At 69.4% G+C, this 57671-nt stretch carries 40 protein-coding genes (2 of these 40 only partly in view); 13 read left to right on the top strand and 27 right to left on the bottom strand.

What is annotated here, in order from left to right; genetic code table 11:
* Positions 1-198: the 5' portion of a hypothetical protein gene (locus AB0M56_RS15955; protein WP_364176014.1), read on the bottom strand. Its footprint begins 255 nt before the window's first position; the window shows 198 of its 453 coding nt (coding positions 1-198); its start codon is at positions 196-198; its stop codon lies beyond the left edge, outside the window.
* Positions 199-881: 683 nt separating this feature from the next.
* Between AB0M56_RS15955 and AB0M56_RS15960 the strand changes: the two genes are divergently transcribed.
* The 6 genes from AB0M56_RS15960 (at position 882) to AB0M56_RS15985 (ending at position 4479) form a co-directional block, all read left to right on the top strand.
* Positions 882-1196, top strand: coding sequence for a hypothetical protein (locus AB0M56_RS15960; RefSeq protein WP_364176016.1), 315 nt, complete (start codon positions 882-884; stop codon positions 1194-1196).
* A 285-nt stretch (positions 1197-1481) separates the two neighbouring features.
* Positions 1482-1823: a hypothetical protein gene (locus AB0M56_RS15965; RefSeq protein ID WP_364176018.1), complete on the top strand. Its 342-nt coding sequence runs from the start codon at positions 1482-1484 to the stop codon at positions 1821-1823.
* 430 nt (positions 1824-2253) lie between these two features.
* Positions 2254-2655, top strand: a complete 402-nt coding sequence (locus AB0M56_RS15970; RefSeq protein ID WP_364176021.1) for a hypothetical protein — start codon at positions 2254-2256, stop codon at positions 2653-2655.
* A gap of 531 nt (positions 2656-3186) precedes the next feature.
* Positions 3187-3630 carry a VOC family protein gene (locus AB0M56_RS15975; RefSeq protein WP_364176024.1) on the top strand — a complete coding sequence of 148 codons (444 nt, stop codon included), beginning with the start codon at positions 3187-3189 and terminating at the stop codon, positions 3628-3630.
* A 9-nt stretch (positions 3631-3639) separates the two neighbouring features.
* Entirely contained in the window at positions 3640-3978 is a 339-nt protein-coding gene (locus AB0M56_RS15980; protein ID WP_364176026.1) for a hypothetical protein, read from the top strand.
* A 330-nt stretch (positions 3979-4308) separates the two neighbouring features.
* A complete protein-coding gene (locus tag AB0M56_RS15985) occupies positions 4309-4479 on the top strand; it encodes an SDR family oxidoreductase (RefSeq protein ID WP_364176029.1) in 171 nt (56 codons plus the stop codon).
* A 470-nt stretch (positions 4480-4949) separates the two neighbouring features.
* Here the strand turns inward: AB0M56_RS15985 and AB0M56_RS15990 are convergent, their stop codons facing one another.
* From AB0M56_RS15990 to AB0M56_RS16000, 3 genes are all read right to left on the bottom strand, one after another.
* Positions 4950-7757, bottom strand: a complete 2808-nt coding sequence (locus AB0M56_RS15990; RefSeq protein ID WP_364176032.1) for a family 78 glycoside hydrolase catalytic domain — start codon at positions 7755-7757, stop codon at positions 4950-4952.
* Positions 7757-9067 (bottom strand): MFS transporter, encoded by a 1311-nt coding sequence (locus AB0M56_RS15995; RefSeq protein WP_364176035.1) that lies wholly within the window; start codon positions 9065-9067, stop codon positions 7757-7759. Before AB0M56_RS15995 ends, AB0M56_RS15990 begins: the two co-directional genes overlap by 1 nt.
* 161 nt (positions 9068-9228) lie before the next feature.
* Entirely contained in the window at positions 9229-10263 is a 1035-nt protein-coding gene (locus tag AB0M56_RS16000) for a LacI family DNA-binding transcriptional regulator (RefSeq protein ID WP_364176415.1), read from the bottom strand.
* 312 nt (positions 10264-10575) lie between these two features.
* On the opposite strand from AB0M56_RS16000, the gene AB0M56_RS16005 reads away from it, so the two are divergent.
* Together AB0M56_RS16005 and AB0M56_RS16010 are read left to right on the top strand one after the other, a co-directional pair.
* A complete protein-coding gene (locus AB0M56_RS16005; RefSeq protein ID WP_364176039.1) occupies positions 10576-12768 on the top strand; it encodes an alpha-L-rhamnosidase C-terminal domain-containing protein in 2193 nt (730 codons plus the stop codon).
* Positions 12769-12861: 93 nt separating this feature from the next.
* Positions 12862-15915 carry a glycosyl hydrolase gene (locus AB0M56_RS16010; RefSeq protein WP_364176042.1) on the top strand — a complete coding sequence of 1018 codons (3054 nt, stop codon included), beginning with the start codon at positions 12862-12864 and terminating at the stop codon, positions 15913-15915.
* 61 nt (positions 15916-15976) lie between these two features.
* Here AB0M56_RS16010 and AB0M56_RS16015 read toward each other — a convergent pair whose 3' ends face one another.
* The 12 genes from AB0M56_RS16015 to AB0M56_RS16070 all read right to left on the bottom strand — a co-directional run bounded on the left by AB0M56_RS16015 (position 15977) and on the right by AB0M56_RS16070 (position 36027).
* A complete protein-coding gene (locus AB0M56_RS16015) occupies positions 15977-18541 on the bottom strand; it encodes a glycoside hydrolase family 3 C-terminal domain-containing protein (protein WP_364176045.1) in 2565 nt (854 codons plus the stop codon).
* A gap of 78 nt (positions 18542-18619) precedes the next feature.
* Positions 18620-21397, bottom strand: a complete 2778-nt coding sequence (locus tag AB0M56_RS16020) for a family 78 glycoside hydrolase catalytic domain (protein ID WP_364176047.1) — start codon at positions 21395-21397, stop codon at positions 18620-18622.
* 52 nt (positions 21398-21449) lie between these two features.
* A complete protein-coding gene (locus tag AB0M56_RS16025) occupies positions 21450-24932 on the bottom strand; it encodes a glycosyl hydrolase (RefSeq protein WP_364176050.1) in 3483 nt (1160 codons plus the stop codon).
* Positions 24933-25379: 447 nt separating this feature from the next.
* A complete protein-coding gene (locus tag AB0M56_RS16030) occupies positions 25380-25577 on the bottom strand; it encodes a LuxR C-terminal-related transcriptional regulator (RefSeq protein WP_285966270.1) in 198 nt (65 codons plus the stop codon).
* 286 nt (positions 25578-25863) lie between these two features.
* Positions 25864-26988, bottom strand: coding sequence for an ROK family protein (locus tag AB0M56_RS16035; RefSeq protein ID WP_364176053.1), 1125 nt, complete (start codon positions 26986-26988; stop codon positions 25864-25866).
* A gap of 149 nt (positions 26989-27137) precedes the next feature.
* On the bottom strand, positions 27138-28109 hold the full coding sequence (locus AB0M56_RS16040; protein WP_364176056.1) for a substrate-binding domain-containing protein: 972 nt from the start codon (positions 28107-28109) through the stop codon (positions 27138-27140).
* Positions 28096-29232, bottom strand: a complete 1137-nt coding sequence (locus tag AB0M56_RS16045; RefSeq protein ID WP_364176057.1) for an enolase C-terminal domain-like protein — start codon at positions 29230-29232, stop codon at positions 28096-28098. The genes AB0M56_RS16040 and AB0M56_RS16045 overlap by 14 nt, the downstream gene beginning before the upstream one ends.
* A 44-nt stretch (positions 29233-29276) precedes the next feature.
* Complete coding sequence (locus tag AB0M56_RS16050) at positions 29277-30533, bottom strand: hypothetical protein (RefSeq protein WP_364176060.1); 1257 nt, start codon at positions 30531-30533, stop codon at positions 29277-29279.
* Entirely contained in the window at positions 30530-31363 is an 834-nt protein-coding gene (locus AB0M56_RS16055) for an ATP-binding cassette domain-containing protein (RefSeq protein WP_364176063.1), read from the bottom strand. Before AB0M56_RS16055 ends, AB0M56_RS16050 begins: the two co-directional genes overlap by 4 nt.
* 11 nt (positions 31364-31374) lie before the next feature.
* Positions 31375-32457 carry a substrate-binding domain-containing protein gene (locus tag AB0M56_RS16060; protein ID WP_364176066.1) on the bottom strand — a complete coding sequence of 361 codons (1083 nt, stop codon included), beginning with the start codon at positions 32455-32457 and terminating at the stop codon, positions 31375-31377.
* Between the two features lie 303 nt (positions 32458-32760).
* Positions 32761-34194, bottom strand: a complete 1434-nt coding sequence (gene lnt, locus AB0M56_RS16065; protein WP_364176068.1) for an apolipoprotein N-acyltransferase — start codon at positions 34192-34194, stop codon at positions 32761-32763.
* 456 nt (positions 34195-34650) lie between these two features.
* A complete protein-coding gene (locus AB0M56_RS16070; protein WP_364176071.1) occupies positions 34651-36027 on the bottom strand; it encodes a LytTR family transcriptional regulator DNA-binding domain-containing protein in 1377 nt (458 codons plus the stop codon).
* Between AB0M56_RS16070 and AB0M56_RS16075 the strand changes: the two genes are divergently transcribed.
* A complete protein-coding gene (locus AB0M56_RS16075; RefSeq protein ID WP_364176074.1) occupies positions 35995-37332 on the top strand; it encodes an acyl-CoA dehydrogenase family protein in 1338 nt (445 codons plus the stop codon). The genes AB0M56_RS16070 and AB0M56_RS16075 overlap by 33 nt on opposite strands.
* Positions 37333-37538: 206 nt before the next feature.
* Here the strand turns inward: AB0M56_RS16075 and AB0M56_RS16080 are convergent, their stop codons facing one another.
* Positions 37539-38690 (bottom strand): alkene reductase, encoded by a 1152-nt coding sequence (locus AB0M56_RS16080; protein WP_364176077.1) that lies wholly within the window; start codon positions 38688-38690, stop codon positions 37539-37541.
* 85 nt (positions 38691-38775) lie between these two features.
* Between AB0M56_RS16080 and AB0M56_RS16085 the strand changes: the two genes are divergently transcribed.
* Positions 38776-39720, top strand: a complete 945-nt coding sequence (locus AB0M56_RS16085; RefSeq protein WP_364176080.1) for a LysR family transcriptional regulator — start codon at positions 38776-38778, stop codon at positions 39718-39720.
* Between the two features lie 330 nt (positions 39721-40050).
* Here the strand turns inward: AB0M56_RS16085 and AB0M56_RS16090 are convergent, their stop codons facing one another.
* From AB0M56_RS16090 to AB0M56_RS16130, 9 genes are all read right to left on the bottom strand, one after another.
* Positions 40051-41307, bottom strand: a complete 1257-nt coding sequence (locus AB0M56_RS16090; RefSeq protein ID WP_364176082.1) for an FAD-dependent oxidoreductase — start codon at positions 41305-41307, stop codon at positions 40051-40053.
* Entirely contained in the window at positions 41304-42713 is a 1410-nt protein-coding gene (locus AB0M56_RS16095) for an NAD(P)/FAD-dependent oxidoreductase (protein ID WP_364176084.1), read from the bottom strand. Before AB0M56_RS16095 ends, AB0M56_RS16090 begins: the two co-directional genes overlap by 4 nt.
* Entirely contained in the window at positions 42713-44161 is a 1449-nt protein-coding gene (locus tag AB0M56_RS16100) for an FGGY family carbohydrate kinase (RefSeq protein WP_364176087.1), read from the bottom strand. Before AB0M56_RS16100 ends, AB0M56_RS16095 begins: the two co-directional genes overlap by 1 nt.
* Positions 44158-44955: a DeoR/GlpR family DNA-binding transcription regulator gene (locus tag AB0M56_RS16105; RefSeq protein WP_364176090.1), complete on the bottom strand. Its 798-nt coding sequence runs from the start codon at positions 44953-44955 to the stop codon at positions 44158-44160. The genes AB0M56_RS16100 and AB0M56_RS16105 overlap by 4 nt, the downstream gene beginning before the upstream one ends.
* Before the next feature lie 43 nt (positions 44956-44998).
* Complete coding sequence (locus AB0M56_RS16110) at positions 44999-46006, bottom strand: ABC transporter permease (protein ID WP_364176093.1); 1008 nt, start codon at positions 46004-46006, stop codon at positions 44999-45001.
* On the bottom strand, positions 46003-47544 hold the full coding sequence (locus AB0M56_RS16115) for a sugar ABC transporter ATP-binding protein (protein WP_364176096.1): 1542 nt from the start codon (positions 47542-47544) through the stop codon (positions 46003-46005). The genes AB0M56_RS16110 and AB0M56_RS16115 overlap by 4 nt, the downstream gene beginning before the upstream one ends.
* 8 nt (positions 47545-47552) lie before the next feature.
* The gene (locus AB0M56_RS16120; RefSeq protein ID WP_364176098.1) at positions 47553-48554 is read right to left on the bottom strand and encodes a sugar ABC transporter substrate-binding protein; all 1002 of its coding nucleotides are present in this window, start codon (positions 48552-48554) and stop codon (positions 47553-47555) included.
* A gap of 40 nt (positions 48555-48594) precedes the next feature.
* Complete coding sequence (locus AB0M56_RS16125; protein ID WP_364176100.1) at positions 48595-50754, bottom strand: N,N-dimethylformamidase beta subunit family domain-containing protein; 2160 nt, start codon at positions 50752-50754, stop codon at positions 48595-48597.
* A gap of 270 nt (positions 50755-51024) precedes the next feature.
* Entirely contained in the window at positions 51025-53211 is a 2187-nt protein-coding gene (locus AB0M56_RS16130) for a GAF domain-containing protein (protein ID WP_364176102.1), read from the bottom strand.
* A 329-nt stretch (positions 53212-53540) separates the two neighbouring features.
* On the opposite strand from AB0M56_RS16130, the gene AB0M56_RS16135 reads away from it, so the two are divergent.
* From AB0M56_RS16135 to AB0M56_RS16145, 3 genes are all read left to right on the top strand, one after another.
* A complete protein-coding gene (locus tag AB0M56_RS16135; RefSeq protein WP_364176105.1) occupies positions 53541-53831 on the top strand; it encodes a hypothetical protein in 291 nt (96 codons plus the stop codon).
* A gap of 447 nt (positions 53832-54278) precedes the next feature.
* A complete protein-coding gene (locus tag AB0M56_RS16140) occupies positions 54279-55001 on the top strand; it encodes a GAF and ANTAR domain-containing protein (protein WP_364176108.1) in 723 nt (240 codons plus the stop codon).
* Positions 54998-56458, top strand: coding sequence for a PP2C family protein-serine/threonine phosphatase (locus tag AB0M56_RS16145; protein ID WP_364176111.1), 1461 nt, complete (start codon positions 54998-55000; stop codon positions 56456-56458). The genes AB0M56_RS16140 and AB0M56_RS16145 overlap by 4 nt, the downstream gene beginning before the upstream one ends.
* 371 nt (positions 56459-56829) lie before the next feature.
* Here AB0M56_RS16145 and AB0M56_RS16150 read toward each other — a convergent pair whose 3' ends face one another.
* On the bottom strand, positions 56830-57671 hold the 3' portion of the coding sequence (locus AB0M56_RS16150) for a zinc-dependent alcohol dehydrogenase (RefSeq protein ID WP_364176114.1). 349 nt of this gene lie beyond the right edge of the window; only the last 842 of its 1191 coding nucleotides appear in the window; its start codon lies beyond the right edge, outside the window; it ends in the stop codon at positions 56830-56832.

The following is a 57671-nucleotide window of genomic DNA, read 5'->3' on the forward strand; positions in this document are numbered from 1 at the left end:
CAGTCGATGAGCACCCACCCGGTGCGCCGAGCTTTGGCCATCACCGCGGTCACTCGCCCGGGTTCTCGGGCGAGTCGTTGCGTCAGGCGTTTGGCGTAAGCGCGTGCTGTGCCTGCCAGCGGCCGGGCTGACCGACAAAGCCATCGCGCAGCAGACTTGCCTGGCGGTCCTCACGGTCGACTGACACGCCGGCGCCATCCTGGGTATCCTTCAGGTGGACAGCCACATCGCGGCGTGACTGGGCGCGGTGGAGCGCGGCTACTCTGACAACGCGCCGAGACGACGCCAGACCGAGGCCGTTCGCCACCAGAAACCCAGCGCCCCACCCTTCAGCGGAACCGCTTGGCGACACCCCCATTGCACCGAGTAATCGGTCATCGCCGGAACTGTCGAACTGCGGCGCAGATACCGTGCGTATCTGCTTCCCCATGCTCTCGACGTCGTCCGGCCCGAGCAGACAGACGGTCGCGGCAGCGGTCGTCTGGACATTCTGCGTCGGCGTCGGCTCCCGACGCCGGAGCGACTGCCGCAACTTCCACGTCGAGGTGGTCCTCCGGCCGGCGAAGGGCTTCCGGCACAAAGTGCTCCAGCACCGCGTGCGCGCGAAGCCCGATGCCGTTCGTGGTGCCGTGCCACCGCGTCGTGCGCTCGAGGGCAGCTCCGGTCGTCAAAGCAGCGGCGAGGACGCGAAGCGGGTTCTGCCCACAATGGAACCGTACCCAATTGGCGCCTCAGAACACCCGAGCGGAGGAACGACCGCAGGTCGGGAGCGAGTGTACGCTGTTCACTTCCGCCCTGGACCCCGGCGATCGTTCGGTGAATCCCGCATGAGATCGGGGTGACGAGTCGTGGCGGTGGACGACGGTCCGCACGATCAGCCGGTGGACGAACCTGCTCGCCGGCGCCCGGGTGGCCACAACACGAAGGCCGAATGGCCCACCCGTGACGCCGGCGGTTACCCGCCGGGGTGGCAGGTGCGCTACCTCTGCCGGGTTCGCGGCCCGGCCGGTGGGCGACGCGCCGGAGCATGTCCTGAGTGGCAGGAGCGCAGTGGCACGATCGCGGGCCGCAGCCTTCGCGACGAACACACCAGCACCACCTGGGTGCCGGTCCGGCAACGTGACACGGCGCCGGACGCGCCCGTGAACCTGGTCCGCGCCACCGACATCCTCTACGCCGCACCACCCGGCGGCTGACGCCCGAAGCCGCGATGAGGCGAATCCGGGTGGTCCTGTCGTGCGACCGGGCTGCCACAGTGGATTCGCCGGTTTCGGCGCGGGGACGTTCGGCGATCCGCCGGCGGCCTGGCCCGCCGGCTTGGGATTCCGGTGTCGCACACCCTCTACTTCGGACGGTGGTCCGTCCGCTGTTCGGGGGAATTCAGGTGCTTTCGTCCGGTTTCCCGGTAGAGTCGCGTGCCGAGTCTTGTGCCGCCCCGGACCCGGCGGTCGTTCTCCCGAAGTTCATCAGGAGGGGCGGCGATGGCCGACGACGTCGAAAAGCGAGCCGCGGTCGAAGCGAGAGCGGTGAACTACGCGGTGGGACGGCACCTGGCCTACCTCGAACGGGAGCCGGGCGGCGACGGGGTGGCGGTCCGCACCGGCGTGGTCGTGGGGTCCTGCGTGGACGCCGCCGAACCGGGGAGCACGTGGGTTCCGCTCGTGGACGCCGGGTCGCCGGAGACCGCCACGACCCGATTCGTGGCGGTCGCCGATCTCATCGGCGAGCTGACCGATCCCGGCGTGCCCCGACACCTGGCCGCGGACCGGCCCGTCCGTCCGCCGCGGCAACTCTTCCGCACCGGGCGGCACCGGCGCGACTGAACCGGTCCTCGCCCGAGGCCCCGGCCCCGCCTCTCGCGGTCCCCCGTGCTGGGCACGCGTGACCTGGAAACCGCTGGCTGGAAGGTCACGATCGGTTTCCTCAGCTGCGTCGCGTCGACGAGGCTCGGATACCTCCGGCCGAGAACTCCGGAAATTCCGGCGGCTCGGCTGTCTGCTGTGGACCGTCGTGGAGTGCGAGGCCGCGCCACGTCGCCCTGCCCCGGCCCGTCCAGGTTGCGCTGGGAGAAGCGGATTGCACAGTACTGGTCACGCGGGTCGGTCATGGCGCCCAGCTTGCCGGGCGGTGGTGACGGTCAGCCGATGCTGCGGAAGCGGGGGCGGCTTCGTGTTGTTGACCTTCGCCGGCGTGTGTGGTGGTCGGCATGACCCCGATCGTCGCTCCGCTGATCCCCACGACCGATCCGGCTCGATGACCGCGGGTCTGTCGCGGGTCCCGGCGATGTCGCAGCTGCCCCTTCCTCGGCCGGTGGTGCGCGTGCAAGCCACCACGCTCGAGTACGGCATCGCCCGGATCGATCGCTCGGGCCGGCTGTCTGTCCGCCCGGTGCTCGACCGGCTCGGGTGGTCGTCGACGGTGCGGCTGGCGCCCGCGGTGGTGGCCACGTCGGTGGATGCCGCCGCGACCACGGGCGACGATCCGGAACGGGATACATTGCTGCTGCGACTGCACACGGAGACCGGGTGTCGCCGCGGTGGCGCTCGGGGACTGCGGCCGCGAGACCTCGACGAGACCCAGTGTCTCGTGCATCTGCGGGAGAAGGACGGCACCAGCCGCTGCCACCCCATCTCAGGCGCTGGGCCGTTCGAGTAACCAAGGAGGTTGCGTCAGCGCCTCGACCGGCCGATTGCCCACGCAGCCGCGATCAGCCCAGCGACACAACAGCAGCAAGCACGGCAACTGCAGCGTTTCTCGTGCGCGCAACATCAGGCCGCGCAGACCGTCATAGAGCGCCTTCGACCCGAACTGCTGACCACCAAGCACGCCCGGGAGGCCGTCGGGCAGCCGGTGCAACTGCGGATTTCTTCTGCGAACTCCAGCCGCACAAGGTTTCGGGGTTGCGTGCCCGGGTCAGCTCCGCGTGCGGGCGCGATCTTGGCACGGAGTCGACTTCTGCGAGACCGGGGTCAGGTCCGTCAGGCGATCGGGCCACCTGTTCAGGCTGGGGGCCCCGCCTTCGCTGAGACAGGACATCGGCGGTCCTGTCTCGTTCCTGGCGTGGAGTCAGTTTGGTTGAAACCACGTTCGGCGGATCGGTCTCGGTGAATGTGGTTCCTGCGAAAGGCCCCTCACCGGTCCTCAATCCTCGTTAGGGTGGTGGTCATGACGTCGCGATCGGCTCCGATGACCTTCGTAAGGCGCTTCGACCATGTCGGCATCACCGTCGCCGACCTCGATGCCGTGACCGCGTTCTTCGTCAGCCTCGGACTGGAGGCCGACCCGAAGATGGCCGTCGAAGGCGAGTTCCTGGACACGGTGATCGGCATGACCGGCGCCCGCACCGAGATCGTCATGCTGCGACCGCCCGGCGGCGGTACGACCTTGGAGCTCTCGAGCTTCACGCGGCCGGACCATCTGCCGGGTTCGCCTGCCGCGCCGGCCAACGAGCTGGGCCTGCGCAACGTCGCCTTTGAGGTGCACGACCTGCGCGCCGCCGTCGACCAGGCCGCAGCCGACGGCTACGGACTGGTGGGCGGCATCGCCGAATACGAGGGGGTGTGGCGAATGGCCTACATCCGCGGGCCGGAAGGAATCATCGTCTCGTTGGCCGAGCGCATCGGGAAGTAAGGAGACATCATGAGCACGACCGTGACCGACGAACAGATTCAGGCTCTGGCCGCGACCGCGAAGTCCTACAGCTTGGCGCTCCTTCAGTGGGGTCCGGAGCGGACCGCGAACGGCGCGGACGCGATCGAACTCGAACACCAGCGACGGATGGTGTCGCTGCGCGCGGAGGGGGTGATCGCGATCCTGTGCCCGGTCGCCTCCGACACCGTGGCCGGCGTCGCGATCATGACCGTGCCGGCCGAAGAAGCCACGAAGATCATGGCCGAGGACCCCTGCGTGCGAGCCGGGATGATGCGCTGCGAGGTTCTCCCGTGCCACGGATTCCCCGGAGATACCCTTCCCGCATGACCGATCCCGGCCAGGGCAATCACCACATACCCAATCCCGGCGCACCACCTTCGCGCTACAGGTGCGACACCGGGCGCCCCCGGGAGGCGCACTTCCGTTCGCGCGACGGCGCTGTGCTGGTCGCGTCTGCGTGTCGACGTTTCGCACCCAAGGCCGCGACCGCATCATCAACGTGACGTGACGTCCTGCACGGCCTGCACGGCCTGCACGGCAACATCGGCCAGGTCGACTACGCAGTGGCCAAAGCCGGCATCATCGGTTTCACCACAACCACCGCCCGCCCGCTTCGGAGTCACTGTCAACGCCTTCTCCCCTAACGCCGAAACCCGCATGATCGCCTCGATCCCCGACGAGAACCGCGCCGAACTCACCGCCGCCATCCCGATGGGCCGTTTCGCCGACCCCAGCGAAATGTGCGCGGCCATCGGCTTCCTCGCCTCCGACGAAGCCGCCTACATCACGGGTGCCGTGCCGCCGGTTGACGGAGGCATGTCGATGTGAGCACCGCGCTCAGTCCTCGCCGGCCGCCTTCAGAACATGATGGCCTTCGGACAGTTGCCGTATCTCGATGCCGGGGAGCCGTAATGTGGCCACCGTCGTAGGGGTACCTCCACCTCGACGGTCCACTCTGGACCAGTTTGGTAGCACCGTCGAGGTGCTCCACGCGGAGTTGGCGGCCCTCCCCCAGCCCGGGTGTCGGGACGATCTGGGGAACCATGCCTTTTGCCGGTCGCGGGCGCCGAGGTGGTCGTCGAGCCACCTCCCCAGTGCGGTGCGCAAGTCGAGAGGTGCAGCACCGCTTCGGTGGCCAGGTGCGCGTCGGCCGTCCAGCCGTTCTTCTCACCTTCTGGCCGAGTCCGTGCCCGGCTCGATCCACGCGAGGCGATCGGACTCGATCGGCCGGACGATCCGCCGGGCTGGGTCGGTCCGCCGGCCGATCCAGGACGCGGGCCAGACGACCGGCCCCGACGTCACGACAGGTCCCCCGCGGGGAGCGCGGCGAGCGCCTTCTCGATGGCGTCCACCACGTCGAGTGGGGTATGGCTGAGCGGATCGCGCAACGAACGCCCCGGAGTCCAGCGCGTCGTGCGCCGGAACGCGGCGGCTCGGCCGGGATCGATCGCGCTGATCGCCCCCAGGACGGCCCGATACGCCTCGCCGTCGTCGACGATGGTGGCCAGGTCGCTGTCGAGGCTGAGTTCGGGGCGGGTTCGGCGAGGCCGGGGGTGGCGCTCCGTCCAGGTGTAGGTGCCGCTGCCGACTTCGTGTTCCGTGCCGGAGGGCAACCGGACGAGGGCACGGGTGTTGGCGGGCACCTCGATGTCGAACCGCACCAGCTCGCCGTCCCGGCGCCAGGCCGAAGACGCGCGCCCGTATGGCGTCTCGTGCCAGGCCGACGCGTCGTCCAGGAAGTCGAGCAGGGTTGGCGCAACACGGATGCGCCGGTATCCGGGTTCCAGCGGCGCCAAGCCGGCGACGACGCGGTGCAGCCAGTCCGCGACGGCGCCCAGCGCGTAGTGGTTGAAGGACGTCATCTGACCGGGGTTGATCGAGCCGTCCTCCAGCATCGAATCCCACCGCTCCCAGATGGTGGTGGCGCCCATCGTGACGGGATAGAGCCAGGACGGGCTCTCCGTCTGGGCGAGCAGGCGCGCCGCGGTGTCCACGTGGCCGGTCGCGGTCAGGGCGTCGCAGATGATCGGCGTGCCCACGAACCCGGTCGCGATGTGGTAGCCGTACGCCCGCACGAGGTGACGCAGCCGCTCTCCCATCGCGGCTTTCTGCTCGCCCTCGACGATACCGAACGCGATCGCGAGAGCGTAGGCGGTCGGCGCGTCGGACATCATGCGCCCCGCGGCCGTGGTGTAGGTGGCGCGGAACGCCTCGCCGACGCGCAAGGCCAGTTCTCCGTAGCGGCCCGCGTCCTCGGCCCGGCCCAGCACCGCGGCGGCCTTCGCGGTGAGATCGGCGGACCGGAAGTAGTAAGCCGTGGCGACCAGGCCGGGGTCCGTCTTGGCCCGGCCAGGCTGGTCCGGTGGCGCGTCCGGGTCGAGCCAGTCGCCGAACTGGACACCGTTCTCCCACAAGGGACTTCCTCCGGTGCGCGCGGTGACCGTGTCCACCCAGGACTTCATGGCAAGGAAGGAATCAGACAGCGCACCGTGGTCGCCGAAGCGTTCACTGAGGACGGTCGGCACCACGGTGATCGCGTCACCCCACGCGGCGACCGGCTCCAGCTGGCCCGGCACCTGGGGGATCACCGCGGGAACCACCATCGGGACCACGCCGTCGGCCGCCTTCTGCTCCAGGCGCACGTCCTCCAACCAGGACTGCAGGAACGCGCTGCAGTCGAAGAGGAATGCCGCTGTCGGTGCGAAGACCTGGATGTCTCCGGTCCACCCGAGTCGCTCGTCGCGCTGGGGGCAGTCGGTCGGGATCGAGAGGAAGTTGCCGCGCATCCCCCACACGACGTTCTCGTGAAGCCGGTTCAGCAGGGCGTGCGAGGTTGAGAAACCGCCGGTGCGCGGCAGGTCCGTGTGGACCACCGCGGCTGAGATCGCCGACGGCGAGAATTCACCCGGCCAGTCGTGGATCTCGACGTACCGGAACCCGTGGAACGTCCACTTCGGCTCCCACGTCTCCTCGCCGTCGCCGCGAAGGGTGTAGCGGTCGGTGGCGGCGGCGTTGCGGAGCGGCCGCGTCCCGAGTTCACCGTGCTCGAGCACTTCGGCGTGGCGCAAGGTGATGGTGTGTCCCCGAGGGCCGGTGACGGCGATCCTGACCCAGCCGACGAGGTTCTGGCCGAAGTCGAGAACGGTGTTGCCGGCCGGTGTGGTCAGGACCTGCACCACCTCGCTGCGCTCGATCACGCGCACAGGCGGGCTCGTCCGGGGCTCCGGCCGCACATCCGGAACGTCGACCAGAACCACCGGGCTCCAGGTGTCGTCCGCCCGGAGACTCGCCCCATCCGGGTCGTGCAGCCGCGCGTCGTAGGTCTCGCCCTGGTAGATGCTCGCCGAAACAACAGGGCCGAACGACCATCGCCAGTTCTCGTCGGTGATCACCGTGTCGGCCGTGCCGTCTTCGTACTCGATCACCAGCTGGGCCGCGGCCGCCGGGTTGCCTTCGTAGAACCGCCGCGCGCGATCGCGGAACCCGAACGCCTCGGTGTACCAGCCACCGGCCAGCTCGATCCCGACGGTGTTGCTCCCCTGCCGCAGGTGCGCGGTCACGTCGGTGACGTCGAACAGCAACCGCCACTGGTAGCTCGTCCAGCCCGGCTTCAGCACCGCGTCGTCGACCGCGGCCCCGTTGAGGCGGACGTCGTAGGCGCCGAAAGCCGTTGCGTAGAGGAAAGCCCGCCGGACCGGACCGCGCGCCTCGAACGTCGTGCGCAGCAGGTGTGGTTCGTCCGAACCGGACCCGACGAACCGGGCACGCCACTCGGAGGAGCCGAGAAACCCCGCTGTCACCTCGGTCGGTGCGCTCCACGGCGACACCGACCCGTCGGTTCCCCGCACCCGCACTCGGACACCGGTGGTCTCGCGCGGGTGCAACGGCGCGAACGGCCACGCGACGAAGACCGATTCGTCGCCCTCGATCGTCGCCGTGGTGCGGACGCCGCCGAGAGCGAGCTCGATCTCGGCGCTCGCCTGGACCCAGTTGTCCGTGCCGGCCACCGTCGTCCACGACAGTCGCGGGGACGCGGTCGCCACGAACTGTTCGGCGGACGAGCCGATGCGGGGAGCGTTGACAGTGACGGGAGCGTCACTCGTCATCAAAGAGCCTCCTTGGCGGTGAGGGCACTGGTCTTGGACGGCGGAGCCGGCGCTGGACCGGAACCGGTGCGCAGCCGGCGGATGATGAGCGTTCCGACGAGGCCGGACACCAGCGCGAAGACAGCCAGCAGGTAGTACAGGCCGGCCGGGCTCCACGCGATCAGCGCGGGCGTGACGAGCGCGAACGCCGCGGCGATGAATCGGGCGATCGCGATCGTGAAGCCCTGCACCGTCGCGCGGGCGTTGACCGGGAACGACTCCTGGGTCCAGATCTTGTAGAGCGCCTCCCCCACAAAGGGGAACGAGACGTTGTACAGCACCAACGCGGCGATCATCGCCGGCAGCACGACGCCGCCGGTGACGGCGATCAGGAGCTGACAGGCGATGAAAACCAGAACGCCCGCGGCGAAGAACCGGCTGCGCCACTTCGTGTCCGCGATGCGGGTGAACACGATCGTGCCGACGAGGCCGACCAGCGTGGTGCCGAACGACAGTCCGGTCGCGACCGTCTGCGTCGTACCGCCGACGGTGACGAGGAAGTAGGTCTTGAACGACCCGAAGGTGTTGGCCACCAACGTGAAGAACAGGTAGAAGAGCGCGGTCAGCGCGATCAGCAGGAGCGAATTCCGGTTGCGCAGCAAGGCTCCGAGCGGCAAGGCCTTGTCGGGGTCCACGCCTGCGGTGGTGTACCGGACCTGCGCCTCTCGCTCGAGCCGGCGGAAGGGCGGGTAGAACGAGCGGAACACGAACGTGGCCACTGCCAGCACCGCGAGGATGCCGAAGATCAGGCTGATGCCGGGCACACCCAGGCCGGACACGGCGAAGCCCAGCAGCGTCGCGATGACGACGCCGATCGTCCACATGACGTGCGTGAAGGCGACGAGACGGCCCTGCGTTCCTTCGGGAGCCCGCTCGGAGAGCACGGCGAGCGAGGTCGGCAGATCGGCGCCGGCGGCCATGCCCAGCACGATCACGCCAGTCACGAGCACAGGCGCGCTGGGCGCCAGCGCCACGGTCACTGCCGCGGCCGCGTACAGCAGGATCGTCAGCGAGAACATCCGGCCGCGACCCACGAGGTCGGCCAGGCGCCCACCGGTCAGCGAGCCGACGGCGATGAACAGCGTCAACGCGGACCCGAGCACCCCGACCGTCCACACGTCGAGATCGAACGCCTTCTTCCACAGCGCCAGGCCCAAGCCCACCGAGATGATCGCCCCGGAGTCCAGCAGCGACGCCATTCCCGCGGCGACCGCGAGCATCCAGTGTCTGCGTTGCAGCACGGCGGTTCCTGCGGCGGTGTTCTCGGCCATGAGGTCTCCTTCTTCGTCGAAGCAGCACGCCGTTGGTAATACGTTTTACCTCGACGCGGGAGGCATCACACCACATGACCTCTGGGTACCGTCAAGACTGGGGAGCACGATGAGGTAAAACGATTCAATAACGCGACGGCCGGACTGCCCGGAGGCGGACATCACTGCGGGACGGTGGACGCCCGCACGACCAGCTCAGGGGAGAACTCGATCTGCGGCCGGGGTAGACCGCCGGACGCGTTGCCGGCCGAGTTCAGTGCGTCGATCTCAGAGAAGAGCAAGTCCGCCACGGCGGTCCCCAGCTCCGCTTGCGGAGTGCTGATCGTGGTCAGCGGCACGATCGTGGACCGAGCGAACTCGATGTCGTCGTACCCGACCACGGCGATGTCGGCCGGCACCCGGACGACATTCGCCGCCACGAAGGCCTGCACGACGCCGATGGCCAGCAGGTCATTGGCACAGAACAACGCGTCGGGGCGTTCCGTGGCCGGGCGTCTCACGAGCGCCTCCGCACAGGCGATCCCGGCTTCGACCGAGCGCTCCGGCACCGGGATCACCTCGAGCGTGACGCCAGGCGCCGCATGGACGGCGGACAGCGCGCCGTTGAGCCGGTCGGCCACTTGCTTGAGTTCGAGAGACGAGGAGACGAAGCCGATGCGCTTGCGTCCCTGCTCGATCAGGTGCGCGGCGGCCAGCCGGCCGCCGGCGACGTGGTCGATCGAAACCGACGCCTGAGCCGGGGATTCCGCCCTGCGTGCGCTGAGCACGCTCGCGATGCCGATGGCGCGCATGCGGGACAGCTCGGCCTCCACGTTGCCCACGGGGGCAATGATCACGCCACTCACCTGCTGCTTCGCGAACAGCTGCAGGTAGCTGCGTTCGCGCTGCTCGGATCCGGTGTCGTTGGCCATCAGCATGTACATGCCTTCGGCCGACACCCGCCGCTCGATGGCGGCGGCGATCTCCGGGGTGGTGGCGCCGGCGAGCTCGAACGCGATGTAACCGATGACCGGGCTGACGCCGGTCCGCAGGGTACGCGCGGCGTCGTTGGGCACGAAGCCGAGCGTGTCGACCGCCTGTCGGATCCGCTGCCGCGTGCCCTCGGAGAGCTTCCGCGGCCGGTGGAAGTAGTTCGAGACCGAGGCCGGGGACACCCTCGCCAGCTCCGCGACGTCCCGAATGGTGATCCTGTTCAGCCGACTGTTCCTCTCCCCGCACGTCCTTCAAGTCCATGTTAGTGCAGGTGCGGGTGATGCCGGCTCGCCCCGCACCGCGCCGGCCGGACCGCGCGTGCGTCCGGATCCGGACAAATCCTTGCTCCTCATCCGGACGGTCCTCAAGATTTCTCCTGTCCGCCCTCGCCAGGGCGCGGCTCGTTCGTACCGTCCCCACCGATCCCTCCACTCAACGGGGAGAAAGAGGCAGTCGAATTGAAACGATTCACCCGATGGAGAACGTCGTCGCTTTGCCGATGGACCACTGCCGGAGTCATCGCCGCCGTCGCCCCCGTGCTCGTCATCTCTGGTCAGGCGTCCGCAACCGGCTTCAACACCGACGGCGCGCCAGGCCTGAACACCTCCGCCTGGAAGTCGTACGTTCTCGGCCCGTCGACGCCTGACGTCCACCCGGTCCAGGCCGAGGGCCGCGGCGATATGACCCACCCGCAGTCCTTGGTGAAGGAGCACGGCCCCGCGGCAACGCTCACGACCAAGGCAGGCGGCGCGCCGGCGTCCATCCTGCTCGACTTCGGCAAGGAGGTCGGCGGGACGCCGTACCTCGATCTCACGAAGGTCACCGGCTCCCCCACCCTGACCCTGGTCACCTCCGAGGCGCGGCAGTACATCCGCACGCCCGCCGCGACAACGGTGTACACGGCGGCGGCAGGCGGGGCCACCCAGGTCACCCTGGCGTCGGCGGCGAACCTCGAGGTCGGCAACACGATCGCCTTCGCCGCGGCCGGCGGCAAGCCCGTCACCCGCACCATCACGGCCTTCGACAGCACGGCGCGGACCGTGACCGTCGAGCCCGCGTTGCCGACGGATCTGGTCGCGGGCACCACCGTCTCCACGTCACCGGGAGCGCCCAGCTCGGACGAGTCCCGTGGCCTCGCCGGTGTCGGCGGTCCGGACACCTTCCAGCCCACCGGGGCGGGACGGCTCACGGGCGGTTTCCACGGCGGCTTCAGGTTCGCGTTGCTCACCGTCTCCTCCCCGGGCAGCGTCAGCCTCTCCTCGCTCGGGGTGAACTTCCAGGCGTTCCGCGCGACGCCCGCCGACTACCAGGGCTGGTTCCTCTCCAGCGACGACCAGTTGAACCGCATGTGGTACTCCGGTGCGTACACGCTGCAGATGAACATGAAGGCGCCTGGGCTCAACAGCCTGCCCGACGCACGCATCTACGACGGCGCCAAGCGCGACCGCAGCATCTGGACCGGTGATCTGCTCGTCCAGATCCCCACGCTGCTGACGAGTCTCGGCAACGCCGGGGCGCCGTACGTGAAATCGTCGCTCGACACGTTGCTGGCCACCCAGCGCGCGGACGGGGCGTTCCCGGGCTCGCCGGACTTCTCGAAGCGCACCTCGCCCGCGGGTTCGCCCCTGTTCTACTCGAACAACTACTCCGGGTACGGGGCTCGCGCGTTCATCGACTACTTCCGCTACACCGGGGACAAGGCCTACATCACCGCGGCGCTTCCCGCGCTGCGCAAGGAACTGGCGTACAACAGGACGTTCCTCACGGTCGACAACCTCGTGGTCTCCAACGACCGCGACTACTGGCAGGCGAGCCAGACCGGCGAAGTCACCAAGTACAGCATCGACTACTACATCCTTCTCCGGGAGATGGCGTGGCTCGAACGCTCCGTCGGTTCGGCCGCCCTCGCCGACGCTGATGACGCGAAGGCGGACGCCATCAAGACCGCGGTCATGGGCAAGCTGTGGAACCCGACGCTGGGCGCGTACGGCCAGAGCAGCAGCAAGCCCGACGTTCTCGTCGAAGACGCCAACGCACTGGCGCTGCAGTACGGCTTCGTCCCGGCAGGAAAGGAAGCCGGTGTCCTCGCGGCCATGAAGACACTGTGGACCCCGTACGGCGCGATCATGGGCCCTGGGCTTCAGGACCCGACCGGGCACACCATCGAGCCGTTCGCCAACGGGATGGAGACGGCCGGCCGGTTCGCCGCCGGTGACACCGCCGGCGCGCTGGACCTCATGCGGCGCACGTGGGGTCCGATGATCGACAAGAAGAATCCCCTCTACACCGGCGCGTTCTGGGAGTTCAAGAACAGCACCGGTGGCGTCAACCGCGCGACGGCCAGCCTCGCGCACGGATGGGCCGCGTCTCCGTCCGTGCAGCTGACCGAGCAACTCCTCGGCGTGACCGCCGTGAGTGCCGGCTACCAGTCCTGGAGCATCGCCCCGCACCCCGGCACGGTTCGCTGGGCGAGCGGCGCCGTGCCGACCGCCTTCGGGACCATCAAGACGGAGTGGACCTCCGACCCGAAGTCCGGCCGGTTCACGCTCACCGCGCAGACCCCCGCAACCACCACCGGCACCATCGCGGTTCCGGTCGGCCGCAATTCGGTGGTCACCGTCAACGGCCGCGCTGCCAAGGAACTCGGCTCCCGGGCGAAGACGTCCGGCGGCTCCGTGGTCCTGACCCTTCCCGGTGGCACATACCAGATCACGGTGACACAGCGCTGATCAAACCTTCTCGATCCGGGCGGGCCGTTGTGGAGTGCGATCTCCGCGACGGCCCGCTCCACGCCGAAACCACTGCACCAATGGAGGTGTGAAGTGTTCGCAAACCCACCGAAAAGAACGTCGTCGTTGCTGACCATCTGCGTGTCGGCGGTGACCGCTGCCGCGCTGGTGGCTCTCGCGCCCACCGGAACCGCCCAGTCGGATCTGCGCAGTGCCGCACAGGTGGCCACTGAGCTGACACAAGGAACCGACGGTCTGCAGCCTCTGGCGGGCGGCCTCTCCCCCGACCGATTCGCTCACCCCGACACGCGCTTCAAGCCGGCGATGCGGTGGTGGTGGCAGAAGCCGCTCGACGACAGCGAAGCGCTGCGCGAGCTGCAAGTGATCGCCGACGCCGGCTTCGGCGAGGTCGAGATCGCGTTTTCCTCGGACGCGTGGGCCACCGACGAGCAGCGCACGATCCTCGGCCAGGTGCTGGACAAGGCAACGCAGCTCGGCATCAAGGTGTCGATGACGATGGGTGCCGCTTGGCCGGTGCAGACCCCCGGCACCGGCGCGGGCAGTGGGTTCGCGTCGCAGGAACTGCAGTACGGCCGGGCTCACGTCACCGGCGGGCAGAGCTTCTCCGGGTCGGTGCCTCCCGCGATCGACGCCGCCCAGCAGACCCAGCCCGCACAGCTGGTCGCGGTCACCGCGGCTCGCGTCGTGTCCGCCGGGCCCGACCTCACCTCACCCGGCCAGCCGCCGGCGAAGTCGACGGTGCTGGATCCCCAATCCCTGACCGATCTCACCGCCCAGGTGAAAAACGGGGCCCTCACGTGGAAAGCCCCCGCCGCGGGCGACTGGGAGCTGTTCGCGTTCTGGTCACGTGAGAACAAGGGAAACTACACGAACCCCTTCGACGCCGACGCGTCACGCAAGGCGACGCAGGACCTCGATCAGATCCAGATCGGCAAGGACAACGCGCCGAAGCTGAAGAATGCCGGCGCGGACCTGTTCGAAGACTCGCTCGAACTGCACGCCACCTCCATCTTCTGGACCCCGAAGATGGAGAGCGAGTTCCGCGGCCGACGCGGCTACGACATGGCCAAGTACCTGCCGCTGATGTTCGTGCAGGGTGAGTCGGACTTCCCCGTCCCGCCCAAGGAACCCACCCCGGACTTCTCCCTCACCGACGGCTCGGCGAGCAAGGTCCGCCACGACTACTACGAGACGCTCACCGACCTGTACATCGCCGACCACCTCGAGGTGTTCCAGGACTGGGCGAAGCAGTACGGCATGCAGTACAAGGCCCAGGCCGCGTATCTGCAGGACCTCGAACCGATCCGCAGCTTCCGCTCGTTGCAGAGCTTCGGGGGAAGGTCGGAGACGGAGTCCCTCGACGCCGGCGAGAACCTGCCGATCTCGCCCGACGACCCCGCCTGGCGCAACTCCCTGGCGTTCCAGCAGACGATCGCGTCCGGCGTGCACCAGGGAGGCGGTGACCTGCTGAGCGTGGAGCTCGGCGCGTTCTTCAAACCGGCGTACAGCACGAACCTCGACGACTACCGGGACCTGATGGGCAAGGAGTGGGCCGCGGGCGTGTCCCAGCCGTTCATCCACGGCTTCGCCCTCCAGGCACCCGACGCCGCGTGGCCGGGCACGACGCGCTTCAACGAGACGGTCACCGACAGCTGGAACGACAAGACCTTCCCCCAGTGGTCGAGCTGGTCGGCATTGAACAGCTACTTCGCGCGCGGTACCAGCGTTCTCGAGACCGGAACAGCCAAGACCGACGTCGCGGTGTACAGCGACTCCTTCCTGTCCCCGCGCGGTCACCAGTCTCCGTTCGACGCGCAGCGGCTCGAAGAACAGGGCTTCTCCGTCGAGTACCTCGACCCGCAAGGCCTGGCCCAGGATGCTCGGCCGGACCATGGTGAACTGTTCACCGGCACCTGCGGCTACCGCGCGCTGGTGATCGATCAGCGGTCGATCACCCACGACGCGTCGGCCGCGGTCCTGCGGGCCGCGAAGGCGGGTGTCCGCGTCGTGTTCGTCGGCTCGCTCCCCGACCACGACACCACTTACGCCAGCGGCGCCAAGGGCGATGCGGAAGTCAAGAACAACGTCGCCGCGACGCTGAAGCTGCCGTCGGCGACGAAGGTGGCGACCCAGAACGACGTCGCCGGCGCGCTGAGGCGGCTCAGCCTCGTTGCGCGGGTCGCGTCGGGCGGCACCCAGATCCTCTCCCAGTGGCGCGAGGTCAAGGGCGGCGCGTACGTCTACCTCTACAACCCGTCCGACCACCCGGTCACGTTCACCCCGTCGTTCGGCGTCCAGGGTGTGCCGGCGGAGATGAACCTTTGGGACGGCTCGATCTCACCGATCGCCCAGTACGCCACCGGCAGCGGACGCACCAGCGTTCCCGTGACCCTGCAGGGCGGTCAAGCCGAGGTCGTCGCGATCAACGCGAACGCCAAGCCGGCCGTCCACGTCACCGGAAGCCTGCCCGCGGACGGGAACTTCCTCGTGAGCAACGGAAAGATCGTCTTCCGGGCGACGGAATCCGGCGGGCAGACCTTCCAGCTGTCCAACGGCCGCAAGACCGACGTCAACGCCGTGGTGCGCACGGACGACGACAAGCCACTGTCTGGCATCCCGTCCAGCCGGCCCTCCACCATCGACCAGTGGAGCCCGTGGGGGCTGACCGTGAAGACGGTGACGCCGACCGGCAGCGCGACGGTGTCGATTCCCAGCGGGCTCGGTGATTCGCAGTTCCAGCAGTTCAAGCTCAAGGACTGGCGCGACATCACCCAGCTGAACGGCGAATCCGGTGTGGGCACCTACAGCGCCACCACCGTCCTGCCCGACGGATGGCACGCCAACGCCGCCGAAGGCGTGCAGCTGAACCTAGGCCACGTCGACGGAACCGCCGACATCACGGTCAACGGCCAGCTCGTCGGCACGCAGATCACGGACGGCCGGCAGTGGGACATCACCCGCTGGCTGCACCCCGGCACCAACGCCGTCCAGATCGCGGTGCGCACGACGCTGCGCAACGCGGTGTCGAAGTACAACAAGAAGTCGACGGCCAGCCAGCCTTATGGGCTTCGCGGGCCGGTGACGCTCACGCCCTACCAGGATTACGTCGTGTACAACGGCAAGTAGTCCACGAAACAGAAGCGGCGCCGAGGAAGTTCCTCGGCGCCGCTTTTGTTTGCTCAGGCGGTCAGGACACCGTGATGCGACCGCGGAGCGGAAGGTCCTCCGACGAGGTGCCCACGCCGACGGTGTAATTGCCCGGAACCACGGTCCACCCGGTGCTCGGGCTCAGCCAGACCGCGAGTTCGTCGCGCGGGACGTCGAGCGTCACCGTCGTGCTCTGACCCGGCTTGAGGGTGACCTTGGCGAACGCCTTGAGCTGCTGCGCCGGCTCCTGTGCCGCGTCGGGTGCCGCGACGTAGAGCTGGACGACCTCCGAACCGGCCCGCCGACCGGTGTTGGTGACCGTCGCCTGGGCCCGGAGTCCGCCCCCGGTACGGGAAAGACGCAGGTTGCCCAGGCGGAAGGTCGTGTAGGACAGGCCGAAACCGAACGGGAACAGCGGTTTCTCGCCGGAGTGCTGGTACCAGCGGTAGCCGATCGCCAGACCTTCGTCGTAGTACACCTGGACACCGTCGCCGGGGAACTCGACGGCGGTCTTGGCGGGCCCCTGCTGGTCGGAGGCGGGGAACGTCTCGGGCAGGCGACCACCCGGCTCTTCGTCGCCGAACAGCATGGCGGCCAGCGCGTTCCCCTGCTCCTGGCCGGCGTACCAGTTCGCGATGACCCCTTTGACGCTGCCCAGCCACGGCATCAGGACCGCGCCGGAGGTGTTGAGCACGACCACGGTGTTCGGATTGGCCTTCGCGACCGCGGCCACCAGCTCGTTCTGATCAGCGGGCAGAGCGAGCGTCGAGCGGTCCATACCCTCGCTGGTCAGGTCGGCGAGCACCACTACCGCCACCTCGGCCGCGCGGGCGGCGTCGGCGGCCGCCTGGTGGAGCTTGTCGTAGCCGGCCTGGGAGCCGAGTACCAGCGACGTGCGCGGCGCGCGGCCCCCGGCGGGAGCGGCCGACACGTAGGTGACCTCGAGGGTGTGGCTCCCTGCGGTCAGGGTGACCAGGCCGTTCTGGACGGATTCGCGGCCGGGCAGCGCGGTGAGCACCTTCTTGCCGTCGATGCTCAGTGTGGTCACCCCGCCGACGCTGAGGCTGAAGCGGTAGCCCCCGGCTTCGGCGGCGTTGAAGGTGCCGGTGTACCGCGCGGACCAGCCGTCGGTCTGAGCCGCGACCGCCGCCGGAGTCGCGGTGACGTTCAGGGCGGCCACGGTCTCGGTTCCCAGCGGGTCACCGGTCAGGTCGATGGACGCGTAGTAGGTGGCCTTGAGACCGGAGCCGAACGCCGCCGCGGGCACGGCCGGCAGCGCGGCGATGCCGAGGGTGCCCTGCGCGTAGGTGACCGGGATGGACCCGGCCCGCGCACGGATCCCGGCCAACGGCGTCACGACCGTGCCGTTGGGGTTGACGCTGCCCGAGCCGCCGCCGTGGGTCTGCGCGCCGGCGTCGGCGGCGTTGCCGATGACCGCGATGCTGCGGGGCCGGCCCAGCGGCAGCACGCCGTTGTTCTTCAGCAGCACGCTGCCTTCGACACCGATGCGGCGAGCCAGCGTGAGGTGCGCCGGCGTGGAGACCACGGTGTCGACGACGGTGGCCGGGTCCGGCAACGGGTGATCGAACAGCCCGACGCGGATCATCGCCGTGAGCACCTGGGTCACCATGGTGTCGAGCTGCGCCTCGCTGACGCTGCCGTTCTGCACCGCGGCTTTGAGCGCGTCGCCCAGGTAGGCACCGCCGGGCATTTCCGTGTCGGAGCCGGCCTTGGCGGTCTGGACCGTGCTGTGCGTGCCGCCCCAGTCCGACATGACCATGCCGTCGAAGCCCCACGCGTCGCGCAACGCGTCCTGGACGTTGATCCGGTTCTCGTGGGCCCAGGTGCCGTTGACCTTGTTGTACGACGTCATGACGGCGCCGACCTCGCCCTGCTGCACGGCGGCCCGGAACCCCGGGTAGTAGATCTCCTGCAGCGCGCGAGCCGACACGACCACGTCGATCGAGTTGCGCAGGATCTCCTGGTTGTTGGCGGCGAAGTGCTTCACCGTCGAGATGACGTGGTTGGTCTGGATGCCGCGGATGGTGGCGGCCGCCAGCTGCCCGTTCAGAAAGGGGTCTTCGGTGTAGGTCTCGAACGAGCGCCCCCAGTGCGGCAGGCGGAGGATGTTGATGCAGGGTGCCAGCGCGATGTTGTGTCCCTTGCCTGCCTGCTCGGCGCCGTAGGCCTTTCCGTAGTCGGTCGCGGTGGCGGGGTTCCAGGTGGCGGCCAGTGCCTTGGAGTCCGGCCACTGCGTGACGCCGGTGGACCCGTTGCCGACGCCGCTGGGTCCGTCCGCCAGCCGCAGCGCTGGGATGCCGAGCCTGTCGTTGGCGGGGATGTGCCCGGTGAATCCCTTGGTAGCCGGAATCCCGTGGCAGTAGGCGATCTTCTCGTCGAGGGTCATCTTGGCCACGAGCTGCCGGGCCTTCTTCACGGCCGCCTGCGCCTGTGCCGACGGGGGCGGTGGCGTCGCGAGGGGGCCGGCCGGGAGCGCGGCCGCGGGGTCGGCCGCCGCCAGGCCGGCGGGGGTCACCGCCACGACACCGGCGGCGGCGACCCCCGCTCCGGACCACTTCAGCATCGAACGACGGGTGAGGCCCATCGATTGTCTCCTTCGGGGTGGGGTTTCCAGGGAGAGCTGTGTCCGATGTGGCCGGTCGGCCACATCGGACACAGCCGATCAGTTCGTCGTGGTGAACGAGTGCTGGCCGGCACCGACGGTGTAGACGGCATCGGCGACGCGGCGGGCCCCCGGCCCGGAGGCCTGGATGTTCCGCCCGGCGGCGACCGGGACGTGCACGGTGGCGGTCACACCCGGCGGAACGGTGACCTGGAGCCGGAACCCGTGGGCGGATTTCGTCCACGTGCTGCTGACCGTGCCGTACGGAGTCTGGTAGCTGCCCTCGGCGTGGGTCAGGCCGCCGACGATCGCGGGCGCGATGGTGAGGTCGCGGTAGCCGACCGACCCGTCCGTCTGCTGAATGCCGGCGAGCCCGTGGATGAACCACGCGTCCACGGCGCCGAGGAAGTGGTGGTTCTGCGAGCCGCCACCGTCCAGGCTCTCCGACAGCGTGGTGTGGCCGCTGGCGATCAAGTACCCGTAGCCGGGCGAGGTCGGGTTGACGACCATGTCGTAGATGACGTCGTCACGGTTCCCGGCCTCGAGCGCCCGGAAGAGCGGCCCGAGTGCGACCGAGCCGGTGGTGATGTGGTTGCCGGCCTTGCGCACCGATCCCACCAGCCGGTCGAGCACCGCGGCGCGGTCGGCCGGGGCGACCAACCCGGCGTCGAGGGCCATGGCGTTGGAGGCTTCGCTGTCGCTGCCGTAGTAGACGCCGGTCGCGTCGACGTGGCGGAAGCGCGTGGTGAACTCCGCGGCGAGCTGTGCGGCCAAGGCGGTGTACTTCTCGTGGTCGGCGGTCTTGGCGAGGACCTTCGCAACACCGGCCATGTTGCTCGCCGCGGTGTAGTAGCCGGCGAGGATGGCCAGCTGCATCGGCGTGGTGTTGTCCGTCGCGGACCAGTCACCGAGCCCGGGGATGTCGCCGTTGTTGGCGGCCTTGTTCTTCGCCTCGTAGTCGAGCCAGGCCACCATGTTGTCGTAGAAGGTCGCCATGGTCCGGGTGTCGCCGTAGGTGAGGTAGAGCTGCCAGGGGATACGGATGACGGCGCCGCCCCAGTTGACTTCGTCGAGGAACTCGATCGTGCCCTGGGGCTTCGTCTGCGTGGTGGGCGCGACGCGGTGGAACTCCGGGGCGATGTTGGCGATCAAGCCCGGCGACACGTCGCCCGGCTGCCGCTGCGCGGTGGCCATGTTGCGCACCAGCTGGGGCTCGTAGGCCGACATGTCGTAGTCGGTGAGCAGGGCGTCGAGGTTCTGCAGGTTGTCGCCGGTGTACGGACCCTTCTCGCGGTCCGGGCAGTCGGTCATGACCGACATCATGTTGCTCTGGATCGCCCGCTCGGTGACCGTGTGGATCTGGTTGAGCAGGTCGCTGGACGAGGTGAAGTCACTCGCGCTCGGGTTAGCCGCGTGGATGACGTCCACGGTCACGGTGTCCTTGGCCGGCGCCGTGCGCAGACCACTCACCTGCAGGTAACGGAAGCCGCTATAGGTGAACTGCGGGTGCCACGTTTCCTTGCCGTGCCCGGAAAGGGTGTACCGGTAGGCGATCTGGCCGCCCGGTTTCGCGCCGGTGCTGGCGATGTCCAAGGCGCCGTCGGCGGCGAGGCTCTCCGCCGGGATCATCGTCACGGTGTCACCCGCTCGTCCGGAGACCGACACGCTGGGCCAGCCGGAACGGTTGGCCCCGAAGTCGAGGATGTACGAGCCGTCGGCGAGCTTGCGGATGCTGGTCGGCCGCACGGTCTGTGCGACGGTGACCGGCGGGCGCGGGTTGGCCCGCAACGGTGTGGTGTCGCGCGGCGTCGTGGCTTGCGTGAGCGTGACCGGGCTCGCCTGCTGCCAGCCCGCGTTGGTCAGCGCGGCGGCCGAGGTCGGTGACTGGCTCGCTCGCCGGGCGTCGTACTCTTCGCCGCTCCACCACGAGGAGAAGGTGGTGGCGCCGAGCGCCGTCCGCCAGGTGCCGTCGCTGGAGACGACCTCCCGATGCCCGTCCTGGTAGGTGATCTCGAGCTGGGCGATGATCTTGGGCTCGCCGTACACGGTGTACTTCTCGAGGGTGCCGCCGAAGAAGTACCGCCCGGGTGTCTTCACACGCTGGTACGTGCCGCTGCCGGTCTCCATGCCGATGGTGTTCGTGCCCGACCGGAGTGCCCTGGTGAGGTCGTAGGTCCGGTAGTCGACCTCGGCGGAGTAGGTGGTCTGGCCCGGTTCGAGCACGGCGTCGCCGACCGGCCGGCCGTTGATGGTCGCGGCGTACATACCGAGCCCGGTCGTGTAGAGGCGAGCTTGCTTCACCGCACCGTGCACGGCGAACGACTTGCCGAAGACGGGCAGCGGAGTTTCCTTGCCGTCCGGCTGGGTGTAGTCGTACGACGGGTTCTCGACCCAGCGCGCCGACCAGTCGGAGGCGGACAGCAGCCCCATCTCCCAGCTCGACGGATCACTCCAGGTCGAGACGCGCCCCGTGGTGTCCCACATGCGGACCTGCCAGCTCACATGGTCGCGGGAGTGCAGGGCCGGGCCGGCATACGGGATGTTCGAGGTGCTCGCGGAACGGACTTTCCCGCTGTCCCACAGGTCGCGTTTCCCCGGCTGGGACGGTGACTCGAGGGTCGCGCGGATCTCGTAGGCCGCCTGGCCCACCGAGCCCTTCCCCGGCAGCCAGCTGAGCAGCGGCTTGCCGGCGTCGATCCCGATCGGGTCGGCGAGGTTCTCGGTCTTGAGTGAGGTCGGCTTCGCCGAGCTGCTCGGTGCGGCGGCGGCGGTTGCCGATCCGGACACGGCCAGCAGCGCGACGGCGAGGAGTGTGAGGACAGGGCGCCGGCGGTTCATCGGAAATCCTTTCAGCCGGAAATGGGGACGGGCGGGTTCTTGCTCTGCTGCGCTACGCACGGTTCACGATCCGAACGGGCCCCAGCAGGCCCGCCGGCTTGAGTTCGGTGCCGGCGGCGATGTTCTTCAGCGGCGGTTGCACGTACGCGACCGGCGTGGCTCCGGGCTGCTGATCGCCGACCAGCCGGTTGAACCAGCTGTTGGTGACCTTGACCTGAAGGGTGTTCCGGCCGCCGCGAAGCGCACCGGTGATGTCGAGCCGGTACGGGGCCCGCCAGGCGATGCCCGCGTCGGCACCGTTGATCGTGACCTGGGCGATGTCGTGCACCTCCCCCAGGTCGAGGATCACGCGACCGCCCATTTTGGCCCAGTCCGCGGGCGCGTCGAAGGTCGTCGAATACGTGGCGGTGCCGGAGAAGTACCGGATCCCCGGGTCGCTCTCCTGTGTGAAGGACCGGAGGAACGCGAAGTTCGCCTTGGCCGGCGCGCCCCGATCAACGGGGAAGTCGACCTGCCACGCACCGGCGACCGCACCGATCTGCCGATCCGCGGCCACCGTCACGGTCTTCGACCCGGGCTTGCCGTGCGAGACGACGAGGAAGATCGAGTCGGCGGGTCCGAGGTCGACGGTCAGCTGCGTGGCGCCGCTGGTGGCGTCGAACGTGATGGGAGCCGTCTGGCCCGACACCGGATCCCAGGTTTCCACCGCACTGCCCGCCGAACGCAGTGTCAGCGGAATCGTGGTGCGCACGTTGCGGCGGTTGACGACGAAGTAGATGTCCGCCGAGTCCGTGCGACGGTGCGTCAGCCACAGAGGTTCGTTGGCGGTCAACGGATCCATGGCGTCGAGCCGGAAGGTCCAGTCGGGCGTGACCGCGAGCTCGGCGAGCGCCTCGGCCGCGGTGACGCCACTGAAAACACGACCAGCACCGACGACGCGGTCACGCTGCTCGCCGTCGCCCCACAAACGCGTGGCCAGCTTCTGGAACTCCGCGTCGTCGTCGGCCAGGCTCCGTGACCCGAGCGGTTTCGGCCCGGCGATCGCCGCGCCGGCGTCCACGAACCCGGCGAGCTTGCGCAGCACCGCCAGCGTGATCGGCTGGGCATCGCCGCCGAGCTGGAGCAGCGCGTACGCCTGGCCGGAGCGAGTGCCGATCCGGCCGTCGCGCACCGACATCTCGTTCAGGATGACCGTGCCGTTGACGAAGTCGTAGTCGTACCCGATCGGCTGGTCGGTCTGGCGGAAGGTGCGGCCCCACACGCCGGTCGCGGGGGCTTCCTGTCCGTAGAAGTACGCGACGTCGGCGACGTGCGTGCCGCGCGACAGCAGCCAGCTGCACCGCGACAGGTACGTCGTCCACGGCTTCGCCAACTCGGCCCAGGTCTCCAGCCGGGTGAAGAACGACCCGATGCCGTTCAGTGTCACGCCGGGACCGCGGTCGAGCGGCTGATGCACCGAGGTGTGGATCATGAACCGGGTCGCGCCCTGGGCGAGCATTTCGTCGGCCAGCGGCTTGAGATCCTTCGGGGTGAAGCCCTGCGGGGTGAAGGTGAACGCCTCGACCGCGGCGTGCGGCCGGCCGTAGATGTGCGCGACCGACGCGGCGCCACGCGTGTCGACCCGGTAGGTCTCGAACGACTGGTCTCCCGGCGCGAACGCCTCCCCCGACGCGCCCATCGGGAAGTCCGCGTACTGCCGCATCTCCAGGTCGTCGCCGAACCAGCCGCGTTTGTCCTCCTGCGCCTCGGCGTAGGTGCGCTGGATGCCGCGTTTGTGGGCTTCGGCCGGGATGACCTGGTAGTGGTTCTGGGCCAGCAGCTCATTAAGCGTCCGCCGCCAGTCCCACAGGAACTTGTCCGCGTCGGCGGCGCTGTCGACAGGGACACCGGTGAGCACCGGCAGGTGCGGAACCGGGTCGTAGCCACGGCGCTCGCGGAACTCGTCCAACAGCGATTCGGTCCAGTTCTGGTAACCCGCTTCGTAGCTGTCGTTGAGCAGGCCGGTCAGGCCGCGGCGGCCGAAGAGGTCCTTGCCGGCGGCGTCGGTGAGCATGTCGAGGTAGGTGTTGAGGTACTTGCGGACGCGGCCGGCGTCGAGCTTGTCGACCTCCAAGCCGGTGGCCGCGGTCGACGCCGGGCCGTTCTGGTGACCGGTGAGGCTGTACCCGAGGCGGACCACCACCCACGTACCGGCCGGCGCCCGCCAGTTCAACGTCCCGTCCGGGGCCATCCGGCCGGTGAGGTCGACGACGTCGGACCGCCGGACCGCCGCCACGCCGCCCTGGGAAGGGGTGGCGACGTGGTAGTAATTCGCCGTCTGCCCGAACCCCGCCTTCACCTCGAACTCGTGCACGGTCGCGACGGTGCGCAGGATCAAGCTCGCCAAGGCGATCGGAGCCGACGACGGCGCGGTGGAGCTCTGGCCGAACACGACCTTGAAGTACTTGGCCGTGGTCTGCGGGACGAACAGGGTGCGCTGCACCCCGCTGTAGACACCCTGTGTCAGCAGTGTCCACTGCCGACCGTCATCGCTGCTGTAGACCTGCGCCGACGGCCCGTACTCGACGACGTCGTTCCACCCGCTGAACGCGGCACCCGCGGCGATCGTGACCCCGGTGACCGTGACCGGGCGCTGGTATTCGAAGCGCACCCAGGTTCCGCCGGCCCCCGGAGCGGGCAGGTACTGGGCGTCGGCGACCGAAGCGTTCGACAGCTTGGCGACCTCCAGCGAGACACCCTGGTCGCCGTTCGACGTCGGCGCCGCCTTCGGGTCGGCCTGCAGCCCGCTGGCGAAGACCTCGGGTGCGAGAGCCGCTTGGTTCTGGGTTCCGTTCGGGACGCGGTAGGCGAACACGCGCGCGTCCCGGTAGAAAGCAGGCAACGGGGTAGGCGTGGACGAGGCCGCCGCCGCATCCCCGAACTGGCCGGCGACCGCGGGCGGTTGCGGCAGCTTCACCTGGCTCTGCCCGCCCGAGACCCACGTCTCGGTCCACACGTACTTCTTCATCGCGTCTTCGGCCGTCACCCAAGGCCCGCCGGTCTCCGACCACCCCGGTGAACAAGCGACGTCGGCCTCGAGGCCGAGCCGGTCGGCCTGCTGCATCGCGTAGCGGAAGGCCGCCTTCCAGCCGTCGGACATGTACGGCAACGGATTCGGCACGACCACGGGCACCCGGCCCGCGCCGTCGAAGTTCACCATCCCGCCGATCCCGGCGCGTTTGAACCACTCCAGGTCGGCCTTGATGCCCTCCTGGGTGATGTTCTGGTTCATCCAGTGCCACCACACCCGGGGCAGGACTTCCGCCGGCGGCGTTCTGAACCCGCCGAGCACGTCCGAACCGTCCAGTGCCGAAGCGAGCCGCGGGAGGGCCAAGCGCACCGGCTCGGCTCCGCCGGACGGGGCGACGCTCAGCCCTGCCTGGGACTCCAACTCTCCGGCCGCCTCCGCCGCGGTGCCCGGCAATGCCGCGGCACCCGCCGCGCCGAGCGCGACCACGGCCGCGCCACGCAGAAACCCTCGCCTGCTCGTTGACATCACTGTCCTCGTTTCGTCGAGCTGAAACGATTCATGCGAATCTAGACCCGACTGAGCGCCGCCGGCAATCCTGCGAAAGTTCCGAGTTTCGCTTGTACGCCACCAAGTACGCGTCGAAAACCGTGTGCTGGACGCACGAAAACATCCCCCGCCGCCTGCCTGAGCAAAGCGGTATCGGGGTGTCGCGATGGTGCTGACGTGCTCTACAAACCCGGCCGCGGTGCGGCGTACCGCACACGGGGCGGCGCCGACCAGTCCCGGCAACCCGTGGGACGGGGAGGCGACCTGTGGAGGCCGGATCTATGGCGCACAGCAGCTCCTGAGAGGCCTGCGGGGTACAGCCCGAATTCGACTATGAATCGTTTTACCTCACGGGGACATTACGAGGGTTTCCCTTGGCAGACAAGAGCTTGTCCGGATTCGGCCAGTCGGCGCCCTCGGCGACGTTCAGACGAGGCCTCGCCGAGCTGCCCACACCACGGCTTGGATGGGAGTGGCGAAACCGAGGCGATCGCAGATCGAGCGCATCCGCCGGCGAACGGTGCGATCGGACAGCTCCAGCCGGCGAGCGATGATGTCCAGTGGCAGCCCTTCGGCGAAGAGTGCAAGCAAGTCGAGCTCCTCGCGCTCGAGCGTGGCGTTCACCGGATCACCGCCCCCTGCCACTCCGCAACGACAACACGCGACGTCCTCGTCCGCCTGGACCTGCCAACCGAGGCGTCCCGCTCGGATCCTGGCGCGTCATCGCGACCTCCGGATTGAAAGGTTTCACAATCCTGGCGATGTGACGCTACTATGCGCCCGCGAGTCCCGTCAACGAGCGCCAAGATCACGCACGCAGGGTTGTGTCGCTAAGGCACATGTGACTTATGACGTTTCAATAGCAACGGCACCTGACTGGCCATCAGCCGCCCCGCGGACACCGCGCAAGCTAGTCGAATCCCGACAAACCGCGGTCGTCGGCAAGCCGCCGCCTGGTCGAGTCCAGCGCGAACGTGACCGCCCCGACGACTTCGGCGCGCGTTCCCAACGACGAGCGCAACAGCTGCAGGCCATCGGTGATCGCCGGCTGTGCGTACCGCCGCACGCTTTCCCCGACGGCGTCCACGAGCACGTCACCTGCGGCGCTGACCAGGCCACCGAGGACGACCGCCCCGGGATTCAGGCTGGCGCACAGGTCAGCGATCGCCTGGCCGAGTGTCCGCCCGGCGTCGGACACGATTCGGCAGGCCAGCGGTTCCCCATCGCGCACGAGCTGAACGACCCCGTCGAGGGTCAGGGGTTCGCTTCGGGTGGGCTGCAGCAGCTCGATGATGCGCCGGCCCGAGGCGAGCGTGTCGAGGCAACCACGACTGCCGCACCAGCACAGCGCACCGTATTCGTCGACCAGGACGTGGCCGATCTCGCCGGCGATCCCGGCGGCGCCCTTGTAGAGCTTCCCGTTCAGGACGAGCCCGGCACCGATGCCACTGGACACCTTCACGTAGAGCACGTCGTCGATTCCGCTCGCGACACCTTGCCACGCTTCCGCCAGCGCGCCGAGGTTGGCGTTGTTCTCGAGCCAGACCGGCATGCCGATCCGTTCTTCGAGTTCGGTCGCCGGCACCACGCCTGCCCAGTTGTTGAGGACGCGGCCCAGGGTGATGCTCCCCGTCGCCCGATTGACCGGGGCGGGCAGCCCGACGACCACCTGCCGGACCACCTCCCGGTCTATCCCCGCCTCGGCAGTCAGCTCGGTGACCAGCTTGGCGGCCGCGGACAACGACTCCGCGGCGAAGTCGTCGACCTGCATCAGCACTTGCTGCTCGGCGAGGATCCGGCCCGACAGGTCGGCCAGCGCGGCCCGGATGTGGGTCCGGCCGAAATCGACGCCGACCACCGCGTCGGCAGTCTTGGCGAGCCGCAGGAGCCCGGGCGGCCTGCCGCTGTGCGAACCACGGGCATCCGGATCGGGCACGTCCTCGACCACGGTGCCGTCGGCGACGAGATCGCTCACGACCGCCCACACCGATGTCCGCGAACGCCCGGTGACCTCCCGCAAACGGGCTCGGCTCATCGGACCGTAGCGGCTCAGCGCGTAGAGGACATGCTCCCTCTGCGACGGGCTCGGTGCCGGGCCGGATGCCCGGGACGGTCCGTTGGTCACCTCTCCACCCCCATTGGCTTCCCCGATCTTCCAGCGTATCCGCGACGCGGGTCGATTGGTCACGTGTTCCCCGTGGCGGCGGTCCGTTCGAACACCCCGCGAGCTAGCGCCCACTGCTCGAACTCCGCGAGGTTGTCCGCGGTGATCACCTGCGGCTGAAGTCGCCGCTGGTTTCCCTCGAGGCCCACCGGGGCGAAGCCCAGCAGCGTCAGTGCGTCCGCGGTCCCGAGACGAGCGGCGAGCGCGATCGCGGCGGCCGCGTAGTAGCCGAAGTAGTACTCACGGATCCAGATGCTCGCGAAAACGGATCCGCGCCGGATAGCGGCCGCGGTCTCGGGCAGCATGTCGTTGCCGACAATCGCTACCTCGCCCATCCGGCCTGCGTCTTCGACGGCCGCGGCCTGGACAGCGGCGTGGTAGCCGTAGACGCCGTAGCAACCGGCGACATCCGGATACTCCGCCAGCAGCCTGCGGACGTTCGCGGCAGCGATGTTGATGTGTTCGCCGTCGTCGTCACCGCCGACCACCTCGATGCCGGCTTCGGCCATCACCTCGCGGAACCCGCGCAGTTTCCCGGCTGCACCATGAGCATGGGTGGAGCCGGTCTGCGCGAGAACACGCGCGCCGGCCGGCACCTGCTGTGCGAGCAAGCGACCGGCCTGACGGCCCAGCTCGACCGGCGTCGGCATGCCGACGTACAGCGCCCGGCCGCAGCCGGGCGCGTCGAGGTCGAACGTCACGACCGGCACCCCGGCACCGGTCGCCTCGGCGACCACGGTGTCGAAGGCCGACTCGCGGGTCGCGACAAAAGCCAACCCGTCCACGCGTTTCGTGAGGTGCCGCCGCATCGCCTCCACCTGGTCGTCGACAGATTCGTACTCGGGGGCTTTGAAGACCACGTCGAGTCCCCAGCGTTCGGCGGCGTCGCGCCAGCCGGCGTTGACCATGTCCCAGTACGGTCCGCGGTTCTTCTCGATCACCGCGATCGTCAGCCTGCGGTTCCACCCGCCGGCCCGGTCAGGCGTATTCATAGCGCACCGCGGTCGATTCCAGGTCGACGCCCAACACCGACTCCGAGCCGATTCCGAGGCCCGGACGGTCGCTCACGTTCGCCACACCTTCGACGATCGTCACGCCGCCCGAGCTCACGATGTCCTGTTCGAACAGCGTGTGGCACGCGACGCCCGTGTAGAGCGGATTGCGCGAAGCCACCGCGAGGTGGGCAACGGCCGTGTTCGCCACCTTCATCTCGTTGATCTCGTCGACGATGTAGTCGACGTTGTGTGCCTCGGCGACCCGGATCATCTGCTGGCACTTCTGGACGCCCCCGACGCGGCTGATCTTCAGGCTGACGATGTCGGCGGCTTCGGACTCGATGACGCGGTTGAGGTCGGCCACGGTGCGGATCCCGTCGTCGGCCATGACCGGGAACCGCGTCGATCGGCGGATCTTCGCCAGGCCGCTGAAGTCGTTGGCCAGCACCGGTTGCTCGAGGATGACCTTCTGGTGCAGCGGCACCTCCTTCTCCAGCACTTCGGCGATCAAGAGAGTCTGGTTGACCGACCAGGCCTGGTTCGCGTCCAGGCTCAGCGTCGCGAGATCCCCGATCACCGGCAACAAGGACCGGACGATGTCGAGGTCGTACTCCGTGTCGCCGCTCATCTTCTGCTTGAAGAACCGGTAGCCCTGCGTCATCAGCCGGGCCATGTCGCTGGCGGTGTCCTCGTAGGTGGCCGGCGTGATGTGGGTGGGCACGCCGTCGTGCATCCGCCCGCCGAGAAGCTGGTACACCGGAATGCCGAGGATCTTGCCCGCCAGGTCGTGCAGCGCGATGTCGATGCCGGCCTTCGCCGCGACATTGCCGGCCGGCGAGTAGCGGTCCATCAGCGTGTTCGCTTTGGTCAGCTGCAAGGGGTCGAGACCGACGAGACCCGGCTTGAGCAGGTCGATGCCACCCATCGTCGAGGGCGCGGTCTCACCGTAGAGTCCAGGGCAGTGGGCTGCTTCGCCGATGCCCACGACACCTTCGTCGGTGTGGATCTGCACGATGACGTTGACCTGGGTCTCGTCCTTGACGTAGTACCGCTTGTCCTTCATGTACTCGGGCCGGTAGTCGGCGCGGACGGCGGTGCCGGTGATGTCGGTGATCTTCAAGTGTTCCTCCCTGGAACTGCTGCTGGAGTCAGCCGGGTGCGCGATCAGGTGGTCGCGCGCCGGCGGGAAATCGAGTCGACGACCACGGCGGCGACGAGCACGGCGCCGATCACCATGTACTGCAGGTCGGAGACGAGGTTGAGCAGGTACATGCCGTTGTAGATCGACCCGATGACGAGCCAGCCGATGACCGCCGACCACGCGCTGCCCCGGCCGCCGAACAAGCTGGTGCCGCCGATGACCGCCGCGGCGATCGAGTACAGCAGCAGCGTGCTTCCACCGAGGTCCTGCGAGGCAGCGCCGACGTAGGAAGCCGACAGCACGCCTCCCGCGGCGGCCATGGCGCCGGAAATGGCGAAGACGGACACGCGAATCCGGTCCACGTTGATCCCGGCGCGACGTGCTGCTTCAGCGTTTCCACCGACGGCGCGCACCCGCTGGCCGTATCGGGTCTGGGTGATCAAAACCCAGAAGAAGACCGCGAGAACCAGGAAGATGATCAGCGCCAACGGAACACCGACCGCTCGGTTGAGCTCCCACACCACGACGAACAGCGCGACGGCGAGACCGACCACCTGGACCACCAGCAGACCCAGCGGCGGTGCGCTCACCCCGGAGCGCACGTGCCGTCGCCTGCTGGTCAGCCCCAGCACCAGGAAACACACCACCGCGACCGCGGCAAGCCCGTAGCCCGCCACCGGCGCGAGGCTGCGGCCCTCCAGCTGGGAGATGGTGCCGCCGAAGGGGAACAGGATCGTGCCGGTCTTACCCAGGAACCGCAGTTGCAGACCGAGGAAGAGCAGCAGACCGCCGAGCGTCACGATGAACGACGGAACGTTGAGCCGTGTTCGGATGAACCCTTGGAGGGCGCCGAGCACTCCCCCGGCCGCGACGGTCGCCACGATCCCCAGGATGGGGTTCCAGCCGTTGTTCTGGACGAGGACGGCGAGGATGGCCGCTCCGAGGCCGCAGACCGAGCCGATGGACAGATCGACCTCGCCGATCAGCAGAACCATGACCACGCCCAGTGAAATCACGCCACCGTAGGAAATCTGGCGCGCGAGGTTGTGCACGTTGTCGTCAGAGAGGAACCGGTTGTTGACGAGCTGGAAGACGATCCAGATCAGGACGAGGCCGAGGTAGACCGACAGGCTTCCCACGTCGCCCTTGCGGATCTGCTTCGCCTTGGCGCGGACGAGCTCCCCCAGCGTCGGCGCGGCCTGACCGAGCGGTACCGGCTCTGACGTTGCAGCAGTCGTCTCGACTTGCGGCAGCTCTTCGACTGTCCTTTCCGGACTCATGCGAGGTCACCTCCCGAGGTGATGCCGTGCAGCTCCCGGCCGGCGCCGAGATCCGTGGCCGAGGTCAGGCCGGTGATCGCGGAGACCACCTGTTCGTGCGTGGCCGCCGAGGTGGAGAACTCCCCCGCGTTGCGACCCAGCCGGAGCACGCAGATCCGATCGGCCACGGCGAACACGTCGGCGAGGTTGTGGCTGATCACGACGACGCCGAGACCGCGTGCCTTCAACCGCCTGAGCAGCTGGAGCACCTGCGCGGTCTGTGCCACTCCCAGGGCCGCCGTCGGTTCGTCCAGGAGCACGACCTTCGGCTCGCCGAGGATCGCTCGCGCGATGGCGACGGCCTGCCGCTGCCCGCCCGAGAGGTCCTCGACCCGGGCCAGCACGTTCGGAATCCGAGCGCCGAGGCCGGCCAGCAGAGCTCGCACCTGCTTCGCCATGTCGATCTTGTCGAGCAACCTGGCGGTCCGGTACGGGCCCGTCAACATCTTCTCCCGGCCGAGAAAGAGGTTGGCGACGACGTCGAGGTTGTCGCACAGAGCCAGATCCTGATAGACGGTCGCGATCCCGAGCTTGGCCGCGTCCTGCGGTGTCGCCACCGTCACGGGGTTGCCTTCGAAGGTGATCTGCCCGGAGTCCGCGGGCGACACCCCGGCGATCGCTTTGATCAGCGTGCTCTTGCCGGCGCCGTTGTCGCCGACCAGTGCCACGATCTCCCCCGCCCGCGCTTCGAACGCAACATCCTGCAGGGCGTGCACGGCACCGTAGGACTTCTCGGCGTGCGCCAGCGAAAGCAGGACCCTGCCCTGCCCGTTTTCGTGTTCCGTTGCCACAGCTGTTTCCTTCACCCTGTGATACCGGCCCGAGCGCACGCGTCGGCCGCGCCGCCCCCGCACACCTCGGCCGACGTCGCGAACCCGTCGGCGATCACCGTCGACTTGATGTTGTCGACGGTGACGGCGATCGGCGGCAGCAGCTGCGTCGGCACTTCGTCGCCGGTCACGTTCTTCACCATCGGTGCCGGCGGCAGCGGCTTGCCGTGCGCGAGGAGGATGGCGATCTTGGCCGCCGCGTCCGCCTCGGCCTTGAGATTCTTGTACGTGGTCATGTACTGGGTACCGAGCACGATGCGCTGCAGACCCTCGTCGGTCGCGTCGAGACCCGTCACCGGTGGGATCGGCGAGATGTTCGCCTGGCGCATCGCGGTGACCGCCGCGCCGGCCAGCGTGTCGTTCGCCGCGTAGACGCCGACGATGTCGTGCGCACCGATCTTCGCGATCGCCTGCGTCATCTCTGTGGTGGCGTTGGTCGGCGACCACCCGTCGGTGTCGTACTCGGCGGCGATCTTGTACCCGGACTTGTCGAAGACCTCGTGCGCGCCCTGCTTGAAGAACGCTCCTGTGGTGTCCGGCACACCGTTGATCATGACGATGTTGCCGGCACTGTGTCCCGCAACCTGCATCGCCTTGATCATGGCGTTCGCCTGGGTCTTGCCGACCTCGACGTTGTCGAACCCCGTGCGGTACGCCAGCGGGCCGCCGGCGGTGCGGTCGTAGGCGACCGTCGGCACGCCCTTGGCTTTCGCCTCCTGCACGATGGCAGCCGAACTGTTCACGTTCGCCGCGTCGAGCACCAGCACCTGCGCGCCCTGCGCGAGCGCCGACTCGGCTTGCTGTTGCTGCTTGTCCGCCGCGTTCGCGGCGTTGAAGTACAGCACCTTGCAGCTGGAATCCTGGGCCTTCACGGCATCGAGGAACAGCGGGTGATCTTTGGCTTCGTAGCGCGGCGTCGTGTTCTCGGGCAAGAGGAACGCGATCGTGCACCCACCCTCGCCGGACCGCGACGGCTGCACCTCGGCGGCACACGCCGACGCGCTCACCCCGACGGCCAACGCCATCAACACCGTGGACAAGCAGGCTCTCTTCATTGACAGCTCCTCTGGCTGGCGCATGCTCTGCTCCGGGGGAACCGCGCGTCGATTCGTGCACGGCCCTGCTCGCCGGACAGTTTCATCAGCCGAGGCCGGTTCTGTCAACTAGTGAACAGAACAAACGGGCAATATTCGAAAGTATTTGCCGATTCTGTTCATCTAGCGCCGTTCACGAACAGAACTACCGAGCCGGGAATCACCCCGTCGGGGTCTGCAATGCAGGGTCGCCAATAGCCGAAATCGCAGGCGCGCACGAAGTCGATTTATTCGACTTCACCATTTCGCCATCGACGAAGGTCGTCAGTGAAGCCCGGTCACTCGCGACGACGCCCAGCGCGCGACCAGCAAGACGATGCCGATCACGGTGATCGCGAAAGCCGTGCGCGGAACCCAATCGCCCCATCGCACGTAGGGAGTGATCTCCTCGTACAGTGGCACATCGACCACGAAGATCCCGCGCTCGTCCGGCGGCATCCAGGCCAGCTGCCTGCCCCGCGCGTCGAACGCCGCGGATGTTCCGTTCAGCTCCACCAGGACGGCGGATCGACCGGACTCCACCGCCCGCACCGCCTCGGCACTCGCCTGTTGCGGTTGTACCCAGGTTCCGTGGAACGACGTGAGCGAGCCCTGCGCCACCGTGACGTCGGCGTGCAGCCGAACGAGTTCCCGGCGCAGGTCGGGAAAGATCGACTCGTAGGAGATCAGTGGGCCCACCCGAGTCCCGCCGACCCGCAGCACCACCGGCTCTCGGCCCGGGGCCCGATCTTCCTCGGCGATGGCGGTGCCCCGAAGCACCTTTCCCAGCAGCTGCCGCATCGGCACGTACTCGCCGAACGGGACCAGCCGCCGCTTCTCATACGTACCAACCAAACCATCGGGTCCGTACTGCTGAGTCGTCTTCCTGATCCGGCCGTCCGCTGCTCGCGCGTCGACGTTGACGAGCACGTCGCTTCCCGCGATCGCCGCGGCCTGGCGCAACCGGCCCATCACATCGGGACGGCTCGCCGGGTCGAACGGCACGCTGCTCTGCCCCCAGACCACCATGCCCTGCCCCAGACCGGCGGCCCTTTGGGTCAATTCCAGATGCGCCGCCAAACGCTCGTCTCCTCCGTACACGACGCCAGGCTGCACCCCCACTACACGGACGCTGCCGGTCACCACCGGTTCCGGCCGGAGCAGCCCATAGCCGATCGCGAGTGCGGCGAACACGACGGCGAGTCCTCCCCCGAGCAGCCGCGCTGCCCTGCGGGCGCCGGGAAGAAACACGGCAGCAAGCCCGACATTGACGGCCACCAACACGAAGCTGAGCAACCACACCCCACCCAGCGACGCCACGGCCAGCACCGGCCGCACCTGCCACTGCGTCAAACCGACAAGACCCCAAGCACCGCCCAGACCTTCCCACGAACGCAGCGCTTCGACGCTGACCCAGACCGACGGCAGCACCACCACCGCCAAGGCCACCCGCGCACCGGACGGTTCTCGCAGCAGCCCGTACGTCGCCAGCCCGAACGGCACCCAGAGGGCGGCGACCACAACGCCCACCACAAGCGCCAGCATTCCGATGTTCGGCAGCAGCCACTGCAGCACAACGACAAAGAACCCGACCGCGGCTAGCGAACTCCGCCAAGCCGCCTCACCGTACGAGCCCGCGCGCCCGAGCAACAACACCAGCGGGACCAGCCCGACCCACCCCAGCCACCACGCATCGGCAGCCGGGAAGGCCAGCGCCACCACGCAACCACACGGCAAAGCCAGCCCACGCACCGCCCACCGACGCACCCGCACGGCAACAGGCATACCAGCACGCTACTCCCCGCCAGGCGTGAGTCGGGCCAGATCACCGCACCTCCCGGCCCGCCGAGCATCCTCCGCGCGCCCACCCCTACCAGGCGGTACCGAGCCGACCAGGACTACGTCAAACGGGTTGCCGCCGATGCACGGTCCGACCTGAGTCAGGCGTGATGGAACTCGGGTGGGCACTTCTCGGTGAACGTGGCCATGCCTTCATTCCGGTCGCGGGTGGCGAGCAAAACGTGGAACACCCGGCGTTCAAACAAGACGCCGACCACCACCACCCGACCGTTCCGGCGCGGCGCCCTCCCGCTTCGGGACTGGCGGGATCGCTCGGAAATCGCCGGTGGAACATGACCTTCCCCGCGACGCCGACGGTCCCACCGCCGTCACCTCTCACAGGCCGAGCGCGCGCCGGACCTCGACCAGATGCCGCCGCGACACCGCGACGGTCTCGCGGTCGGGCCCGTCCAGGACGAGCGCGAATCCGCTGTGGAAGGTCGGGGCGATTTCGCGCACCCGGTGCAGGTTCACCACGCAGTGCCGATGCACCCGCAGGAATCCGTGGGGTGCCAGCCGCGTCGCCAGCCGGCTCAGGGTGTGGTTCAGTGCCCGCAGCCGGCCCCGGTCGGTCAGCAGCCACACGATCTTGCCCTCGGCCTGCGCGACCCGGATCTCCGCCGGGGCCATCAGCAGGATGTGCCCGCCGTGGATGCCGGCGACCCGGAACACCGGCGCTTGAGCAGCCTCGATCGCCGGCGGTGTGTCCGTACTGGTGGTGAGGAGCGTGCCGATGAGCTGCCCGTCGTGCTGGATGGGCTGGACGGTGATCGGGCACCCGTCCTCCGCGCACGCGGCCAGCCGCAGCGCGCCGGCACGCGCGCGGGAGCCGAGCACCGCGCGCCCGACCTCGTTCGCCGCCACAAGCCGCCCGCGCCGGTCGATGACCGCCAGCGGTCCGGCGTCGGCGGCGGCCCACGGTCGCAGCGATCCGGCCACCTCGGTGAGCACGTCTTCGCGCCGGTGACAGAGGCCGTAATCCAGTTCCTGGGCACAACGGTGCAGCCGCGCGATCGCGAGCGCCGTCAGCGGGCGGCGATGCACCAGGAACGCGAGGACTGCGCACGGCCGGGGACAGTCGGGGTCGCCCACCGCGACGCCCGCGCCGGACCAGTCGGCCAGGTCACCGCGCCAGTGTTCGGAACCGGTCACGTGGGCGTGTCCGTCGAGCAGCGCGGTTCCGAGGGCATTGGTACCGCGGCTGCTCTCCGACCAGTCGTGCCCGGGTGCCAGCTGGTGCGCACCGGCAAGCGCGACGGCCGAACTGCTCCCGAACACCGCGACGACCCGCCCGTCCGCAGCCGCGACCGCCACCACCCCGTCGGTTCGGGTGAGGTCGGCCGCCAGCGAGCGGGCGGCCGACACCACGGTGCGCGGCGCCGCGGCAACCGAGTCGGCAGAGGGGTCGGGCGGCGGCGTGTCGGGGGCAACGCCGTAAACCTCGCTGCAGCGCTGCCAGGACGCCTGGATCGCAGGCGGGATCGCGGCGGTGCCGTTCGTTCCGGGTTCGTGGCCGCCGGCGCCGGCGCGCTGACCGTCCATGCCGACCTCCTCGCGTTCGGGCGGCCCCCTGAACAGACTAGGACGGACGTGGCCGGCCGGGATAGCGTCCGCGCGCCGTCGCCCGGGCAGATCGACGATTCCGGCCGATCCGACGACCCGATGCAGGGAGGTTTCGTCATGGCCATCGACTTCACCCCCACCCCGGAACAACGGGAACTCCAGGCGAGCACCCGTGCCTTCGCCCGCGGCATACTCGCGCCGGTGGTCCGTGCGGCCGACGCCGAGACGGACCCGTTGCGCGCCTTCCAGATGACCAAGGACGCCTATGTGCAGGCCTACCGCGCCGGCATCGCGTTCTGCATGCTGCCCACGCAGTACGGTGGCGGCGGGCTGTCCAATGTGGACCTCATCCTGGCCGCCGAGGAAATGTGCTCCGTCGACCCGGGTTTCGCCTGCACCATCCTGGTCAACGGGCTGGGCCTGATGCCCGTCTGGTACTGGGGCAGTGACGAGCAGAAGGACCGCTTCCTGCGCGCAGCCACCTCTGACCCGACCGGCGAGTACATCGTCGGCTACGCGGTGAGCGAGCCGGCCGGCAGCCCCGGCGGCACGGCGAACTTCGACGCGCCCGATGCTTCACCCGTCGGGATCGGTGTCACCGCCACGCTCGATGGCGACCACTACGTGCTCAACGGCCGCAAGTACTGGCCGTGCAACGTCGCAGGCTGGGACGGCCACGGTGCCAACGCGAGCATCGTCGTGGTGCGCACCGACCCGTCGAAGGGCGGCACCGAGGGGCTTTCGGCGATCATGATCGAGCGCGGCACCCCCGGTGTCAGCTACAACCTCATCAGCAAGATGGGGCATCGGCTCACCCCCAACGCCGAGATCGTCTTCACCGACGCCCGGGTTCCCGCGAACAACCTCGTCGAGGGCACCCGCGGCAACGGCGATCTGCTGATCAACCGCAACTTCGCCTGGTCGGGGCCGGTGGCCGGAATCGCGGCGGTCGGCGTGGCCCGGACCGCCTACGAATCCGCCCTGGAATGGGCGCGGACCTACACCGCCGGTGGCCCGAGCCCGATCATCAACCACCAGAACGTCGGTTATGTGCTCGGGGACGTCGCGGCTCGGATCGAGATGTGCCGCTGCTTCTGCTGGAAGGCCGCGCACTTCCTGGACCAGCACGACTACCACGGCGAGCTGATCGGCGCGATGTGCAAGATCCAATGCACGGAGCTGATGTTCGACGCGGTCTACAAGTGCATGCAGGTCGTGGGCGTGAACAGCCTGGACAAGCAGCACGAGTTCGAGAAGCTGCTGCGCGAGGCCGCAGTGCTGCCGCTCTACGACGCCGGCAACTTCGGCATGCAGCGCCGTCGCGTCCACGGCGTGCTCGCCAGCCCGGACTACAACCCGCGCGCGCTGATGGACGACGAGTTCGTGCCCTTCACGAAGTTCATGGAGACCATCGACACGGTCCCCACCTACCAGGAGACCCCGCTTCCCGTGTGACGGGCGAGCGCTCGGGTGCGTCCCTCACCGGACGCGCCCGGGCGCTGGGCGCCGGCCTGGCGGAACCGGTACTCGGCGAGGTCGGCCCGCGCGCCGCAGCGCGTCGAGAAGAAACAGCGGCGCCGGGCCGTGCCCGATGAACCGGTCGGCTTCGGCCGTCGAAGACCACCGGGTTGCAGTGCGCTCCGGGTAGCGCTTGATGCCGGTCATCGGACACTCCCCACGGGCTGGGACTCGGGTTCCCCGGCGTAGGCCGGGTAATCGGCGTAGCCACTGGTACCGCCTTGGTAGAAGGTTTCGCGATCGGCGACGGCGAGCGGGTGGCCGTGCTCGAATCGAGTGGGCAGATCCGGGTTCGCGATGAACAGTTGCGCGAAGGACACCAGATCGGCCAAGCCTTCGGTGATCACCCGGTTGCCGGACTCCTGGTCCATGCCGGCGTTGGCGACAAGGGTGCCGTGGTACCGCGGGCGGAAGCGGACCAGCGACGCACGCTGCTGATCCGGCGTGACAAGTTCGTTGGGCCGCCTCGTCATCATGAGGTGCAGGTAGGCGAGCGGGTGGTCGTTGAGCCGCTCGGCGACGTGCTCGTGGCCGGTCAGCAGTTCCGGTGCCACCTCGGTGGTGGAGCCGATCGCCTGGTAGGGCGCGAACTTCACGCCGACGCGGTGCGGATCCCAGACGCCGGTCACCGCCTCGAGAATCTCGAACAGGAACCGCGCGCGATTCTCGGCGCTGCCGCCGTAGGCGTCGGTGCGCAGGTTGAGCGCGGGGTTCAGGAACTGCGCGATCAGGTAGCCGCGCTGGGCGTGGATCTCGACACCGTCGAACCCGGCGCGGCGCGCGTTCGCCGCCGCGGAGCGGTACTGCTCCACGATCTCGGCGATCTCGTCCACGGTCAGCGCCCTCGGCGTCACCGTCTCGGTGAACCCGCCGACGGGGGTGAACACGCGGCCCCCGGGATTGACCGCCGATGGCGCGACCGGGAGGTGGCCGCCGTGGTAGTCCGGGTGCGAGCTCGCGCCGGTGTGGGCGAGCTGCGCGAAGATCACCCCGCGCTCGGCGTGCACGGCACCCGTCACCTCCGTCCAGCCCGCGACCTGTTCGGCGCTGTAGAGGCCGGGCACATGCACCGAGCCGACGGCGCCAGGGCTGATCCACGTGCCCTCCGACACGATCAGTCCGGCGCCGGCCCGCTGCCGGTAGTAGTCGGCGTGCAACGGTGTCGGCGCAAGCTCGCGGTTCTCCGCTCGGGCTCTGGTCATCGGGGCCATCACGACGCGGTTGCGCAACCATAGGTCGCCAAGGTCGTAGGGGCCCAGCAGCGGCTGCTGCGCCGCCGGTGACGAGTCGGGCACGTCCGCCTCCTCGCTTTCGTTCGTCGGAGATGCTGACCGGTTCACCCTCTCTCCGGACCTGAATCATGTCCAACGATGACTACAGGTGCCTTCCAGCACCTTGAGTGATAATCGAGTCATGGAACTACGACACCTCGAGCACTTCCTCGCTGTGGCCGACGCGGGCGGTTTCACCCCCGCGGCACGCCGTTTGCACGTCGTGCAGTCCGGCGTGTCGGCGACGATCAAAGCGCTGGAACACGAACTGGGCGCCCGGCTGTTCGACCGCGGACGCGACGAGGTGACCTTGACTCCGGCCGGGCGCGTCTTCCTGCCCCGGGCGCGCGAGACGCTGGACTCCGCCCGCGCCGCCAAGGACGCGGTGCAGGAACTCGGCGGCACGCTTCAGGGGACCGTCACCGTCGGCACGCTCACCTCGGTCCACCTCATCGACACGCCGGGCATCCTCGCCACGCTGCGCGCCCGCCATCCCGGAGTCACCGTCCGGCTCCGCGCAGCGCTCGCCGGATCGACAGGGCTTGCACAGGAACTGCGCGACGGCCAGCTCGATGTCGCGTTCCTCTCGCTGCCCGGGCCGACGCCGGCCGGGTTGCGGGTCAGGGTACTGGAGATGACCCCGCTGGTGCTCTACGTTCCCACGGACCACCCACTCGCCGGCGCGGGCCGGGTCTCGCTGTCACAGCTCGCCGAATTCCCGTTCATCGACTCCCCGCCGGGCTTCGGCAACCGCATCATCGCCGATCAAGCCTTCGCCGGCGCCGGCATCGAACGTGAGGTCACCTTGGAGATCGCCGACATCGGCACAGCCGTGCACTTCATCCGCGCGGGACTCGGAATCGGTTTCCTCGGCCGATTCCTGGTCGACGACCCCGCGGGGCTGGCCACCGTGGAGGTCGCCGATCACGAGCTCCTGTGGCAGCTCACCGTCGCGACCTCCGCGACCCGACGACCCAGCGCCGCAGCGCGGGCATTCCTGGAACTTCTCGACGAGGTGCACCCGACACCGAATCGACGGCAGGTACGCGGTTGACCCGAGTTGCACAGGCGGCCGAGGCGCCGCACCGAGATCAGGTCGGTGACCCAAAACCGGCAGCACGAGTGCTTCGACTCTCGCGTCGCATCGACTCCGCCTTGTCGAGGTAGGCCGTTCAGGAAATGGCGTCGACGCGAGGATCCATCCGGTCCTCGCGGCACGAGCCCGGACCCGGTAGACATCGCCGTGGAAGATCGCCTGGTCAAGCCGGCCGCCAGAACCGGATCCGGAAGTTCCGCCACCGCCACGAATGCCCCTCCGGCGTGGACAGCACGAAGGGCTTGTTCCGGCGATGGGTGCCCGGCATCGTCCACCGTGGACGGACGGTCAGACCAGCGCTTCGATCCGCACCGCGGCGCCCGACGGGTCCACGCGGGCGAGCCAGGAGGCCGGCAGCAGCGCCGGGCGGGACGGGACGAAGTGCGGAAGCCGGCCCTGCCACAGGACCCGGTCGCCTTGGCTGACCCGCACCCGTGGCAGGCGGGCGAACGCGCTCGGCCGCAGGATCACCCGGCCGCGCGCCGGGAGGTCCGCCGACGACGAGATGCGCTGCGGACTGGTCCAGGCCAGCGGGCCGTCGACCTCGATCGGGACCCCCGCGCCGGCCGCCGACGCCGCGCGGCCGGCCAGCCAGCGCGCGATCGAACGGCCGGCGTGGCGGCCCGACAGCGCCGCGACGTCCGCGGTTTCGACCGGGTGACAAAGGTTTCCGGCGGCGAAGAGCCCCGGCATGCCGGTAGCGCCGGTCGCGTCGATCACCGGCCCGAGGGTCCGCGGGTCCATCCCGACGCCCGCCGTCCGGGCGAGTTCGTGGTCCGGCACCCAGTCGCCGGTGAACACGACGGTGTCGCAGGCCTCGGTCCACCGGTGCCCGTCGGCAAGGCGCTCCAGCTCGACCTCCGCGATTCGTGGCTTGCCCCGCACCGCGACGACCCGGGTGCCCGTCAGCACCGGCACGCGCAACATCCACCGCGCGCCGAGGTGGAACGGCAGGTAGCTCTGGTGCCGCGGCAGCTCGGTGGTCAGCGCGGCGACCTCGACCCCGGCGTGCCGCAACGTCATCATCGCGGAGAAGCCGACGTGCTCGGCACCCACCACGATCGCGCGCCGCCCGACCGGCCGGTGCTGCAGGTAGACGGTCTGCTGCAGCTGCCCGGTGGTGTACACGCCCTGGCCACGGTCCCCGGGCACCCAGCGCGCCGGGCGCGGGCGCTCGCGGGCGCCGGTGGCCATCAGCACCGCCGAGGCGTGCACGACCGACAGCCCGTCCGGCGCCGTCACCTCGAGCCCGCCGTCGCCGGACCAGCCTGTGACCATGGTCGTGGTGCGCAGGGTGACGCCCGCCGCCGCGGCCAGCGCGGCGTAGCGCCGGGCGTAGGCCGGCCCGGTCATGATCCGCCGGAAGTCCCGCAGGCCGTAACCGGTGTGCGCGGAATGCCGCGGAATCCCGCCGGCGACGACCTCCCGCTCCAGCACCTCGACCCGCTCCACCCCGGCCCGGCGCAGCGCGACCGCCGCGGCGAGCCCGGCCGGCCCGCCGCCGATCACGGCGACGTCGACGTCGTGCCTGATCCGCTCGTTCACTTCGCGGCCTCCGCTTTCACGGGCGCGTCAGCGCCCTCGTCGACCATGCGCGAGACCACCGCGCCACAGTAGAAACCCTGACACCGGCCCATCCCGGCCCGAGTGCGGCGTCGCAATCCCTCCACAGTGGACGGGGCGATTTCGCTGTGCAGCGCATCGCGGATCTCACCGCGGCTGACGCGTTCGCAGAAGCAGACGATCTCGCCGTAGGCGGGGTCCTTCGCGATCAGCTCGGCGTCCTCGGCCGGGCGGACGTCCACCTGGCCGAGATACGGCATCTGTGGCGGGACGACGTCCGCACGCGGCCCCGGCATCACCTCTCCCGGCCAGCCCGCCAGCTCCGCCCCGACGTGCTCGGCGATCGCGAGCGACGAGGTGAGCCCTGTCGACCGGATCCCACCCACGCACACGTAGCGCTGATCGGGATGGAACGAGATCTGGTAGTCGCCGAACTCCGTCGCCGCCCGCAGGCCTGCGTAGATCGTGGTGACCTCTTCGCTCAGCAGCGCGGGGACGATCCGGTTTCCCTTCTCCCGCAACATGGCCAGGCCGTCCTCTGTGGACCCGGTGGCCGAGCGGTCGGTCAGGTCCTCCGCAGTGGGGCCGAGCATCACGTTGCCGTAGACGGTCGGGCTCACCAGCACGCCCTTGCCCATCTTCGTCGGCACCGGCAACAGGATGTGGTTCACCAACGACCGCGCCAGCTTGTCGAACACGATGAGCTGGCCGCGGCGGGGGGTGATCGTGAACGACTCGTGCCCGAACATCGCGTGCACGTGATCGCTGCCGAGGCCCGCGGCGTTGACCACGTACCGGGCCCGGACCGGTCCCCGGTCGGTGTGCAGCACCGTGTGGTCCGCACCCGGCTCCGCGCCGGTCACGGTATGGCCGAGCAGCAGTTCGGCACCGTGGCGCACCGCCTCCGTCGCGAACGCCAGCGTGGTCGTCCACGGGCAGATGATGGACTCCCCCGGCACCTCCAGAGCGGCCAGCGCACCCGGGCCGAGGTGCGGCTCGCGCCGCGCCAGCTCGGCGGAGTCCAGCAGCCGGGTCTCGTGGTAGCCGTTGGCCGCGGCCTTCTCGGCCAGCCTCGGCAGCGCCGCCAGCTGCTCCTCGTCCCAGGCGACCAGCAGGGCGCCCAGCGGCTCGACCGGGATCCCCGCCTTGGCGGCGTAGTCGGACAGCAGCCGGTACCCGCGCGCGACGAGCCGCGACTCGGTGGTGCCGGGCGTCGCGTCGAAGCCGGTGTGCAGGATCGCGGTGTTGGCCTTGCTGGTCACGTCCCCGACGTCGGAGCGCGTGTCCACCAGCGCCACGGACCGGCCGCGCAGCGTGAACTCGCGCGCCAGCGCGGAGCCGACCACACCGGCTCCGATCACGACCAGGTCGTACTCGGGCTCTGGCATCAGGAATCAGCCCTTCCGGGAAACACGCGGCCTTCGCCGCTGAACTGCCGGGTCGCCTCCAGCGCGGACCGCCAGCGGCCCAGCTGCTCGGCGGCCCAGGCGGGCGGGCGGCTCGGTTCGACGACCGTGCCCGGCCGCGGGTCGGGCAACGGGTGGCCGGCGGCACCGCGCAGCGCCAGATCGGCGACGCCGAGCGCGGTCGCGTGCGGAGCGGCGGCCACCTCCACCGGTGCCTGCAGCAGGTCGGCCTGCAGCTGCACCAGCACTCGCGACCGGGTGAGCCCGCCGTCGAGCCGCAGCCTGGGCGCGGCGCCGAGGTCCGCCGCCGCGGCGTCGACGAGGTCCACGATCTGCGCGGCGATCCCCAGGCAGACCGCGCGGGCCAAGTGCGCCCGGGTCGCCGCCAGGTTCAGTCCCAGGAAGCCACCGGTCGCGCCCGGCTGCCAGTGCGGCGCGGCCAGCCCGGCGAGCGACGGCACGAAAACCACCCCGGCCGTGTCGTCCACTGTGGACGCCAGCTCGTCGAGCTCGCCGGCCGAGCCGAGCAGGCCGACGTCGCGCAGCCAGGACACCGCTTTGCCCACGGTGTACACCTGCCCGTCGAGGCACCAGCGCCGCTGCCCCGCGATCTGCCACGCGATCGACGGGGTCAGCCCGGCTTCGCTGCGCTGCGGCCGGTCGCCGGTGTTGACGAGCAGGAAGGCGCCGGTGCCATACGTGCACTTCGCCTCGCCCCGCTCCCGGCAGCGCTGCGCCCACAGCGCAGCCTGCTGGTCCACGATCACCCCGGAGACCGGGATCTCGGTGCCGAATGCGCTGGTAGTGCCGACCACCTCGTCGTTGCCGGCCAGTCGCGGACGGCGCTCCGTCAGCCCGAACAGGTCCCAGGCCTCGTCCGACCAGGTGCCGGACTCGAGGTCGAGCAGCATGCTGCGCGACGCGGTCGCGACGTCGGTGACGAACTCGCCGGTGAGCCGGTGCAACAGCCACGTGTCGGTGGTGGTGACCACTCCCCCGGCGCCCACGTGCTCGCGCAGCCACCGCATCTTCGGGGCGGAGAAGTACGGGTCGAGCGGCAGGCCGCTGATCTCGCCGAGCCGGTCGGCGACGTCGCGCAGGGACTCGCACACCTCGACGGCCCGCCGGTCCTGCCACACCACGCACTGCGAGAGGGCTTCGCCCGACGCGGGGTCCCACGCCAGCACCGTCTCGCCCTGGTTGGCGAGCCCGACGACGCCGGCACCCACCCCGGCCGCCGCGACGGCCGCGCGGCCCGCGTCGAGAACCGACGCCAGCAGCTCGCCCGGATCGACTTCCACCGCACCCGGTTTCGGCGTCCGCACGGACAGAGACCGGTCGACCTCGGCCAGCACGGCACCGTCCTCGGCGACGACGAGCGCCTTGGTCGCCGAGGTGCCCTGGTCGATGGCGAGCACGGCTCCGGTCATGAGGCCGCGTCCTCGGCTCCGGCCACGGCCGGCTGCACGACGGTCAGACCCGCGTCGCGCAGCTGCGCGACCATTTCGGGGTCCGCGGAGGAGTCGGTGATCAGCGCCGTGATGCGGTCGAGCGCGCAGACCTTCCGCAGCGCGACGTGCCCGAGCTTGCTTCCGTCCGCCAGCACGTAGACCTCGGCCGCGTTGCTGATCATCCGGCGCCGGACGGCGATCTCGTCGAGGTGGTAGTCGGTGAGCCCGCCGATCGCGTGGACCCCGCCGGAGCCCAGGAACGCCTTGTCCGCGAAGAAGTTGCTGATCTGGTCCTCGGCGTCGGGCCCGGAGCAGGTCAGCTCGTCGTGCCGGACACGGCCGCCCACGAGGTGCAGGTTCACCGCGTCCCGGCCGGCCATCGCCAGGACCGCGCCGAGGTTGTTGGTGACCACGCGGCCGCTGAACGACTCGGGCAGCGCGCGAGCGGCGGCGAGCACGGTGGTGCCCACGTCGAGGAACACCGTGTCGTCGTCACCGACGATCGAGGCGACCACCTCGGCGATCTCCGCCTTGGCCTCGCGCTCGATGTTCTCGCGCTCCACCCGGCCGGGCTCGGCGCTGCGGGACAGGTTCTTGGCCTTGGCCGCACCTCCGTACACGCGGCGGATGGCGCCTTCGCGCTCCAGCAGCACGAGATCGCGCCGGATGGTCTCCGGCGACACGTCGAGCTGGACCGCCATGTCCGCGGGCCGGAGCACCTCGCTGCTGTTCAGCAGCGCCAGAATCTGCCTGCGGCGTTCGTCGGGAAGCACGTTTCCCCCTACCTTCCTCAAGTGCACGAGCGAGCCAGGCCCATCACGTTCTCCGGAGCACCCGGCGCAGAGCGCCGGCCTGCTGCCCGAGTTCGTCCAGGCCGGCCGCGACCACGAGGGCCGCGCCGGTCGCGATGGCCTGTGCGAAGTACGGCACGTTCATCAAGGTCATACCGTTGTTGAGCACGCCGAGGAAAACCACCCCCAGCAGGACGCCGAGCATCGTCCCCCGGCCGCCGCTGAACGCGACCCCGCCCAGCAGCACCGCGGTGAGCACCTGCAGCTCGAAGTTGGCACCGAGCGTGCTCGGCGGCGCGGAGTCGAGCCGCGCCGCGAAGAGCACCCCGCCGAGGCCGGCGGCCAGCCCGGTGACCACGAACACCCGCAGCGGCAAGCGTTTCGTCGCGATCCCGGAGAGGAACGCCGCCTCCCGGTTGACGCCGATCGCGTAGACCTGGCGACCGGCGGGCGTGCCGTAGAGGAACAGCGCGCCGAGCCCGAACACGATGAACGCGATCCACACCGGGACCGGGATGCCGGCATAGAGACCACGGCCCAGCAGCGACATCCCCGTTCCGAAGTCGGCCGGCGGGTCAGAGCGCAGGAACTGCGCGATCCCCCGGTACAGCTGCAGGGTGCCGAGCGTGACGATGATCGGGCTGAGCCGGGTGTAGGACACGAGCACGCCGTTGACCAGACCACCCACCGCGCCGACGACGAGGCCCGCGAGCACGGCCAGCCCCCAGTTCAGGTGATGGTCGACGATGAGCAGCCCGGTGACCACCCCGGACAGCCCGACCACCGACCCCACCGAGAGGTCCACGTAGCCCATGATCACGAGCACCGCCTGCGGCACCGCGACGATGAGCAGCACGGCGCCCGACAGCGCGATGTTCTTGATGTTCCCCACGGTGAGGAACAGGTCCGACCCGCTGGTGAAGAAGCCAACCAACACGAGCAGGCCGATCAGCAGTGCCGACCGCAGGACGAGCTCCAGCACCGGCGTACGCCGGGTGGTGCTCCCCTCGGGGGTGGCGGTTGCCGTCGTCATGGGCGTACCTCCGGGAGGGTGGCTGCGGCGTCGTCGGGCAGGTCAGTGGTGACACCGGTGAACTGATGGGCTTCGGCGAGCAAGGCGGATTCGGTGATGTCCTCGCCGGTCAGCTCGGTGGTGAGCCGGCCGCGGTCCATCACGACGGCGCGGTGCGCGAGCAGGGCGACCTCCTGGGCATCCGAAGACGCGAAGACCACCGCAAGACCGCGGGCGGCCAGCTCCCGGCACACCTGGTAGATCTGCCGCCGGGCTCCGACGTCGACTCCCTGCGTCGGCTCGTCGAGCAGCAGCACGCCGAGCTCCCCGGCCCGCGCGAGCCAGCGGCCGAGGACGAGCTTCTGCTGGTTCCCGCCGGAGAACTGGCCGCCCTTGCGGCCGCCGTCGGGCGGCTGGAGGTCGACCTGCCGGGCGGTCTCGGCGAACAGCCGCTTCTCGCGACTGTGCCGCCGCAGGCCGAGCCGCGCGAGCCGCCGGTACGACGGGAGCAGCAGGTTGTCCGCCGCGTTGCGGGTCGGCCACAGCGCCTGCCGGAGCCGGTCCGACGGGACGAGCGCGATCCCGCGCCGCACCGCACCCGCCGGGGTGCGCGGCGCCGACCGTTCGCCGTCGACCTCCGCGCTGCCGCGGGCGGCGCGGTAACGGCCGGCGAGCGTCTCCAGAAGCGACGTGCGGCCGGAACCGAGCACACCGTAGAGACCGAGGATCTCGCCGGAGCGCACGTCGAGGTCGATCGGCCCGAACCGCGGGCCGGCCAGGTCCCGCAGCCGCAGCCGGACCGGACCGAGGTCGGCGGGCTCGGCCGGTGCCGTCGGCGCGCCGGTCCCGCCGGAGATCACCTCGACGATCCGCTCCGGCTCGACATCGGAGACCTTCTCCTGCAAGGCGACCACACCGTCGCGGAGGACCGTGACCCGGTCGGCGATGCGGAAGACCTCGCCCAGGCGGTGCGTGGTGTAGACGATGCGCGCCCCGCCGTCCTTCATCTTCACGATCTCGGCGAAGAGCCGTTCCGTTTCGCTCTCCGACAGCGACGCCGTGGGCTCGTCGAGGATCAGCACCCGCACATCGGTGCGGTGCCACGCTTTCGCGATCTCCAGGAGCTGCTTGGTGCCCATGGGCAGGCCGCCGACCTTCGTCCCCGGCGCGACGTCGAGGCCGAACCGGTCGAGCAGCTCGGCGGTGACCCGCCGCTGGCCGGCTCGGTCGAGCACCCCGGCGACGGTCTTCTCCTGGCCGAGGAACAGGTTGTCGCTCACCGACAGCACGTCGATCAACGAGAGGTGCTGGTGGATGGTGGCGATCCCGGCGGTGAAGGCCCGGTTCGGGGTGAGCTGGCCCAGCGACTCGCCGTCGAGCGCCAGCTCACCCGCGTCCGGGGTCACCACTCCGCCGATGCACTTGATCAAGGTCGACTTGCCGGCGCCATTGGGGCCGAGCAGCGCGTGCACCTCGCCGGGGGCGATGTCGAGATCGACTCCCTTGAGGACGGTGGCCGCGCCGTATCCCTTGACCAGGCCTCGAATCGTGAGCGTCATCGGGTTCCTCAGCTGTAGTCGCTCAGGTATTCCTTGAGCGAGGGGGTGCTCGCGGTGAGCGCGACCGGCGGGACGTTCACGCCCTTGTTCGGCTTGCCCTCCAACAGGTCCGCCGCCACGTCGGTGACCGCGAACCCGATGTCCCGGATGCGCACCGCGACCGAGACCCGGTAGATCCCGCCCTGCGACACCGCCTGAAGGCCTTCCTTCGACCCGTCCTGGCCGCCGATGAAGATGCCCGGGTCCTTCGGGTTCTTGCCCGCGTTGAGGAACGCCTGCTGCGCGCCCAGGGCGACGTCGTCGTCGTACCCGAGCACCATGTTGAGGTCGGGGTGCGCCTGCAGGACCGTGCGGGCGATCTGCTCGCCGTCCGCGCGGGTGCCGGCCTTCTGCGTGGAGACGATCTCGACGTTGCCACCCGCGGCGAAGGACGCCCTCAGGCCGTCGTCGCGCTGCGCACCCACCGCGAGGTCCCGGTTGTTGAGCACGAGCACCTTCACCGGTCCCTGGTGCTGCTTGGCCCACTCGGTGGCCGTCTTGCCGAGCGCCTGACCGCTCTCGAGGCCGCTGAACAGCACCGAGGCGTCCTGGTTCTTCAGCGGCGAGGCGTAGGAGACGAACACCGTGCAGTTGCCCCGCGCCTGCTGTGCGAGCGGTTCCATCGACGCCGGCTCGAGCGGGTAGGACACGATCGCCGGGATCTTCTGCGTCACCCAGGTCTGCACGTTCTGGGTCTGCTTCTGCAGATCCTCGTCGTCGGCGGTGTACTTCATCTGGTACCCGCGGGCGGTGGCGCGCTGCTCGGCGAACCGTTTGAGGTCGCCGTAGACCGACAGCGACGTCAACGGGTAGTCGAAGCCGATCACCTTGTCGGTGGAGCGCTTGCACGACTGGCCGCCGGAGGCCGAGCCGCTGTCCTGGGTGATGCCACCGCAAGCGGCCAGGGACAGAGTCAAGAGGGCCACCGCGGTGGCGCCGGCCAGCCGGCAGAACGGGACGGGGTGTTTCATCGAAATTCTCCCTGCAATCGGGATTCGGGGGGACCGATTTTCAGACGCGAGCGCGGAAGTTGCCGAGCACGTTGTTCAGCAGCCGGGAAACGTTGTTCTCGTAGCCGTTCCACGGCAGGCAGCCGGTGAAGCAGATGGAGCCGACGGAGAAGACCGCACCGCCGCCCGGGCGCTCGACGATCACCATGTCGGAGCGAACGAGATCGGACTCGCTGCCGCCCAGCCCGGGGGCGAGCATCAGCACGTCCTCGACGGCGAGCTGGTAGAAATCGCTGTGGCGCTGTGAGGTGGCCAGCACAGCCGTGTTCGGCGGGCTGCCCAGGGTGAAGTCGCAGCGGTCGAGTTCGTCGCCGCTCGCGCCGTTCATGATCAGACCGAAGTCACCGATGAGATGGTCGTCGATGCCTTCGAAAACCCAGGCCCATTCGGGCTCGTAGGACAGTGGGGTGCGCTCGAAGGGCGGGGCCTTCTCGTCCCAGCCCTGGCTGCACATGCCGACTCCGGCGAGCTTGTTGGGCGACCGGCCGCGCCAGCGCCACAGCCCGCCCGGCTCGCCGGTGGTCGAGTGGTGGCCCTCCCCCGGCTGGATCTCCCAGGTCCGGATGCCGCCCGAGCGACGCACCTCCAGCACGCCCGGCTGTTCCGGGTCCTGCGAGGTGACCCAGTAGAACCCGTTGCCGCCCAGGTACATCAGGCAGTGTCCGGTGTCGACGTGACGCTGCAGCGCGTCGAGCATCGCCCCGCTGTAGTACTCGGGGTGCGAGCCGGTGAGCACCACCTGGTAGCCGTCCAGCGCGTGCTCGGGATCGGCGTGCAGGTCGTGGTCGCTGAGCACGTCGTGCTCGACGCCGTTTCGGACGAGCCAGTGCTCGAGGTAGAGGTCGGCACCCAAGCTGCGCGGCGCGTTCTGCAGCCACATGCGGTAGTCCGGGCGCAGGTTGAGGATCGGCCGCAACGCGCTCGTGTAGCAGATGCCGGAACCGTCGCTGTGCAAGTCGTAGAGGCTGGACCCGAACTCCGGGTGCTCGGCGAGCGTGACGTCGTGCAGTCCCGGCGTGATCGGATGGTCGGTGATGCCGGCGGCCTCGTAGTCGAGCCGGTGCTGGAGGCGTTCGTTGGCGTAGGCCAGGTAGGTGAAGGTCGGGATCAGGTAGGCGACCTTCGGGCGGGACGCACCGGTCGCGGGCGCCACCACAACCGGGATGTGGTCGGTTTCCTCGCCGTCCCGGGTGCTCCCGCGGAGCCGGACCGCGTAGATGCCGCTCGGCAGGTCGGCCGGCAGGTCCACCCAGGCCGTCTCGGGCCAGCCGGCGTCGATCAGGTCGTCGTCGTGGAAGTGGATCGCGGCGTACTGCTCCGGCGCGGCGGCGCAGTCGTGCACCTCGCCGGTCCAGGTGTGCCCCGTCATCGCGCGCGCCGGCTTGTTCACCAGCAGGCCGTGCCGGCCCCGACCGGAGACGTCCTCGGCGGTGTCGGTGGCGAAACCACGCTCGAAGGCCCACTCGGCGAGCGTGTCTTCACCGGAGGAGAGCACGGGATGCTCGACCTTCCCGTTGAACACGGCACCGGGGAAGTGCCGGGTGCCCTCCGACGGGCAGCGCAGCGCGGCGACCAACACCCCGCTCGCGGCCGAAAGGTCCACTTCGGACTCGCCACGCAAGCTGACCGGCTTTTCGTCACCCGGGAACGGTTCCAGCGGCACGATTTCCAATGCCACACCACCGGCGCCGACCTCGGCGGAGACGCGGTACCAGCGCCGGTTCGCCAGCGGCCGGGCGGCCTCGAGCAGCACCGCACCGGCACCGGTGGACAGCCGGAGGCGGCCGGACTCGCCGAGTGTCACCGCGACGACCGGCTCACCCCCGGCGTCCACCACGCTCAGCACACCCTGTTCCCGGCCCGCGTCCACAGTGGTCGGCCAGATCACCACTCCGGCGCTCAGCCGGGTGGTGCCGGCCGGGACGACGTCGTCCGCTCGCAGGCAGGAGCCCACCGGCGTGACCTGCTCCCCCGCGACCACGACCTGGCTGGGGACGGAAGCCACGTCGCTGCTGAGGAAGCCGGGGCCGAGCGGGTTCGTGTCGCCGTGCAGGAGCCGGACGAGATCGACCGTGACCTGCCCGCCGTCACCGCTGATCCGGACCGGGAGCGAGTCCCCCGGCCGGGCGGACAGCTGGTCCAGGTAGCCGATCAACCTCATGAACGCTCTCCGCCCATTCGCCTCGTGCCCGAACTTCCACAACAACGGTCGGGACTGCCCTGCGGTTTCTGATTGCGAGGACCGTACCTGTGACCGAACTTCCACGCAATACCTCGTATTTACGAGGAGGTTTCCGCGCATCACGTTCTCGTTACGGCGCGGGCACGGCAGCCGGACAGTGCCTGGTGTCGAGAACCGCGGCCCGTCACCACCAGGTGCAGGCGTAGCCGAGGAACAGGCCGACACCCGCTGAGATCGTGGTGAAGAACCCTAGGCAAGCGGTACGGAGACTCCGACTGTCGTGCCGCCGCCTTGCGGGCTGTGCAGCCACAGACGGCCGCCGAGCGCTTCGACTCGGTCGGCGAGGCCTGCCAGCCCCGAACCACGGGAGGGATCTGCTCCGCCCTCGCCGTCGTCCTGGACTGTGAGCCGCAGTGTGCCGTCATCAGAGGTGAGCAAGATGTCGCTCATGGTCGCCTTCGCGTGCTTGGCCGTATTGGCCAGTGCTTCGGCGACGGTGTAGTAGGCGGCGATCTCGATCGGGTCGGCGAATCGCGCCTGCGTGCGGACGTCGAGGTGGACGGGCAGAGTTGCGCGTCGGGCCAACGACTTCAACGCCGGCTGCAGTCCGCCCTCCGCGAGAACGGCCGGGTGTACGCCGCGGGAGATCTCACGGATCTCGTCGAGCACGCTGCTCAGCCCATCCGCGACGCTGTCGAGCTGTCGAACCAGTTCGCCCGCGTTCGCCGGCGCGGACAGCTGAGCTTCGCGCAGCAGCAGCGCCAGGGTCACCAGGTGCTGCTGCACGCCGTCATGCAGGTCTCGCTCGATGCGACGGCGTGCGGTGTCGGCCGCGGTCACGATCCGTGCCCGAGACGCCCGCAACGCCGCTTGTGCCTCGGCTTTCGCCAGTGAGGTGCCGACCAGTTCGGTGAACGCGGTCAGCCGTTCCTCGGTGAGCGACGGCAACCGCTCGGTTCCGGCGGTCGCCACACTGATGACGCCCCAGACCCGTTGTTCGACGTTGATCGGGACACCGACCGCCGAGCGCGATGCCGGAGGCCGCGAGGACGGTGCGGCGGCGGCGGGCTTGACGCTGTGGTCGTCGATCCTGGCATGCGCGCGAGTCCGGAAAACCTGTGTGTGCAGACGGTCGCTGTCGAACGGCAATGGCTGACGCGCGGGGAATGGCTCACCCGGACGGGACCGCTGCCAGCCGCCCACGACAGTCGCGGTGCCGTCGAGGTCGTACCGGCTCAGAACGGCAAGGTCCACCCCCAGCAACATCCCGACCTCGGTGGCAACGGCGGTGAACACCTCACCCTGCGGTGCGGCGCGAGCGACCAGCGTTGCCACGCGACGCAGCGCGGCTTGCTCATCGGCGTACTGGCGCAACTCCAGCCGGGCCAGCGTATCCGCCAGCGCTGTCGCGACCAGCTTGGTGAATGCGGTCAACCTGCCTTCGGCATCCGCGGGCAGTGGCTGCTCGCGCGTGGACATCACGCTGATGCAACCCCACAGCCGCCCCTCGACGCTGATCGGTGCCCCGACCGCGGAACGGATGCCGAGCTTACGGATCCGGTGGACGACGGCGCCTGAACTCTTCCGGTAGTCGTCTATCCGGGCAGTCCGACCCGTCCCGGACACCAAGGTCGGTATGTTCGTGCCGGCCAGGTCGTACTGGGTGCCGATGACGACCGGCCCCGTGCCGTCATCGGTCCGGCGCCACCCGCCGACGAGCGTCGCGCGATCGGCCGCGTCGAATCGGCTCAGAAACGTGAAGTCGGCCTCCAAGACCCGGCCGACCTCGGCCGCGACCGCGACGAACACGTCCTCAGGTGCGGCAGCACTCGCGACCAGCGTTGCCACCCGGCGCAGCGCGGCTTGCTCATCGGCATACCGACGCAGTTCGACCCGTGCCTGCGTGTTCGCGATCGCCGTCGCGACGAGCTCTGTGAATCCGACCAGGCGTCCTTCGGTGTCGTCTGACAACGTTCGTGGTTGCAACGACAGAACGACTACGGCACCCCACAGCCTGCCCTCTACGCTGATCGGCACGCCCACCACGGAACCAAGCTGCTTGCACGCACCTGTGGTGGGCGTGTCGACGAGTTCGTTGACGTGGTCGATTCGCACTGGTCGAGCCGTCTCGTGCACCAACGTCAACACGCTGGAGTCATCCAGATTGAACCGGGTGCCGGGACGCGGCGAGTTCGTGGCGGTCCGTGTCCACACCCCGACCGCGACGGCGATTCCATCCTCGCCGTACCGGTTGATCGTGGTGATGTCGGTGCCGACGACACGCCCGATCTCGGCGGCGACAGCCGCGAACACCTCGTCGGGCGGCACAGCGGCCGCCACCAGCGCTGCCACCCGCTGCAGCGCCGCCCGTTCCTCAGCGATCCGCTCGTCCGTCCGGTCAGCCGTCAGATCCTCCGCGCCGGCGACGTCACGCACTGGACGCCACCGATACCCCACACTGCGCCCGGCGGTGAACCCAGTCAAGGCGCCCGGAGCTCGCGCGTCCGGTGGCGACAGCGGCCGTCAATACGTCCCTCCGTCGGAAAGATCCGGCTGTCAACAGCCCGAGCGCCTTTTCGAACGAGAAACTGCTCCACCAAAAACCCGGCTACTTCGTGGGCCTCGGACTTGGCAGCACCCATCCCCTATCTGACTCGAAACAATTGGCCGATACCCACACGTCGCACGTTTGACCGGCTCCGGGCAGGGTACGTCCAAAACCACGGCCCGCTCGGGTCACGCAACCCGGCCGAAAGGAGTACCCGATGGCCGGCCAGGAAGATCAGCACGGCTGGGCACAAGACATCGGCACCGAGGGCGGCGCCGCCGCCGAGGCCGCGCGCAAGGCGCGAGAAAAGCCCACCCACGAGCCCGATCCTCACCGCGACTACTCACCGAGCGGCACGCTCTCGGACACAGACACGGAACCCGGTTCACCTTTCGGCGCGGGCGAAAGCACTACGCGCCGAGGGGAAGAGATCGGCCCGGATCCCGGCGAGAACGTCGAGGGCTATAAGGACGTTTCTCAACGGCCCTACGGTGGCACGCGCGAGTAGCGACAGCCGTTCACCTGCATCCCTCTGAGAGCTCGAAGGATGACCTCCTTCCGGGCCGCCGACCGCGATCATGGACCGGGCACGCAACGCTGTCCGCGCCTCGGGCCGGGGCGTCATCTCCGACGTCACTCCGGGCGGGCTTTGTTGCTGGGCGGGCTGCGACACCGCGGGCCTCCATTCGGCGGGCGCACCGTTATCGCCCCAGGTACCCCGTTCAGCTGGTTCACGCCCCGACACCCCCGACTCGCCCACCAGGCCTGAATCACCGCACCGTCGTGCGTCCTCGATCTTCGAGCCACCTCCTGGTGCCCGACACCGCCAGGGTCAGCCGACTAAGCGATGACGGGCCTCGTCGGCTTCACTTTCTCGTGCCTGCGCGCCCGGTTGGACGCGACCCCGGCCGGGTAGCCGCTCCGGCAACGCCGCATCACGGGGAAGAAGGTCCCGATGAATCCCGAGCTGCCCTTGGCCGACGAGCTCGCCGGCGTGTTCGCCAGACTGTCCGGCCTACTGCTCACCGCCGAGACCGTGCAGTCGGTGCTGAGGCTGATCACCGCAGCGTCGCGGGAAGTGTTCCCTTCCGCCGTGGGGGCGGGGGTGACGATCGCCGGGGACCAGGGCACGCCGGTGACCTGGGCTGCCACCGGCGAAGAGGTCGAACGGGCGGACCGCCTGCAGTACGAGCTGGGGTCGGGGCCGTGCCTGACGGCGTGGCAGGAAAGCTCGGTGATCGATGTCGGCGACCTGCGCGACGAGGACCGCTGGCCGGATTGGACCGCTTCGGCCGCCGGCCTCGGTCTGCGGTCCGTGCTGAGCGCGCCGATGGTCACGGGCTGCCGAAGCCTCGGCGCCCTCAAGATCTACGCCGGCCGGCCGCACGCGTTCGAGAAACGGGATCGGATGCTGCTCACGATGTTCGCGTCACAGGCCGCGGTCCTCGTGGCGAACGTGCGGGCGGCCGATGCCGCCGGGCGGCTCAGCACCGAGCTTCGGTCGGCCCTGCGTGCCCGGGACGTCGTCAGCATGGCCGTGGGAGTCGTGATGGGTCGCGACCACACGTCCGAGGAAATGGCCTTTCTCCTGCTGGCGGACGAGGCCTCGCGAGCCCACACGCCGCTGCAGGACAACGCCGAGGCAGTGCTGCGCTCGACCGTGCGGCCACGCCGATGAGCGCGCCCGACAGGGATGGGCAGCAACGCGAGATCCTCCTCGCCTACCGGCACGCCGACCTGACCGCGGAACAGCTTTGGACCCGTTATTTCGCACTCCGCGGCAGCCACGACCTGGTGGCGGTCGAGGCGTACCTGGACGGTGTCGCCGAGCTGCCACCACACCAGTGCGACCTGCTGGCCCAGGCGGTCAACGAGCGCCTCGACGAGGTTTCCTGGACCCGTCGTGCCCCCTACAGCCGAACTCTCCGCCCCAGCCGGCCGCGCGATGATTCGCTGGCCGCGCTGGTGCACTTGCTCGAAGGTACGGAGCTGGCACCGCCCGAACGGCTCGCCCACCTCGTCGAGGAGGCGGGCAGGCTGATCGGCGTCGGGTTCAGCCCCTACCTCGTCGACTACGCCCAGCAGTACCTGCACCCGCTGTCCGCCGCCGGAGATCCCGGACCGCCGCTGCCGATCGACAGCACACTGGCCGGGCGCGCTTTCCGCAGTCTCGAGGTGCTGCCCGCGGATTCGGCCGGATCGCCGTGCCTGTGGGTGCCGCTCGTCGACGGTGTCGAGCGGATCGGCGTCCTGCGGGCCGACGTCGCCGACGAAGACACGCTTCAGGACCCCGGCCTGCGTGCGCAGTGCCGGTGGACGGCTTTGCTCATCGGGCACCTCGTGGTGCTGATGACGCAGTACGGCGACGGGCTGGATGCGGTGCGCCGGCGCAGGGACCGGACGGTTCCGGGCGAGCTGATCTGGTCCTTGCTGCCGCCGCTGACCGCGGGCGTCGACGGTTTCGTCGTCACCGGTGTGCTCGAGCCGCGGCACGCCGTGGCCGGAGACGCCTTCGACTACTCGCTCTCGGACACCACCGCCTTGCTGTTCATCGTCGACGCCGTCGGGCACGACCTGCGCAGCGGCCACATCGCCGCCACCGCGCTGGCCACCCACCGCAGCGCCCGCCGCGCCGGCTACGGGCTCTTCGAGCAGGCCCGCCAGATCGACGAAACGATCGCCGCGGCGTTTGGCAACGCCATCTTCGCCACGGCCGTGTTCGTCGAGGTCGACCTCGCGACCGGGAGGATGCGGTACATCAACGCGGGTCACCCGGAACCGCTGCTCATGCGCGGCGGCAGGGTCGTCAAGCGGCTGATCGGCGGCAGGCGCGCCGCGCTGGGGCTGGGCTCCGGCGAGCTGGTGGTCGGAGAGGAACAGCTGCAGCCCGACGACTGGCTGGTCCTGTACACCGACGGCATCACCGAGGCCCGAAACAGCGAGGGCGAGTTCTTCGGTGAGGCGCGGCTGGCGGACTTCCTGCGACGCGAAGCGTCCGCCGGGTACCCGCCACCGGAAACCGTGCGACGACTGATCCAGGCCGTGCTCACCCATCACGACGGCTCGTTGCAGGACGACGCCACCGTCCTGCTCGCGCGGTGGACCGACCCACGCAACCTCATTCCCAAAGGGTGACATCCCTTCCGCATGGAGGGAGTTCCGAGCGGATTCGCACACCAAGGACGACGAGGCTGGGCAACGCAACGCCCACGGCCGGCGCCCCTGCCACACGCATCCCGCCTAACGCGGTTTCGGTTGCCCCCGGCTTGAGCTCGCCGCGGATGGCTCCTTGCCCGTTTGCCGTTGTCGCCGGCTCAAAAATCACCGAATGGAGCCGGGACATCGGACCTCGGACCAGCCCGGGGTCAGCGACCCAATGCGTGCTACAGCTCCTTCTTCGCCATGTTCGACGAGCCCTTGATCTTGCGTCTTTCGCCTCGTTGCAGAGCTGCTCCTTGGTCGCCCGCCCGGCATTGATCAGCGCTCCGCCGGGGGCCAGACCGCGGTCAGGCCCCCGGTCGGAGGAGGATTTTCTGGGCGCCGTAGAGCTTTTTCTGGAACATCTCGTACGCACGCGGCGCGTCGGCCAGTGGCAGGGTGTGAGTGGCGAACCCTTCGACGCCCAGCGGATCACCGTCGGCCGTCAGGACGGGCATGATGTCGCCGAGCCAGTGCCGGACGTTCGCCTGGCCCATGCGCAGCTGGATCTGCTTGTCGAACAGCTCCATCATCGGGATGGGGTCGACCATGCCGCCGTAGACGCCCGACAGTGAGATCGTGCCGCCGCGCCGGACGGTGTCGATGGCGGCGTACAGCACGCTGAGCCGGTCGATGCCGGCCTTCTCGGTGATCTTCGCGGCGATCGGCTGGGGCAGCAGGCCGACCACACTTTGCGCCAGCTTGCCGACCGGCGCGCCGTGAGCCTCCATCCCGACTGCGTCGATGACGGAGTCCGCGCCACGGCCATCGGTGAGCTGCCGCACCGTGTCGGCGATGTCCTTGTGGTCTCGCGTGTCGATCGCCGTCGCGCCGTGCTCGCGGGCGCGGGCCAGGCGCTCCGGCACGAGGTCGACGCCGATCACCTGGGCCGCACCGCGGTGCCGCGCGACGCGGCACGCCATCTGCCCGATCGGGCCGAGGCCGAACACCACAACGGTGCCGTCACGCGGGACGTTCGCGTACTCGACGGCCTGCCACGCCGTCGGGACCACATCGGACAGGTAGACGAACCGCTCGTCCGGCGGCCCGTCCGGCACCTTGATCGGCCCGTACTGCGCCTGCGGCACCCGCAGGTACTCAGCCTGCCCGCCGGGTACCTGGCCGTAGAGCTTCGTGTAGCCCAGCAGTG

The organism is Amycolatopsis sp. NPDC051372, from assembly GCF_040682095.1.
Taxonomy (GTDB): domain Bacteria; phylum Actinomycetota; class Actinomycetes; order Mycobacteriales; family Pseudonocardiaceae; genus Amycolatopsis.

Coding starts and splice junctions, on each gene's coding strand:
- AB0M56_RS15965 (WP_364176018.1), top strand. CDS start 1,482: ATGGCCGACGACGTCGAAAAGCGAGCCGCGGTCGAAGCGAGAGCGGTG.
- AB0M56_RS15970 (WP_364176021.1), top strand. CDS start 2,254: ATGACCGCGGGTCTGTCGCGGGTCCCGGCGATGTCGCAGCTGCCCCTT.
- AB0M56_RS15975 (WP_364176024.1), top strand. CDS start 3,187: ATGACCTTCGTAAGGCGCTTCGACCATGTCGGCATCACCGTCGCCGAC.
- AB0M56_RS15980 (WP_364176026.1), top strand. CDS start 3,640: ATGAGCACGACCGTGACCGACGAACAGATTCAGGCTCTGGCCGCGACC.
- AB0M56_RS15985 (WP_364176029.1), top strand. CDS start 4,309: ATGATCGCCTCGATCCCCGACGAGAACCGCGCCGAACTCACCGCCGCC.
- AB0M56_RS15990 (WP_364176032.1), bottom strand. CDS start 7,757: ATGACGAGTGACGCTCCCGTCACTGTCAACGCTCCCCGCATCGGCTCG.
- AB0M56_RS15995 (WP_364176035.1), bottom strand. CDS start 9,067: ATGGCCGAGAACACCGCCGCAGGAACCGCCGTGCTGCAACGCAGACAC.
- AB0M56_RS16015 (WP_364176045.1), bottom strand. CDS start 18,541: ATGGGCCTCACCCGTCGTTCGATGCTGAAGTGGTCCGGAGCGGGGGTC.
- AB0M56_RS16020 (WP_364176047.1), bottom strand. CDS start 21,397: ATGAACCGCCGGCGCCCTGTCCTCACACTCCTCGCCGTCGCGCTGCTG.
- AB0M56_RS16025 (WP_364176050.1), bottom strand. CDS start 24,932: ATGTCAACGAGCAGGCGAGGGTTTCTGCGTGGCGCGGCCGTGGTCGCG.
- AB0M56_RS16035 (WP_364176053.1), bottom strand. CDS start 26,988: ATGAGCCGAGCCCGTTTGCGGGAGGTCACCGGGCGTTCGCGGACATCG.
- AB0M56_RS16040 (WP_364176056.1), bottom strand. CDS start 28,109: ATGAATACGCCTGACCGGGCCGGCGGGTGGAACCGCAGGCTGACGATC.
- AB0M56_RS16050 (WP_364176060.1), bottom strand. CDS start 30,533: ATGAGTCCGGAAAGGACAGTCGAAGAGCTGCCGCAAGTCGAGACGACT.
- AB0M56_RS16060 (WP_364176066.1), bottom strand. CDS start 32,457: ATGAAGAGAGCCTGCTTGTCCACGGTGTTGATGGCGTTGGCCGTCGGG.
- AB0M56_RS16075 (WP_364176074.1), top strand. CDS start 35,995: ATGGCCATCGACTTCACCCCCACCCCGGAACAACGGGAACTCCAGGCG.
- AB0M56_RS16095 (WP_364176084.1), bottom strand. CDS start 42,713: ATGCCAGAGCCCGAGTACGACCTGGTCGTGATCGGAGCCGGTGTGGTC.
- AB0M56_RS16100 (WP_364176087.1), bottom strand. CDS start 44,161: ATGACCGGAGCCGTGCTCGCCATCGACCAGGGCACCTCGGCGACCAAG.
- AB0M56_RS16110 (WP_364176093.1), bottom strand. CDS start 46,006: ATGACGACGGCAACCGCCACCCCCGAGGGGAGCACCACCCGGCGTACG.
- AB0M56_RS16115 (WP_364176096.1), bottom strand. CDS start 47,544: ATGACGCTCACGATTCGAGGCCTGGTCAAGGGATACGGCGCGGCCACC.
- AB0M56_RS16120 (WP_364176098.1), bottom strand. CDS start 48,554: ATGAAACACCCCGTCCCGTTCTGCCGGCTGGCCGGCGCCACCGCGGTG.
- AB0M56_RS16125 (WP_364176100.1), bottom strand. CDS start 50,754: ATGAGGTTGATCGGCTACCTGGACCAGCTGTCCGCCCGGCCGGGGGAC.
- AB0M56_RS16135 (WP_364176105.1), top strand. CDS start 53,541: ATGGCCGGCCAGGAAGATCAGCACGGCTGGGCACAAGACATCGGCACC.
- AB0M56_RS16140 (WP_364176108.1), top strand. CDS start 54,279: ATGAATCCCGAGCTGCCCTTGGCCGACGAGCTCGCCGGCGTGTTCGCC.
- AB0M56_RS16145 (WP_364176111.1), top strand. CDS start 54,998: ATGAGCGCGCCCGACAGGGATGGGCAGCAACGCGAGATCCTCCTCGCC.